Origin of the sequence: Priestia sp. RMT2NF4, assembly GCF_047872835.1 — a bacterium.
In the GTDB taxonomy this organism is placed as follows: Bacteria; Bacillota; Bacilli; order Bacillales; family Bacillaceae_H; genus Priestia; species Priestia zanthoxyli.
Window position 1 is genome coordinate 1 of sequence record NZ_JBLQZO010000014.1, and the last position, 49248, is coordinate 49248.

The 49248-nt window shown below is 37.8% G+C and carries 51 protein-coding genes and 2 tRNA genes; 3 read left to right on the forward strand and 50 right to left on the reverse strand.

Annotated elements, in window-relative coordinates; genetic code table 11:
• Positions 1 to 258: 258 nt before the first annotated feature.
• From lysS to spoIIE, 15 genes are all read right to left on the reverse strand, one after another.
• Positions 259 to 1743, reverse strand: coding sequence for a lysine--tRNA ligase (lysS, locus tag ACMX9J_RS26285; protein ID WP_013054894.1), 1485 nt, complete (start codon positions 1741 to 1743; stop codon positions 259 to 261).
• A 272-nt stretch (positions 1744 to 2015) separates the two neighbouring features.
• Positions 2016 to 2561, reverse strand: coding sequence for a 2-amino-4-hydroxy-6-hydroxymethyldihydropteridine diphosphokinase (gene folK, locus ACMX9J_RS26290; protein ID WP_033580815.1), 546 nt, complete (start codon positions 2559 to 2561; stop codon positions 2016 to 2018).
• A complete protein-coding gene (folB, locus tag ACMX9J_RS26295) occupies positions 2562 to 2921 on the reverse strand; it encodes a dihydroneopterin aldolase (RefSeq protein WP_028412654.1) in 360 nt (119 codons plus the stop codon).
• 21 nt (positions 2922 to 2942) lie between these two features.
• Positions 2943 to 3806 carry an aminodeoxychorismate lyase gene (gene pabC / locus ACMX9J_RS26300; RefSeq protein ID WP_033580816.1) on the reverse strand — a complete coding sequence of 288 codons (864 nt, stop codon included), beginning with the start codon at positions 3804 to 3806 and terminating at the stop codon, positions 2943 to 2945.
• Positions 3807 to 3810: 4 nt separating this feature from the next.
• Entirely contained in the window at positions 3811 to 4392 is a 582-nt protein-coding gene (gene pabA / locus ACMX9J_RS26305) for an aminodeoxychorismate/anthranilate synthase component II (RefSeq protein ID WP_013054890.1), read from the reverse strand.
• A gap of 2 nt (positions 4393 to 4394) precedes the next feature.
• Entirely contained in the window at positions 4395 to 5810 is a 1416-nt protein-coding gene (gene pabB / locus ACMX9J_RS26310; protein ID WP_028412651.1) for an aminodeoxychorismate synthase component I, read from the reverse strand.
• A 97-nt stretch (positions 5811 to 5907) separates the two neighbouring features.
• Entirely contained in the window at positions 5908 to 6846 is a 939-nt protein-coding gene (cysK, locus tag ACMX9J_RS26315) for a cysteine synthase A (RefSeq protein ID WP_013054888.1), read from the reverse strand.
• Between the two features lie 201 nt (positions 6847 to 7047).
• Positions 7048 to 7926: an Hsp33 family molecular chaperone HslO gene (gene hslO, locus ACMX9J_RS26320; protein ID WP_028412650.1), complete on the reverse strand. Its 879-nt coding sequence runs from the start codon at positions 7924 to 7926 to the stop codon at positions 7048 to 7050.
• Between the two features lie 12 nt (positions 7927 to 7938).
• Positions 7939 to 8706: a type III pantothenate kinase gene (locus ACMX9J_RS26325; protein WP_013054886.1), complete on the reverse strand. Its 768-nt coding sequence runs from the start codon at positions 8704 to 8706 to the stop codon at positions 7939 to 7941.
• A gap of 221 nt (positions 8707 to 8927) precedes the next feature.
• Positions 8928 to 10838, reverse strand: a complete 1911-nt coding sequence (gene ftsH / locus ACMX9J_RS26330) for an ATP-dependent zinc metalloprotease FtsH (RefSeq protein WP_013054885.1) — start codon at positions 10836 to 10838, stop codon at positions 8928 to 8930.
• A 93-nt stretch (positions 10839 to 10931) separates the two neighbouring features.
• Positions 10932 to 11471 carry a hypoxanthine phosphoribosyltransferase gene (hpt, locus tag ACMX9J_RS26335; RefSeq protein ID WP_028412649.1) on the reverse strand — a complete coding sequence of 180 codons (540 nt, stop codon included), beginning with the start codon at positions 11469 to 11471 and terminating at the stop codon, positions 10932 to 10934.
• Positions 11472 to 11498: 27 nt separating this feature from the next.
• The gene (gene tilS, locus ACMX9J_RS26340; RefSeq protein ID WP_416226402.1) at positions 11499 to 12875 is read right to left on the reverse strand and encodes a tRNA lysidine(34) synthetase TilS; all 1377 of its coding nucleotides are present in this window, start codon (positions 12873 to 12875) and stop codon (positions 11499 to 11501) included.
• 96 nt (positions 12876 to 12971) lie between these two features.
• On the reverse strand, positions 12972 to 13937 hold the full coding sequence (locus ACMX9J_RS26345; protein WP_034263697.1) for a protein kinase domain-containing protein: 966 nt from the start codon (positions 13935 to 13937) through the stop codon (positions 12972 to 12974).
• Entirely contained in the window at positions 13906 to 14646 is a 741-nt protein-coding gene (locus tag ACMX9J_RS26350) for a VWA domain-containing protein (protein ID WP_013054881.1), read from the reverse strand. Before ACMX9J_RS26350 ends, ACMX9J_RS26345 begins: the two co-directional genes overlap by 32 nt.
• A 71-nt stretch (positions 14647 to 14717) precedes the next feature.
• Positions 14718 to 17195 (reverse strand): stage II sporulation protein E, encoded by a 2478-nt coding sequence (gene spoIIE, locus ACMX9J_RS26355; RefSeq protein WP_013054880.1) that lies wholly within the window; start codon positions 17193 to 17195, stop codon positions 14718 to 14720.
• A gap of 312 nt (positions 17196 to 17507) precedes the next feature.
• Between spoIIE and ACMX9J_RS26360 the strand changes: the two genes are divergently transcribed.
• Together ACMX9J_RS26360 and ACMX9J_RS26365 are read left to right on the forward strand one after the other, a co-directional pair.
• A tRNA-Met gene (locus ACMX9J_RS26360) sits at positions 17508 to 17581 on the forward strand.
• A 10-nt stretch (positions 17582 to 17591) separates the two neighbouring features.
• Positions 17592 to 17663 (forward strand) — tRNA-Glu (locus ACMX9J_RS26365).
• A gap of 121 nt (positions 17664 to 17784) precedes the next feature.
• Here the strand turns inward: ACMX9J_RS26365 and ACMX9J_RS26370 are convergent.
• The 25 genes from ACMX9J_RS26370 to metG form a co-directional block, all read right to left on the reverse strand.
• On the reverse strand, positions 17785 to 18252 hold the full coding sequence (locus ACMX9J_RS26370; protein ID WP_013054879.1) for a S1 domain-containing RNA-binding protein: 468 nt from the start codon (positions 18250 to 18252) through the stop codon (positions 17785 to 17787).
• A gap of 88 nt (positions 18253 to 18340) precedes the next feature.
• The gene (locus ACMX9J_RS26375) at positions 18341 to 18712 is read right to left on the reverse strand and encodes an FtsB family cell division protein (RefSeq protein WP_013054878.1); all 372 of its coding nucleotides are present in this window, start codon (positions 18710 to 18712) and stop codon (positions 18341 to 18343) included.
• A 4-nt stretch (positions 18713 to 18716) separates the two neighbouring features.
• Positions 18717 to 19340 (reverse strand): spore cortex biosynthesis protein YabQ, encoded by a 624-nt coding sequence (gene yabQ, locus ACMX9J_RS26380; RefSeq protein ID WP_028412646.1) that lies wholly within the window; start codon positions 19338 to 19340, stop codon positions 18717 to 18719.
• Positions 19337 to 19642, reverse strand: coding sequence for a sporulation protein YabP (gene yabP / locus ACMX9J_RS26385; RefSeq protein ID WP_013054876.1), 306 nt, complete (start codon positions 19640 to 19642; stop codon positions 19337 to 19339). The genes yabQ and yabP overlap by 4 nt, the downstream gene beginning before the upstream one ends.
• Positions 19643 to 19741: 99 nt before the next feature.
• Complete coding sequence (locus tag ACMX9J_RS26390; RefSeq protein WP_013054875.1) at positions 19742 to 20008, reverse strand: RNA-binding S4 domain-containing protein; 267 nt, start codon at positions 20006 to 20008, stop codon at positions 19742 to 19744.
• 20 nt (positions 20009 to 20028) lie between these two features.
• Entirely contained in the window at positions 20029 to 21489 is a 1461-nt protein-coding gene (mazG, locus tag ACMX9J_RS26395; RefSeq protein WP_028412645.1) for a nucleoside triphosphate pyrophosphohydrolase, read from the reverse strand.
• Positions 21490 to 21501: 12 nt separating this feature from the next.
• A complete protein-coding gene (locus tag ACMX9J_RS26400; RefSeq protein WP_416226403.1) occupies positions 21502 to 23106 on the reverse strand; it encodes a putative polysaccharide biosynthesis protein in 1605 nt (534 codons plus the stop codon).
• A 229-nt stretch (positions 23107 to 23335) separates the two neighbouring features.
• Positions 23336 to 23872: a stage V sporulation protein T gene (gene spoVT / locus ACMX9J_RS26405; RefSeq protein WP_028412643.1), complete on the reverse strand. Its 537-nt coding sequence runs from the start codon at positions 23870 to 23872 to the stop codon at positions 23336 to 23338.
• A gap of 249 nt (positions 23873 to 24121) precedes the next feature.
• Positions 24122 to 27652: a transcription-repair coupling factor gene (gene mfd, locus ACMX9J_RS26410; RefSeq protein WP_416226404.1), complete on the reverse strand. Its 3531-nt coding sequence runs from the start codon at positions 27650 to 27652 to the stop codon at positions 24122 to 24124.
• A 69-nt stretch (positions 27653 to 27721) separates the two neighbouring features.
• Entirely contained in the window at positions 27722 to 27952 is a 231-nt protein-coding gene (locus ACMX9J_RS26415; RefSeq protein WP_013054869.1) for an anti-sigma-F factor Fin family protein, read from the reverse strand.
• Positions 27953 to 28011: 59 nt separating this feature from the next.
• Positions 28012 to 28569: an aminoacyl-tRNA hydrolase gene (gene pth / locus ACMX9J_RS26420; RefSeq protein WP_028412641.1), complete on the reverse strand. Its 558-nt coding sequence runs from the start codon at positions 28567 to 28569 to the stop codon at positions 28012 to 28014.
• A gap of 139 nt (positions 28570 to 28708) precedes the next feature.
• Entirely contained in the window at positions 28709 to 29338 is a 630-nt protein-coding gene (locus ACMX9J_RS26425) for a 50S ribosomal protein L25/general stress protein Ctc (RefSeq protein WP_028412640.1), read from the reverse strand.
• Positions 29339 to 29524: 186 nt separating this feature from the next.
• Positions 29525 to 30478, reverse strand: coding sequence for a ribose-phosphate diphosphokinase (locus ACMX9J_RS26430; protein ID WP_014462059.1), 954 nt, complete (start codon positions 30476 to 30478; stop codon positions 29525 to 29527).
• 18 nt (positions 30479 to 30496) lie between these two features.
• Positions 30497 to 31876 (reverse strand): bifunctional UDP-N-acetylglucosamine diphosphorylase/glucosamine-1-phosphate N-acetyltransferase GlmU, encoded by a 1380-nt coding sequence (gene glmU, locus ACMX9J_RS26435; RefSeq protein WP_028412639.1) that lies wholly within the window; start codon positions 31874 to 31876, stop codon positions 30497 to 30499.
• Positions 31877 to 32070: 194 nt separating this feature from the next.
• The gene (spoVG, locus tag ACMX9J_RS26440; protein ID WP_013054864.1) at positions 32071 to 32361 is read right to left on the reverse strand and encodes a septation regulator SpoVG; all 291 of its coding nucleotides are present in this window, start codon (positions 32359 to 32361) and stop codon (positions 32071 to 32073) included.
• A gap of 155 nt (positions 32362 to 32516) precedes the next feature.
• Entirely contained in the window at positions 32517 to 32894 is a 378-nt protein-coding gene (locus ACMX9J_RS26445; protein ID WP_013054863.1) for a RidA family protein, read from the reverse strand.
• 21 nt (positions 32895 to 32915) lie between these two features.
• Positions 32916 to 33737 (reverse strand): pur operon repressor, encoded by an 822-nt coding sequence (gene purR, locus ACMX9J_RS26450; protein WP_013054862.1) that lies wholly within the window; start codon positions 33735 to 33737, stop codon positions 32916 to 32918.
• Between the two features lie 56 nt (positions 33738 to 33793).
• Entirely contained in the window at positions 33794 to 34663 is an 870-nt protein-coding gene (gene ispE, locus ACMX9J_RS26455; protein ID WP_013054861.1) for a 4-(cytidine 5'-diphospho)-2-C-methyl-D-erythritol kinase, read from the reverse strand.
• 193 nt (positions 34664 to 34856) lie between these two features.
• Positions 34857 to 35027: a small, acid-soluble spore protein, alpha/beta type gene (locus ACMX9J_RS26460; protein WP_016762700.1), complete on the reverse strand. Its 171-nt coding sequence runs from the start codon at positions 35025 to 35027 to the stop codon at positions 34857 to 34859.
• Between the two features lie 194 nt (positions 35028 to 35221).
• Positions 35222 to 35455: a biofilm formation stimulator Veg gene (veg, locus tag ACMX9J_RS26465; RefSeq protein WP_013054859.1), complete on the reverse strand. Its 234-nt coding sequence runs from the start codon at positions 35453 to 35455 to the stop codon at positions 35222 to 35224.
• A gap of 273 nt (positions 35456 to 35728) precedes the next feature.
• Complete coding sequence (gene yabG, locus ACMX9J_RS26470) at positions 35729 to 36601, reverse strand: sporulation peptidase YabG (protein WP_028412638.1); 873 nt, start codon at positions 36599 to 36601, stop codon at positions 35729 to 35731.
• Between the two features lie 77 nt (positions 36602 to 36678).
• Positions 36679 to 37557: a 16S rRNA (adenine(1518)-N(6)/adenine(1519)-N(6))-dimethyltransferase RsmA gene (gene rsmA, locus ACMX9J_RS26475; RefSeq protein WP_028412637.1), complete on the reverse strand. Its 879-nt coding sequence runs from the start codon at positions 37555 to 37557 to the stop codon at positions 36679 to 36681.
• Positions 37551 to 38114 carry a ribonuclease M5 gene (gene rnmV / locus ACMX9J_RS26480; RefSeq protein WP_028412636.1) on the reverse strand — a complete coding sequence of 188 codons (564 nt, stop codon included), beginning with the start codon at positions 38112 to 38114 and terminating at the stop codon, positions 37551 to 37553. Before rnmV ends, rsmA begins: the two co-directional genes overlap by 7 nt.
• 223 nt (positions 38115 to 38337) lie before the next feature.
• Positions 38338 to 39108, reverse strand: coding sequence for a TatD family hydrolase (locus ACMX9J_RS26485; protein ID WP_028412635.1), 771 nt, complete (start codon positions 39106 to 39108; stop codon positions 38338 to 38340).
• Between the two features lie 71 nt (positions 39109 to 39179).
• Complete coding sequence (gene metG / locus ACMX9J_RS26490) at positions 39180 to 41162, reverse strand: methionine--tRNA ligase (RefSeq protein ID WP_416226405.1); 1983 nt, start codon at positions 41160 to 41162, stop codon at positions 39180 to 39182.
• A 566-nt stretch (positions 41163 to 41728) separates the two neighbouring features.
• Between metG and ACMX9J_RS26495 the strand changes: the two genes are divergently transcribed.
• Entirely contained in the window at positions 41729 to 42019 is a 291-nt protein-coding gene (locus tag ACMX9J_RS26495) for an AbrB/MazE/SpoVT family DNA-binding domain-containing protein (protein WP_170836841.1), read from the forward strand.
• A 32-nt stretch (positions 42020 to 42051) separates the two neighbouring features.
• Here ACMX9J_RS26495 and rsmI read toward each other — a convergent pair whose 3' ends face one another.
• The 10 genes from rsmI to ACMX9J_RS26545 all read right to left on the reverse strand — a co-directional run bounded on the left by rsmI (position 42052) and on the right by ACMX9J_RS26545 (position 49035).
• The gene (gene rsmI / locus ACMX9J_RS26500) at positions 42052 to 42924 is read right to left on the reverse strand and encodes a 16S rRNA (cytidine(1402)-2'-O)-methyltransferase (RefSeq protein ID WP_416226406.1); all 873 of its coding nucleotides are present in this window, start codon (positions 42922 to 42924) and stop codon (positions 42052 to 42054) included.
• Positions 42902 to 43189, reverse strand: a complete 288-nt coding sequence (locus ACMX9J_RS26505; protein WP_013054850.1) for a GIY-YIG nuclease family protein — start codon at positions 43187 to 43189, stop codon at positions 42902 to 42904. Before ACMX9J_RS26505 ends, rsmI begins: the two co-directional genes overlap by 23 nt.
• Entirely contained in the window at positions 43176 to 43922 is a 747-nt protein-coding gene (locus ACMX9J_RS26510; RefSeq protein WP_028412633.1) for a tRNA1(Val) (adenine(37)-N6)-methyltransferase, read from the reverse strand. Before ACMX9J_RS26510 ends, ACMX9J_RS26505 begins: the two co-directional genes overlap by 14 nt.
• Positions 43923 to 44000: 78 nt before the next feature.
• Positions 44001 to 44366, reverse strand: a complete 366-nt coding sequence (yabA, locus tag ACMX9J_RS26515) for a DNA replication initiation control protein YabA (RefSeq protein ID WP_013054848.1) — start codon at positions 44364 to 44366, stop codon at positions 44001 to 44003.
• 14 nt (positions 44367 to 44380) lie between these two features.
• Entirely contained in the window at positions 44381 to 45208 is an 828-nt protein-coding gene (locus tag ACMX9J_RS26520; protein WP_013054847.1) for a PSP1 domain-containing protein, read from the reverse strand.
• A gap of 4 nt (positions 45209 to 45212) precedes the next feature.
• On the reverse strand, positions 45213 to 46205 hold the full coding sequence (gene holB, locus ACMX9J_RS26525; RefSeq protein ID WP_013054846.1) for a DNA polymerase III subunit delta': 993 nt from the start codon (positions 46203 to 46205) through the stop codon (positions 45213 to 45215).
• A gap of 33 nt (positions 46206 to 46238) precedes the next feature.
• A complete protein-coding gene (locus ACMX9J_RS26530; RefSeq protein WP_013054845.1) occupies positions 46239 to 46568 on the reverse strand; it encodes a cyclic-di-AMP receptor in 330 nt (109 codons plus the stop codon).
• Positions 46569 to 46631: 63 nt separating this feature from the next.
• Entirely contained in the window at positions 46632 to 47258 is a 627-nt protein-coding gene (gene tmk / locus ACMX9J_RS26535) for a dTMP kinase (RefSeq protein WP_028412632.1), read from the reverse strand.
• Positions 47259 to 47274: 16 nt separating this feature from the next.
• Positions 47275 to 48699 carry an aminotransferase class I/II-fold pyridoxal phosphate-dependent enzyme gene (locus ACMX9J_RS26540; protein ID WP_033580808.1) on the reverse strand — a complete coding sequence of 475 codons (1425 nt, stop codon included), beginning with the start codon at positions 48697 to 48699 and terminating at the stop codon, positions 47275 to 47277.
• A gap of 153 nt (positions 48700 to 48852) precedes the next feature.
• On the reverse strand, positions 48853 to 49035 hold the full coding sequence (locus tag ACMX9J_RS26545) for a sigma factor G inhibitor Gin (protein ID WP_013081329.1): 183 nt from the start codon (positions 49033 to 49035) through the stop codon (positions 48853 to 48855).
• Between the last annotated feature and the right edge of the window lie 213 nt (positions 49036 to 49248).

A 49248-nucleotide genomic window follows, 5' to 3' on the forward strand; every position in this document is an offset into this window, starting at 1 on the left:
ATAAAAATTAACGTTGACGTTTGTCGCTTTGTTCAGTTTTCAAAGTTCAACCGCCGCTCTTAAGCGACTTTACTATCTTATCAAGTTATCAACGTAATGTCAACAACTTTTTTTATTTCTTTTTGTTGTTTTCGCTTATCTGCGTTAGCAACAGATATAAATATACCAAATCGTTTTCATAAAAACAAGAGGTAAATTAAAAGTTTAAATTTTCTAATATTAATACCTAAAAAAAGATGGCCGTAGCCATCTCTTTTTTTAGCGTTGACGCATATGTGGGAATAATAGTACATCACGGATTGACGGTGCATTTGTTAGTAACATAACAAGGCGGTCAATACCGATTCCTAGACCACCTGTAGGTGGCATACCGTATTCTAATGCCTCAATGAAGTCATCATCCATCTCATGTGCTTCATCGTTTCCTTGTTCTTTCTCTTTCAACTGAGCTTCAAAGCGCTCACGTTGGTCAATTGGATCATTTAGCTCTGTAAATGCGTTCGCGTGTTCACGCGCCACGATAAACAGCTCAAAACGGTCAGTAAAACGCGGATCTTCCGCATTTTTCTTAGCAAGTGGAGAGATTTCTACAGGATGTCCGTAAATGAACGTCGGTTGAATTAACTGCTCTTCTACTTTTTGTTCAAAGAATTCATTTACAATATGTCCATATTGCATATGTTCAGTGATTTCTACCCCGTGTTCTTTTGCTAAAGCACGAGCTTCTTCAACAGATGTTTCTCCCCAGAAGTCTACGCCCGTATATTGTTTAATAGCATCGACCATATGAAGTCTTGTCCATTCTGGCGTTAGGTCTACCTCTTGATCACCATACTGAATCTTTGTTGTGCCAAGTACTTCTTGCGCAATGTGTGCAATTAAGTTCTCTGTTAAAGCCATGATATCTTTGTAGTCCGCATACGCTTCGTACAATTCGATCATTGTAAATTCAGGATTGTGACGTGTAGATACACCTTCATTACGGAATACACGGCCAATTTCATATACTTTTTCTAATCCACCTACGATTAAACGTTTTAAATGAAGTTCAATCGCAATACGCATATAAAGTTCCATATCAAGAGCATTGTGGTGTGTCACAAACGGACGAGCTGCTGCTCCACCTGCGATTGAATGCATCATCGGTGTTTCAACTTCTAAGTATCCGTGATTATCTAAGTAACGGCGCATCGATTGAATAATGCGGCTTCTTGAGATAAATGTTTGTTTACTTTCTGGGTTTGTAATTAAATCTAAGTAACGTTGACGGTAGCGCTGTTCAATATCTTTTAAACCATGATATTTATCTGGAAGTGGACGAAGCGCTTTTGTTAGTAACGTGAAATCTTTTACTTTAATAGAAAGTTCGCCAACTTTTGTTTTGAATAAAACACCTTCAACCCCTACCAAGTCACCGATATCTACGCTGCTGAAGATTTCGTACTGTTCTTCGCCAATTGCATCTTTACGTACATAAAGCTGAATTTGTCCTGTTAAATCTTGAACGTGAGCGAAACCTGCTTTTCCTTTTCCACGCTTTGTCATAATACGACCAGCTAGTGACACAGGCACTTCATTTTCTTCTAACTGTTCTTTTGTTAACTCGTCATACTCACTAATTAATTGCTGTGATGTATGTGTACGTTCAAAACGTTGACCAAACGGATCAATACCCTGATCTCGTAGGTTGCTCATTTTTTCGCGACGAACGAGAAATTGATCATTTAATTCTTCATGACTCATCGTTTACTCATCTCCATCGTATAATTAAGTTTTCCGAAACAGAAAAAAGGCCAGCATGTTTACTGGCAACTACTACGTTTCTTTAAAATTATTATAGGTTCAGTCGTTTCTCTATGTCAAATCGCTTTATTCTTGCTTCGCTTCTCTTTTTCTTCGATTTCTCTAACAAGCTACCGAATAAACCAACAACCTGCGAACCCAAACCTTAAAGTTTTCACTGTGAACTCTACTTTACGCCAATATAAAAATGAATCAACTAATAAGATTCATTTTTACTTATGTAAATCATTCCTATTATTTTCGAACATATCTAGTATATCAGTTGTTTGCTCTCGAAATAATTTTACATCTTTTAAATCCGATAACCGTTTTGTGATGGTTTCAACTTTTTCTTCTGCTACAGGGAGAATAAGAGATGGAGCTAGTTCGTTCAGAGGAACCATCACAAACGCCCGTTCAAACATTCGGGGATGAGGGACGTTCAGCCTATCCGTATGAATGATTTCATTACTATAAAGTAAGATATCCAAATCAAGGGTTCTAGGTCCCCATACAATCTCTCTTTTTCGACCTGCCGCTTGTTCAATGGCTTGCAAACAATCTAAAAGTTGCTCTGACGAATACGTTGTTTGTATTTTTACTACCATGTTTAAAAAGCTTGCTTGATTCGTATACCCGACCGGGGCCGTTTCATAAACAGATGAAACAGCCACTACCTTAACCTCAGAATGTTTCATCAAGCCAGTAACTCCCGACTTCAAATGTTCCATTCGATTTTCAATATTTGATCCTAATGCAATATATGCTTCTGTTGTCATTCAACGGCTCCTTTTAATTTCAATAGCTACCGATTGATAATAACCGGGAATTGGCGGATCAGGCTTATATACCTTTACTGTACAAGCCTGCACGAGTTCGTAATTAGCAAGCAATTCAGATGCAATCGTTTCGGCCACCGTTTCAACTAACTTGAACGTGCGCTTCTCTACAACTTCCTGGCATGTTTGGTATAAATCTGCATAGCTCACCGAGTATTCTAAATTGTCCGTAGTACCAGCTTGTTTTAAATCTAGTTCTACAGTTAAATCCACGTGAAAACGCTGCCCTAATTTATTTTCTTCTGGAAATACACCATGATATCCATAGAAACGCATATCATTCACATAAATTTTATCCATCTTTAGCCTCTCCTTTCGCTTTTATACATGTAGCTCGCGTCGACTCATTAGCGACATCGTGTAAGAGCGATACTCTTTTTGCAACTGAGCTGTTAACGTATGGTCTCCGACTGAAAACTTCTTATCCTTTATACTTCGAAGAGGTACGATTTCTTGAATGGAATTTGTAACGAAAGCTTCATCACTCTCCAAAAGCTGTTCCGCCGTAAATAAACCTTCTACAACTTCTATGTTTTTCTTTTTTAAAAGCGTAAAGATAAACTGTCTCGTAATTCCATTTAAGATACCTGTTTCAAGAGACGGTGTATATACACAATCATCTTTTACAAAAAATAAATTGGACACAATACCTTCGGCTAAGAACCCTTCTTTTGTTAAAAAAATACCCTCTTTATTTAAGTCTGAACCAACTTCTCGCTTAGCCAGTACATTGTTTAAATAATGATGAGACTTCAACCTCACGGTTCCTTCGGGCGTATTTCGCTTTGTCTCAAGAATAAGCCCCTCTTTTACAAGGGGGCTCGATGGATGAGGCATTGATTTCATGTATACAATTGTAGATGGCTTGTCGTATTCTTCCACTTGCAGTCCAATTCCGCCATTTCCTGCTGAAACATTTAATCGAACATACGCATTTCTCTCATTGTTTTTCATTAACAGACTATTAATAATTGCCAACACGTCCTGTGTGGAGTAGTCCCATACAATATTTAATTCACGTAAGCTGCTACGCAGTCGATCCAGATGGTCTTCCACTAAAAATGGATGACCATCATAAACTCGTAGCGTTTCAAATAGCCCTAGACCATACATATATCCGTGATCAAACGGAGAAATAGTGGCTTCAGACGCAGGCTTTACTTCACCATTGACGTATATATACATATCATTACACTCGCTTTTTTTCGTAAGTTTCAATAAAATTCTTCAGCATTTCTTTACCGTAAGAAGTCATGATAGATTCAGGGTGGAACTGTACCCCTTCAATAGGTAATGATTTATGGCGAATCGCCATAATTTCATCTTCTGCTGTCCACGCTGAAATCTCAAAGCAATCCGGCAGTGAACTTTTTTCTACAATCAAAGAATGATATCGAGTTGCCGTGAACGGATTATCAAGACCTTTAAAGATAGTACGGCCATCATGATGCATTTCAGATGTTTTACCGTGCATTAATTTATCCGCACGAATCACATTCCCTCCAAAAGCTTGCCCAATCGACTGATGCCCTAAGCATACGCCGAATATTGGAATCTTACCTGCAAAATACTCGATGGCTTCTAAACTGATTCCCGCTTCGTTAGGACTACAAGGTCCCGGGGAGATCATCAAGAAATCTGGATTTAGCACTTCAATTTCAGAAAGTGTAATTTCATCATTTCTTTTTACAAGAAGCTCATGCCCTAGCTCACCTAAATACTGTACTAAATTAAACGTAAAAGAATCATAATTATCAATCATTAATATCATCTTTACTCACCCTCACTCAGCTCATTTTCGCTCTGCTCTTTTGCTTTCCATAGTGCAATTGCTTTTTTCAGTGATTCTTTGTATTCGTGTTTCGGATTTGAATCAATTACAACACCCGCACCAGCCTGCACATAAGCTTGGCCGTCTTGAATAATCATAGTGCGAATCGCAATATTTAATTCCATATCTCCATTAAACCCAATCCAACCAATCGATCCTGTATAAATTCCTCGCCTTACAGGTTCAAGTTCTTCAATGATTTCCATTGTACGAACTTTAGGCGCTCCAGTAATCGTTCCTCCAGGAAAAACCGCATCTACAATATCTACAAAATCTTTATTGCGCGCGAGCTTGCCTTTTACATTAGACACAATATGCATCACATGTGAATACTTTTCAATAACCATAAACTCGTCAACATGAACGGTACCATAGTCGCTTACTCTACCAAGGTCATTACGCTCCAAATCAACAAGCATCACATGCTCTGCACGCTCTTTTTCGTTATGAATAAGCTCATCCGCTAACTGTTGGTCTTCTTGATCATCCTTACCGCGAGAGCGCGTTCCCGCAATTGGTCTCGTACTGATTTCGTCACCGGCTTTTTTCACTAATAGTTCTGGTGAACAGCTCACAATGTGAAATTCTTCTGTCTGCATATAAGACATATAAGGAGACGGGTTGATTTTTCGTACCTGTTCGTAGATATGCATAGGATGAGTTTGAAGCTGTTGAGACTGTCGAACAGATAAGTTCACTTGAAACACATCGCCTTGACCGATGTACTCATGTACGCGAGTTGTGGCATCTGAAAAAGCAGCTTCAGACATTGAAACCTCACTCTTTTCGGCAACACGATGAATACGCTCATATGAGAGCCCTTCAGCACTTGCCTCCATCCAGTCCTTTTTGTATTGATCAATACGCTTATGTGCCTGCTCTTTACAATCTGCTTCATCGTTAACGATAATCCAGAGCTTTTCCTTTTCTTGATCGTATACAAATACGTCATCGAAAATAAGGAAATAAACGTCCGGCGTTTTCAATGAATCTTCAGCAAGATCAGGTATGGTTTCTACATAGCGGATATAATCATAGCTAATAAAGCCAATTGCTCCACCTTGAAAAGGAGGAAGATCTGGATTCACCTCTGCTTCAAACTTCTTCATCCAGTCTCGCATAAGATGAAGCGGATTACCTTTTTGAACAGTAGCTTGGCCATCCGTTTTGATATGAAGCTCGTTTTGTTCGCCTCGCAAAATGGCTACAGGTTTTAATCCCATCATTTGAAACTTTCCGCCTCGACCGCTTTCAAGCAGGATATGATTCGGTTCCTCTTTTGACAACTCTTGATATTTTTTGAACCATTGGTTTTTAGAGATAGAAATAGATTCGCCCCAAGTCATTCTTTGCTGCATTTGTTCACTCTCCTAAAAATAAATCACCTGCTTTCATTTTACATGATTCTCAGATGAAAAAAAACAGCTTCATATAGAAGCTGTTCTTTTATGGTTTTTATGCTTGTGTTTGTTCCTCGAATTGGAACAATGGAGTACTTAAGTAACGCTCACCGTTACTTGGAATAATCGCTAACACTTTTTTACCTTTTCCTAGCTGTTTTGCAGCTTTTAACGCAGCATAAATCGCAGCCCCAGAAGAGATACCTACTAGTACGCCTTCTGTTTTTGCTACTTTACGTGCATATTCAAAAGCTTGGTCGTTTTGAACAGCGACAACTTCGTCATATACTTCCGTGTTAAGCGTATCCGGAACAAAGTTTGCACCGATTCCTTGAATTTTATGAGGTCCTGGTTGACCACCACTTAAGATCGGAGAATCAGCTGGCTCTACCGCATAAATTTTGATGTTTGGATACTTTTCTTTTAATACTTCGCCAGCACCTGTAATAGTACCGCCAGTACCGATACCTGCCACAAATCCATCTAGCTGATCGCCAAACTGCTCGATGATCTCTTTAGCCGTTGTTTGACGGTGCACTTCTGGGTTCGCTTCATTTTGGAACTGCTGAGGAATAAAGTAGCCGTGCTCTTTTGCAAGCTCAGTTGCTTTATTAACCGCACCTTTCATTCCTTCTGGACCTGGTGTTAACACTAACTCTGCACCGTACGCACGAAGCAGATTACGACGCTCAATACTCATCGTTTCAGGCATTGTTAAAATAGCACGGTATCCTTTTGCTGCAGCTACCATTGCTAAGCCAATTCCTGTGTTACCGCTTGTTGGTTCAATGATGGTGTCTCCAGGCTTTAATACACCTTTTGCTTCAGCATCTTCGATCATTGCTAATGCGATACGATCTTTTACGCTGCTTCCTGGGTTCATAAATTCTAATTTTAAATATACATCCGCCATATCTTCTTCAACTAGACGGTTTAGTTTTACGATTGGTGTTTGACCAATTAACTCTGTAATTGAATTTGCAATACGTGCCATATGACCACTCCTAATACCAACTAATTTTATTGATTTTGTATACAATTTATCAGATGTTTTCTAAATTGTCAATCATTTTGTCTTTCCATTTACCTATTTTTGTTATATTTTTAGATCAATATATACATAAATAGGACTTAACACTTATAAAAAAAGGCGTTCATTTATAAAACGACGCCTTTAAAGAATCTTTTATTTCATTTAAATTGCTTGTTCTTTCATTTCTTCTAGCTGCTTTTTATCAAAACGATAGGTTTCATTACAAAAATGACACTGTGCTTCAGCTTGGCCGTCTTCCTCAATCATCGATTGAATCTCTTCTTTTCCTAAGCTGATAATGGCATTAGCAATTCTTTCTTCTGAGCACTGACATTTGAACTCTACAGGCATTGTCTCTAGAAACTTTACGTTTTCTTTTCCAAGAACTTCTTCTAAGATTTCCTCAGGAGAAAGACCTTTTTGAATCAGTTTTGAAATGGGTTCAATCGTTTGTAAACGTTGTTCAATAGCTGTAATCGTTTGATCATCTGTTCCTGGCATAAGCTGAATGATAAATCCACCCGCAGCTAAGATTGTGTTATCAGGGTTAACAAGTACACCTACACCTACTGAAGATGGAACTTGCTCAGATGTCACGAAATAATACGTGAAATCCTCTCCTAATTCTCCCGATACGATAGGTACTTGTCCATTAAATTGATCACGCATCCCGATATCTTTTACAACACTCAGCGTACCATCTGTACCTACAGCACGTGCTACATCTAATTTTCCATGCTGATTTAAATCGAAGTGCGTTTGCGGGTTCGTTACATATCCACGCACTTCACCCTTGGCATTGCTGTCTACTAAGATAACACCAATTGGGCCGCGGCCTTCAATTTTAATTGTTAGCTTTTGCTCACCTTTTAGCATAGCCCCCATCATAACTCCCGCAGTCATTGAACGTCCCAATGCTGCAGAGGCTGTAGGCCATGTATAGTGACGGCGCTGCGCTTCTCCAACTGTATCCGTTGTTTTTACCGCATAAGCGCGAACTTGACTATTGTAAGCTAGTGCTTTTACTAAATAGTCGCCCATAATATACACCTCTTACTCCATATTTTTTGTATAGATTATTTGTAATCCTTTTAAAGTCAAAAATGGATCCACAATATCAATAATATCCGACTCTTTAGCAATCAATGTTGCGAGTCCTCCAGTAGCAATAACTTTAGGATTTACTGTTGCTTGCTCTTTCATTCTTGCTACAATTCCTTCTACTTGTCCAACGTATCCATATAAAATACCTGCTTGCATCGCAGATACTGTATTTTTCCCAACAATGCTATTTGGTCGCGCAATTTCAATACGCGGAAGCTTAGATGCTCTTGAATAAAGAGCTTCTGTCGAAATATTAATACCAGGGGCAATTGCACCACCCATATATTGCTTATTTTCATCAATGTAGCAATATGTGGTTGCGGTACCAAAATCAACGATAATTAAAGGGCTTCCGTACAGCTGAATTCCAGCAACAGCATTGACAATACGGTCTGCTCCCACTTCACGTGGATTTTCATATTTAATATTTAAACCCGTCTTAATTCCAGGACCAACAACAAGCGGCTTTAAATGAAAATACTTTTGACACATTCTCTCCAATGCAAACATAATAGGAGGAACAACAGAGGAAATAATAATACCATGAATATCTTTAAAAGATAAACTAACGTGCTCAAGCAAGGCTTTGATTGTCATGCCATACTCGTCTTCTGTTTTATTACGGCTTGTTTCTACACGCCAATGGTACTTTAATTCATCTCCATCGTATACACCTAATACCGTATTGGTATTTCCAACATCTAATACAAAAATCATTTCAATCACCACTTTATTTAAATTCAGTATTCACACTGAAACCATCATACCATAACTGGTAAATAGACGTGTATATTCTAGATAAAATAGGAATATAATGACACAATTCTCTAGTGGATATCCTACTTATCCACTATATATATGAAAAACTTTTTGCCAAACCTAACTTCTACCCAATAAAAAAGATCAGTGGAGACTGTCTCCACTGATCTTTTTTGGTCTTATGCTTTTGGCTCTTCATCGTCTGTCTTTGTTTGGATGTTTACTTTAACATCTTCATCTGTTACGTGACTAGAACGGTCTGGAAGAGTTCCATGATCTACTAAGTGGTTGATCTGCTCAGCGTCTAACGTTTCTACTTCTAACAATGTTTGAGCTACAAGCTCTAACTTGTCACGGTTTTCCGTTAAGATCTGCTTCGCACGCTCATAGCTTTCTTTAATGAAACGTTGGATTTCATTATCAATTTCATGAGCAATCGCATCACTGTAGTTTTGTTCACTGTGTAAATCACGACCTAAGAATACTTGGCCTTGTTGTGATTGACCGAATTGCATTGGTCCTAACTTTTCACTCATACCGTATTCTGTTACCATTTTACGAGCGATGCTTGTTGCACGCTGGAAGTCATTGTGAGCACCTGTACTCACTTCGCCGAAAATAATTTCCTCAGCTACGCGACCACCAAGCAATCCAACAATTTTATCCAGCAGCTCTGGCTTCGTCATAAAGTAGCGATCTTCTTTTGGTAACATAACAGCATATCCACCAGCTTGCCCACGTGGAACAATGGTTACTTTATGTACCATATCAGCTTCGTCTAATACGACACCGATAATTGTATGTCCTGCTTCATGATAAGCAACAATATTGCGTTCTTTTTTAGAAATAACTCGACTTTTCTTAGCTGGACCTGCAATTACGCGGTCTGTTGCTTCGTCAATATCGACCATTTCAATTTTCTTTTTGTCCTGTCTAGCAGCTACTAAGGCAGCTTCGTTTAACAAGTTTTCTAAATCTGCACCTGAGAAACCTGGCGTACGCATAGCAATTGCTTTTAAGTTTACTGATTCATCTAAAGGCTTATTGCGAGCATGTACTTTAAGCACTGCTTCACGGCCGTTTACATCTGGACGATCTACCGTAATTTGACGGTCGAAGCGGCCTGGACGTAATAACGCTGGATCTAAAATATCCGGGCGGTTTGTTGCTGCAATAATAATGATACCTTCGTTAGCACCAAAACCATCCATCTCAACAAGCAACTGGTTCAATGTTTGTTCACGCTCATCGTGTCCACCACCAAGACCTGCGCCACGTTGACGACCTACAGCATCGATTTCATCAATAAAGATAATACATGGAGCATTCTTCTTCGCATTTTCGAATAAATCACGAACACGAGAAGCACCGACCCCAACAAACATTTCAACAAAGTCCGAACCACTGATAGAGAAGAAAGGAACGCCTGCTTCACCAGCAACAGCTCTTGCTAATAATGTTTTACCAGTACCAGGAGGTCCCACAAGTAAGACACCCTTCGGAATTCTTGCACCTAGCTCTGCGAATTTACGAGGATCTTTTAAGAACTCAACAACTTCCACAAGTTCTTGCTTTTCTTCGTCTGCACCAGCTACGTCTTTAAATTTAACCTTTTTCTTTTCTTCACTGTAAAGCTTAGCCTTACTCTTACCGAAGTTCATAACACGACTTCCGCCGCCCTGAGCTTGGTTCAGTAAGAAGAAGAATAGGATGAAAATAATAACAAACGGAATGATTGACGTAAAGAACGTTACCCAGCCGCTTGTTTCATCAGCAGGTTTAAAATCAACTTCTACTTGATTATTTTCTGAAGCAGCGTCAATACGATCAAGTGCTTTGTCACCATCTACGATGTAAGTTTGGAACGTTTGATCCTTTTTATAAGAATCTAACTTTCCTTGCACAACATACACGCCTCTTTCAGGCTTCATAGAGAGTGATTTCACATCACCTTTGTCTAAGTGTTGAACAAATGTATCGTATCTCATTGGTTCTGCTTTTTGATTAGAGCCACTAAAGAAGCTTACCACGCCAATAATGACTAAAAATATAAGTAAATAAAAGATGGTATTACGGAAGATCCGATTCATTTCTTACCTCCTCCCACGATAAACAAATACTGTATTCAATACTAACATAGAACATTTATCCTATCCAATAAATTGCACTTGGATATGTGCTTCTTAATTGCTGTATACTTGCGGTTTAAGAACCCCAATATACGGCAGGTTACGATATTTTTCTTGATAATCCAATCCATACCCTACTACGAACGCATCAGGTACTTCAAATCCAACGTAATCTGCTTTAATAGCTGCTTTACGACCTGTTGGTTTGTCTAAGAGTGTGACAATCTTAATTGACTTAGCTTTACGGTACTTGAATAACTCTACAAGATAGCTAAGTGTTAAGCCGCTGTCGATAATATCCTCTAAGATAAGAATGTCTCGACCTTCAACTGATGTATCTAAATCTTTTAGGATTTTTACTTCACCAGAAGAAACCATCGCATTGCCATAACTTGATACATCCATAAAATCCATTTCTAAATATGTATCAACACGCTTAATTAGATCAGACATAAAAGGCATAGCGCCTTTTAGTACACCGATTACCAAAGGAAAACGGTCAGCGTATTCCTCAGATAATAGCTTACCCAATTCTTTTACTTTCTGTTGTATTTCTTCTTCTGAAATCAAAATTTCTTGAATATCCTGCTTCATTCCTTACTTGCCTCCTAGAAGTTTTCGCTACTTATAGTATAAAATAACATATCTGGACTTATGTGTATGCAGTTCATAAGCAGATTTTTTCAAACCAGGTAGCCACAAAATAGTTCCTTGGCTATCTTCCACTACCGGCCAATGATCTCTGAAGTGTAAAGGGATTTTTTCATCGATAAAAATATCCTTTACTTTTTTATGTCCCTTCATGCCCTTTACTCGCATTTTATCGCCATTTTTTCGTGTCCTTACCTTTAATGATTGTAAATCGTGAGCTTCATCTAAAAGAAAAACATCGTTTCCTTTTATATCTTCGACTTTATTATGTATTTCACAAATAAGCTGGTGACCATTTGGAAGCTCAACGACCCCTGGAATCGGAACAATAAATTCATATGGCTCGATGTTCCCCTCATTAAAGGTGAAAAGACAGTCGTTGTAAGATCGGATAATGCGTAAACCATTTGGAAAGTCAAGCGTCCCAGACGGTTTTTCACTTTCACAAAATCCTACTAACGTGTCAACATGCGCTGAGGAAAGGGTTGGAGGAATTTCTTTATAGAGATAGTTTAATATTAGTTGAATACCACGCCTTTGTAAAGGCTTGCGTATCCTTAGAAAACAATCTCTATCAATGAGAATTTCATTTTGCAATTTCTTTCTCATTACTTTATTCATCACATCGGTCGTTAATTCCTCTAAGTATGATTGATCTTCATGCAAGTTCTCGCTAAATTGTTGAAATTTTTCATGTACAGCGACGTTTTCTTGCTTTAAAAATGGCAAAACGTAATGACGAAACCGATTTCTCGTGTACGAGTCTTTCTCATTACTCGGATCAATTCGAGGTGTAAGCCCATGTAGCTTACAGTAGCGATTGATTTCTTCTTTCGTTACGGCTAGGAAAGGCCTAATAATAAATCCATGCCCATATGGCCGCTTGGGCTGCATCCCTGCGTATCCATTCATCGTACTACCTCGAACCATTCGCATTAACATCGTTTCAATCTGATCATCTCCGTGATGTCCTAATGCAAGAAGGTTTGCTTTGTGCTTCTTCATAACATGAGTAAAAAATGCATAGCGGCATTCTCTGGCAGCTACTTGAGAAGATAGCTTTCTTTCCTTCTGATAGGCAGTAACATCAATCTGCTTCGCCTCACATTTAATATTCAATTGTTTGCAGTAGTTCTGCACATATTCCATGTCTTGCTGTGACTCTTGGCCCCGGAACATATGATCAACATGAGCAGCAATAATCGTAAGAGATTTTTGCTCTTTCAGACTCCATAAGAAATGCAGCAGCGCTAAAGAATCAGGACCACCAGAAATACCTACAACCACCGTAGAGCCTGCGGATAATAACTGATGTTTTGTCATAAAATTGTTCACTTGCTTTTCCATAGGAATGACTCATCCTTATAATGTACACGCAATAATGTATCATTAATTTACTTTATACGAATGACTATAAGGAAAGTTTCACAATTTCTCCAAACTTTATAGCACTTGAATAAATAGATACAAAATATAAATCAACATTACAGACGTACAAAGTAGTAGCGTCTCTAACACGTGAGAACGCTTCTTCTTTACTTTAACACGAGGGGCAGACGGTTGACGAACGTTTTGAGGCTTTGTTCCTCTACTTTTTGCCCCTCTTCTTTTTTCGACCGATAACACCTCTGTTTTCATTTCTTTAGCTGACTTATACTTTCCCGTAACCGCTTGATACAAAACGTCTCCGAAAGGTTCCAACTGCTTTGTTGTTAATATAAATTGTTTTAATTGTTCAGCCGGTTTGTCTGTTTTATTAATTCGCTTGCCATAAGCCGCGTGAATCAAAACCATAGATACGGCAAACAAATCATAGGTCGGTTCTGCTTTTCGGGAGCCAAGCCCCCAGTGCGCTCGATCATAAAAGTCGGTAAATTCTTTTATTGACCGCCCTTGCAGAGTTGTTCCTCCCACGTCGATCCATCTAACTTTTACGGGGTTAGATGTTACGACCAGGTTTTCGGGTTTTAAATCGCCAAATACCCACCCTTCTTCATGAAGGTTTTCTAAGTCTGTTAAGAGCTGACTTGCAAACACTTGCAACCATTCTGTCCCTCTTGTTGAGATAAAAGAAAGGAGAGGCTGCCCTTTCACATACTCCATTACATAGAAAGAAAGAGCGTGAGAACCATAGCTCCAATCATCTACATCAAGTAAACGCGGTCCTAGCACTTTGTCTTTGACTTGAGACAACTTTTTTAATACATTCACTTCTGCTGTAACGGACATGTTGGAAAAGCTTATTTTTAACGCCGCTAGCGTTCCGTTTACTAATTGGACTAAGTAGACAACTCCAGTTGCTCCCACGCCTAATTTCTCAAGAATTTTATAATGGACGTGATGCCATTTCCCTTGAATTTCTGTTCCCGGAGATAGGTTACATACCTGATTCTTCAATGTATTGTTCATTATTTTTTAACAACCCTCTCAATGAGCGCTTTTTGGTGAAATAATGAGTAGCCTCTTTGATAGCCGGTCCAGTAGGCGTAATACCTCCTGCTGTTAGTTTTGGGAAAATCGTTGAAAGCGACTCTAATCTTGGATTCCAGTCCATTAGCTTCTCTACATCTTTCTTTTTCCCAGGAAATAAAAAGATTGAAAATTGATTGTGCCCCATGCGAGCATTCAAGCTTAACGATAAATCTAACAGCGACTCCTTTACAGTAGGGAGCTTATTTTTCATACTTCCGCTCATGTCAACTAAAATAAGAATCTCTAAGTCAACCGTTTCCCCAAGTTCATCAACCACTTCCATGATTTCTCCACGCTTCTCAGGAGATAACTCTTCTAATCTTGAATTAGAGGAACCTAGAATTTGCTGAAGTTCTTTATTTACAACGCCTTGAAGTGTTTGCGTCATTGCCTGCCTTGTAACCATTTGAACAGTTTGAGACAGCTGTTTTACGTAAACAATTTGACTCACGCCACCGCCTGACATGGCAATGCCTTCTATTTCATTCGTGCTTTGCTCATCAATTGTATCCTCTTCCATCACACCAATAACGTTTACACTAATTCCTTGTTCTTTAGCTAGTGCAGCCATTGCTACCGGATCTTCACCTGTATTCGAACCACCGTCCGTAATGACCAACATCTGTTTCAATGTACCTTTTTTCATAAAAAAATCCCCTCCTCATTATCAGTATTAACATGATAGACGAGGAGGAGATAAAATATACTTCTATCTAACTATTGTGCTTTTTTACGATAAGCGTAAGAAGGAATCGATGACCATTTCGGGGTATTGTGCTGAAGTTTTGCCACAACTACCGTCATATCATCTTCAATTAAACCTGATTTTGTTCGAATAACTTCTTCCATAATTAAGTCTGCAATTTCTTGTGGATCGTTTGTTTGAAGCTCGCCAATTTTTCGCTTCATCCACATTTCGTAGTTCTCAACGTGTTTCGGTCCTTCAAATACACCGTCACTCATCATAATTAACAAGTCTTCCGCCTTCATTTGTTCATTCACAACATCCACTTCAAATTCTTCAATAATGCCCATTGGCAAATTGCTTGCCTGTATTTTAATAACCTTATCTCCGCGTTTGATGAAGCTTGGCGTAGAACCAATTTTCAAGAAGTTTACATTGGCATCTTGTAAATCAATCATCGCTAAATCTAAGGTCGAAAAGATCTCATCGTTTGTACGCAGGGATAAAATAGAGTTAATCGATTTGATTGCAATTGTCTCTTCTATTCCTGTTTGTAAAATTTGTTTTAACAGCTGAAGCGTTTCGCTGCTTTCATAGTGGGCACGCTCTCCATTTCCCATGCCATCACTAATAGCTAGTGCATACTTACCGGCGTTTAGCTCAATCATGGAATAGCTGTCACCGGATACAAACCCTCCGCCTTTAGCAGCATGTGCTACGCCTGTATCAACAACGTATGCTTTTGTACAGCCAAACGAAACGTGGCAATAGCCTTGAGGGTATTTAGCACATTCTTCGTTCTTTACTACAATACTTTCACCTAAAATATCCGTAAGCATTGGCGCAATAATTTTCTCGCATTCTCCTCTTCCGTGACAATATGGCACCCACATTTCAATATCTACATTTCCAGGTTCTAAGCTATAAATTTCAATTTGATTAATTTCCATCCCAAAGTTACGAAGAGCTTCTAAAATCTGTTCTTCTTGTACATTTAAATTTTCGCGCTCTCGCTTAATTTCTTTTGCAAAATTCCCCATGACTTCAGAGACACCGTGAAGCTGTTCTGCTACAATCCTTCTACTTTCTTGAATTTGTGCTTTTAAGTGCTGATTGGCTTTAAAATACGTAAGTTCATGCTCAATCACATCGATGACTTTTTTCGATTTCACGCAATGTTTGTCCATTTCTCGAATTAGCCTTGGATTTTGTTCAAGAGTGCCATTATCAACTTCAAGCATAATTTCCTTCATATATTCATAGGTTGTATCAAACTGCTGTGCCCAGCATTGTTCTTTTTTAAAACAAAATTGGCACGTCCTTTCGGTAACGCTGCTTAAGAAATAATCAACTTCTTTATCAGCGCTTGGCTTTTCATCGTAAAATCCATTTTGCGTAAAGCTTTTGGAAAGTGCTTGAAAAACATTTGAAAACTGTTCTACGCGATTTGCTGTTACATCTCGGATCTTACGCACGTACTGCTGTTGTTCAAGCATATTTTCAGATGTCCCTGGTACTAGTTTACTTAAGTTTTTCAAAACAAAAGATGGGGTTAATAAAAATAGGACAACGGCCGTCAGTGATTCATACAAATTAGTCGTCAATCCTTGATCTGCCTGAGCATATAGGCCAATTAGCAATGAACCAACAACCAGCCCTAGAGCTGCCCCTAGCTTTTTACCGTCTTTTAAAAGTCCTCCAAGCAAGCCAGAAAAAGCGAGTAAACTCATTTCGTACAAACTAGAAACATTCGCGAAACTTAAAATTAAACCGGTTACGACCCCGACCGTAGCTCCTATCGTAGGGCCAGATACAAACGCAAAAACTAATACTAAGTAACGAGATAATATATGTTCAGCCGAAAGGCCGTAAATCATCCACCCTATTGTCCCTGTCATAACAGATGCCAACAAAATAATAAGAGAAATCACTTCTTCTGTTTTTAATGATTGTTTTCGCTTTCGATATGAAATTAAAGGCACGCTTTGTAGGAAAATCATTGTTAAGATAAAGCTCAACCCTGCTTCTACTGCCACAAATGTAAAATCATACATGGTGAATTCCTTGGTAAACACATAAAAAATAGTTAGTTTTGTAAGTAACATCGCGCTAAATACAGTGAACGGCAGTTTCTTTAACGGATCCATTGTCAGTATGCCGCTAAATCGATGAATTAGTAAGAAAACAAATAGTGTAGCAAATACGGTACCTCCATTTTGAATGGAAACACTAAATGCCCCTGCCAATACGGCTAAACTTGCTAACGGTGCTTTTTCTTTCTTTATAGCCATTACGGCTGCAAAGAATGGCAAAGCAAATGGCATGATTTTCATTAAAATTAACGCTCGTCCTAATAAGAAACCTACGACTAGCAGCAATAATCCCCATTGAAATAACACCTTTTCCGTTTTCATACCCGCCTTTGTAAATACACGGGACATTTCTAATCTAGTTCGGTTAAATACCGCCTCTGTTGTTGGACTTGCAAAATCTCTTTCCGTCTTTTGCATTCTCCCACCACCCGCTAATTATACTTATTCGTTATTATATCGCGGCGAAAGGTGAAATTTTGTCAAACGGACTAGCAAAATACCTATAATCGTTCGACTATTTTCTAGTATTATATTGAAAACTATACAAAAAGATGTACAATCTTACATGGAGATTTAAAAAATATGAGAGATACTGTTCGCCCCAGAGAAAGCCTATGCTCATCATTCTTTTTTAAAAGCAAATAAAAGTCTATAAAAATAACAAAAAAGTTATTGACAATAACCCTGCTTTTTTATATTATTATAAATGTCTTTTAGAGAACGTATAATGGCGGTGTAGCTCAGCTGGCTAGAGCGTACGGTTCATACCCGTGAGGTCGGGGGTTCGATCCCCTCCGCCGCTACTCGAATAACGGCCCGTTGGTCAAGCGGTTAAGACACCGCCCTTTCACGGCGGTAACACGGGTTCGAATCCCGTACGGGTCATCAAAAAGCATGTACAACAAGTACATGCTTTTTTTCTACTCTTTTTTACATATAAAAAAAGCACCTTTTAGATAAAAGGTACTTTCCAAAAACTCGCTATCTATTTGATATAAGCAGCAAGTTAACCGCGTTTTGCACCGCGTCCACCGCGTTTTGATTCGGTATGGCGTTTTAGGGAAGATAAACGTTCTTCACTGTCTTTTAAGAAACGATTCATTTTTTGTTCGAATGTTTCTTTTGTACGGAAATCATTACCGCCACCACGATTGTTATTACGTTGTGGGCGTGAATCACGTGGACGGTCTGAGCGTGGCGCTCTTGCAGGACGCTCTGGTCTTTCTGGACGTTCTGGTTTGTCTACCGCTTTCTTAATTGAAAGACCAATTTTACCATCTTTCTCAACGTTAATTACTTTGACTTCAACTTCGTCGCCCACTTTTAAATGGTCGTTAATGTCCTTTACGTAATTATCAGCTACTTCACTGATATGAACCAAGCCTGTTGAACCTCCTGGTAACTCAACAAAAGCTCCAAAGTTCGTAATACCTGTTACCTTTCCCTGTAACTTGCTGCCTACTTCGATTGACATAAAAAAAATGCTCCTCCTTAAATGATAAAAGAAATCAATTTATTATATTATACAAAAAGCAAAAATACACTGTCAACGAACCATACGTTTAGTCTTTTTTTACATTAAAGATAATTTCCCCGTCTTCTGATAAAAAATAATCTCTGCGGGCAATCTTTTTAATATAATCATCGTCATTTAACTTGACGATTTCACCTTTTAACTGTTTTTGCTTGCTTTGTAATTTTGTCAGCTGCTGTTCTAATTTTACCTTCTCAGCTTTTTTGTTCTCAATAGCTGAGGTTTGCGTAATTAAAGCTGATACCATCAATCCACCAATGATTAAGGCCAACACTCCGAAAACAGTCAAACGCCTAATTAAACCGATACGCTTTCGATCTGTATTTTGTTTAATTTGTTCTTGTTTATGGCTATAATCAGTATTTAACTTCGCGACCTTTTTTTTTCGTACCGCACTCATTGAATTAGTCGTCCCCCTTGTTTTTTAAAGTGTTCACCCATGCAACGACTCTCATTATCATATTCTTTGCACGATTGTAAATTCCTTCTATATACCGAAAACCCATATGTAAAAATCGTTTTACAGGTTTAGGCATCATTCTCCAAAATACGAAAAGAACCCACCTAGTCGGTAAGTAAATAAGCTTTAGACAGAATACGAGCAGCTTATGAACAGCTCGGTAGATCCCTAAAGCGACTACAAGTAGAATATGAATAAAGAAGCGGATAGGCTTGACCAAAAAAATATTACTAAGCGTTAAAACACCTCGATATAAACTTAATACGCTCGAGACAGTAAATGTTAATACTTTTAAATACAGTGATTGAAATAAGCTTTGATACGCGGCAAAGCCGCAAAACAAAGCAAGAAACGCATACAAACGCAGTTCTCCTTCATTCACTAAAAACAACACATAAAAAATGAGAAGAGCTTGCACCATCCAAAACAATACGTCATTTACAAATACAAACCATGGGCGTGATTTAGAGCGATTAACAAAGTAACGATAAGTATCGAGAGAAGCACCTAAACCGCTTCCCATCGATACCATCGCAAGCATTGTATAGAGCTGAATGTTTAAACTCATCGAAACAACTTACTAAAGAATCCTTTAGCCTTCTCCGATTGGTTCTCATCTAAGTAAACTATATCAAAGATTTTTCCTTTTATCGATACAATTCCTTGATCAACGTCTAAATTTTTCATTTGCAGATTTTGCCCTCTAACTGACAAGAAACCCATCACTGTTTCAAGTAAAAATTCCTCATTGTCAAAGCTCTCTACCTGCTTCACACCCGTGATATCTAAGAGACGACGACCCTTCATCACTAAATCATGATTTGGAGTATGGTCTTTGTTTGAATTGCTTGTTTCATAAAATTGGCTCATATCTTCATCCCCACCTCATTCATTAAGAGCATTCGCTCTTGTTATCTGTTGTTTAAAACATATGAATGAGAAAGGTGATTTAGAACAAGCCTTCATCAGTTATACTTCAGATGAAATACGCTCTTCTTTGACAATTGAGTACAAATTAGCTGCTTCTTCTTTTTTAGCTGCTTCTTGAAGAGCCTCTATTTTAACGGTAATTTTCTTCGTGCCAAATGTGATGGCTAATTCATCTCCTACTTTCACATTTGTGCTTGCTTTTGCAACGATACCATTAATCGTAATACGGCCCTTGTCTGATACTTCTTTTGCCAATGTACGGCGCTTAATTAAACGTGATACTTTTAAAAATTTATCTAACCTCATAATTCCCTCACCTTTCTGTTTTACAAACCTGTTTTTTTGGCTTCTTCCCAAAATTCATCTAACTCTTTTAACGAAAAAGATTCAAATGGTTTTTCAGAAGCTCTCACTTTTTCTTCAATATATTGAAATCGATTTAAAAATTTTGTATTCGTTTTAGCTAATGCAGCTTCAGAGTCGATTTTATAAAATCTTGCAATATTCACTAAAGCAAATAAAATATCTCCAAATTCATCGCTCATTTTTTCTTTATCAGCATGCTGTACTTCATCTTGGAATTCAGCAAGTTCTTCCTGTACTTTTTCCCACATAGGTTCAACTTCTGACCAATCGAAACCAACTTTTGCAGCTTGTTTTTGGTATCCGTGCGCTTTCATTAAAGAAGGCATAGCCCCAGGTACAGAAGCTAACAGAGAAGAAGGCTCCTCTCCTTTTTCTTCTTTTTTGATTTCATCCCAATTTTTTAAGACCTCATCTGCATCATTCACGCTCACTTCCCCAAATACATGCGGATGGCGTCTTACCATTTTCTCTGAAACACTGCGAATGACGTCATCAATTGAAAACATTCCTTCATCTTCACCGATTTGTGCATGAAGCAATACCTGCAGCAATACATCACCGAGCTCTTCAATCATATTATCGTCATCTTGACGGTCAATTGCATCTAATAACTCATAAGACTCTTCTAGCAAATAGCGCTTGAGCGATTCATGCGTTTGTTTTTGATCCCAAGGACATCCGTTTGGCCCTCTGAGCGTGGCAATAATCCTTCTGAATGAGTCAAATTGATGGTATAAAACCGTTTCGTCCGCTACTGGAGGGACATAAATAGTCGTTAAGTTATTGAGCGACATTTCTCTATCTAATTCATACAGCTTGACCGGCTGGATTTTTTCTTCACTGCTTCCCGCTGCCGTTACAATGTAAACGAGGTAATCATCAGGAACGTGTTCCATCAGCGTTAGTTTTACCTCTGAAGCAACGAACTGATCGTACACTTGAGCAATTAGAACATGACCCGTTAACTCTATTTCGCTTCGCTTTAAGTCTGTTCCGTCTAGCAGCTGAAATCCTTCAATAGGATCGATCTTTAGTGCGCCAAAAATTGGATCTAAGAAGCTTTGTCCCCCTTTAATTTCAACAGGAATGCTACGTTCTTTTCCTTTTTGTAAAAGTAATTGAACCGTACGTTCTGCCACTAAAGGATGCCCGGGAACGGCATACACCACTTCTTCTACTGAAGCTTTATCGATTAAATCATTTGATATATGTTCATATACCTCTTCAAATCCATCATAAGATTCGTATACGTCATCATAGGATACGTACGTCAAGCCTTCACTTTCTAATTCTTTGATTACAGGATGTTCTTTTGTGCGCATATAAATATGCTTTTCCTGCTGCAGCAAGCGATAGATGCCTACGGGTAGCTGCTCTAAATCGCCTGCTCCTAAACCAATAACTGTTACTTTACCTGTCATTGCTTCACCTTCTTATTTATTTTTTAATACGTATTTAGCTAAAACACTTCCCATTGGAAGTAAACGTAATTCCTCTTCGGTAAAAATATGTTGTTTCATAATGATAAACAAATAAAACAAACCGCCTATTAAAACACCAGATCCTGTTTCAACCACTTGTTTGCTTGTATCTAAACCATTAGACCATACAAAGTGATGTAAACAAAATAAATAGCTTTGCAAAAGAATGACCATTGCTATGCCCGTTATAAAAATACCTCCACTCGCCTTTTTCGGAACGAGCGATACAGCTAGCTTTTTATACAGACAAAATAGATTGATTGCTGCAACAATAGCGAATCCAGCTGAGGAAGCAATGGCTGCTCCTATGGTTTGAAAATCTGGTATTAGCCAAAGATTCAATATCAGTTTAACCGTCATGCCAGCGATGACGGCTATTACAGGTGCGAAAACAGCTCCCATCCCCTGAAGCACAGCTCCAGCAGTTGCTGCTACGGTTGTAAATATAACTAACAAGCTCAAAATTTGTAAAACGTCCGTTCCGTCGGAGTTACTATATAAAAGCATATTAATGGGTTTCATCAGCGCAATCAAGCCAAAGGCTGCTCCAACTCCGACTACAAGCGATAGTCGGAGAGACAGCTGAACTTTTTCAAGCACAAATGACAAGTTCTTTTTCGCAATGGCTGAAGAAATAACGGGTACAAGTGAAAGTGAAAAAGCTGTACCTACTACTGTACCTAATTGAATCAACGGAAGTCCACGGTCATAAATACCTTTTGAAACTTTTGCTGCCTGTTCAGCCATGCCATGCGCCGTCAGACCGGAATATAATGTAAAGGAATCAATAAGCTGAATAAACAGCAGACCCATAGCGCTGATACAAATTAATAAACCTTGAATAATAAGGATTTTCACTACTTTTTTGATGTCTGCTTTTTTTATGCGTTGAAATACTCCCTCAGAATTTGTCTTTGTTCTAAAAACAAATAAACATAAAATAATAAGAGATGTTATACCGCCTGTTATGGAACCAAAAATAGCTCCTGCTCCTGCAGTATAAGGACCATACCCATGGTGGATAAAGAAAATAGATAGGCACAAAATAGTCCCTACTCGAACAATTTGTTCTGCGATTTGAGACAACGCAGTAGGAAACATATTATATAATCCTTGATAATAACCACGAATGACAGCAATAAACGGAATAAGTAAAAACGAAAATGAAATAATTTGAATGAGAAGCGTTAACTGACGATCTCCCATCCACCCGGCAATCGTTTCTGCAAAGATATATTGGAGGGAAAACATTATGCAGCCTACTACAAACAAAAAAGCAAATGAAACTTGAAGTATTCCTCGGATTTCCTTTCTCCGATTTGTTGCCACATAATCGGCTACTAACTTTGAAATAATTACAGGGAAACCGTATGTACCTAGCTGTAGCGCAATTCCATATAGCGGATAAACTTGCTGATAGATATAAAACCCTATATCTCCCGCAATATGGTGATATGGAATACGGTAAGTAGCACTTAAGATTTTCGTAAATAAACCTGCGAGCGTTAAAATAATCGCGCCGTTAAAAATAGAATAGAGCTTTGATTGTTTCTGCATTCCTACACCTTTCACCTGCAGCTTGTAATTATGTGAACAACGCTTTTTATGAGCCGCTAACTGTAGAAGAATAGCGCTTTGTTCTTATAAAACATCCTGCACTTTCCAATAAATAAAATACCGTACCATTATATCATGTTCTCTTTATTTCTAAGGTAAGACAGCATGAAAAAAGGTAGCAGAAACTGCTACCTTTTCAGTAAATAATGTAAAATAAAGATAATTACGCTTACTGCTCCATTTGACGAGATAAGAAGCTAGCTGCCGTTTCGGCTGCTTTATGCTCTACTTCACCAAGAGACTTCTCTTTTGAGAAGATGACAACAGCTCCAATCGGATCTCCATTTGCAATAATCGGACCGATTGTGTAAGAAGAAATATTTTCTTCGTATCCATCGACAAATTCAAGGTTTTTCCCATCAGTTACTAAAGAAGAACTGCGGCTTTCCATAACAGATTCTACTAAAGAACTAATGTTTTTATTTAAGTATTCTTTTTTAGAGCTTCCTGCTACCGCAATAAATACATCGCGGTCACAAATAAGTACAGGATGACCTAAGCTATCGTATAGCGCTTCGCCATACTCTTTTGCAAAATCTCCCAATTCACTAATTGGCGAATATTTCTTTAAAATAACTTCTCCATCGCGATCGACGAAAATCTCTAGCGGGTCTCCCTCTCGGATGCGAAGTGTTCTTCTAATTTCTTTTGGAATCACAACGCGACCCAAATCATCAATACGACGAACAATACCTGTTGCTTTCATTCATTGAAGCCTCTCTTTCATATGATGATTAAAATAGTTGGTGAATATCACTGATGGCTATATGATAAAAGGTTCACCTTTGTTGAGGTTAGTATTCTTCACTCTACAACTTCTATTCACCAACCATCTCTTTTTTTGTTAAAAAGTGTGCTTTTATTAAAAAAATGTCCAAAAAACCGTCAAAACATGGGGATTTGGACATTTTTATTTCGGCTATATAAAAAGAAGGCTCAAAAATGAGCCTTCTTTTTAATTCGTAACTTGTTCTTTTTTAACAGTGGCTACTCCTTTTACTAACTGATACACAATATTGAGCCATTCTTTTTGAGCAAGTCCTTTTACGTTAACCACTAATTTTACTTTCTTGCCTTCCATACCTAAGCTGACCATTCTGCCAAATTGATCACCTAGCATGAATAATTTTTGGCCGTCTATCGTTGAGCTCGCTTCTTCAGAAAGCAGAATAGAAATTTCTTGTTTTGACTGAAGAATAGATTCTACTAAGTTCTGCGTTGCATATACTTTTGTTTCAGCTACTTTAAACAAATACTCAACCTCAGCCGGATACTCCCCAAAACGATCAATCATTTCATCTTGCAATTCTTGAATATCCTCTAGTGCTTCAATTCCTCTAAAACGCTTATACATCTCAATTTTCAAGCGGCCGTCTGTAATGTACTGATCAGGGATATACGCGTCTAAGTCCAGATTCATTTCCACATTAAATTTCACACTTTCTCCGTCAGACCCGCGTCTTTCCTCTATCGCTTCTTTAAGCATTTGTGAGTAGAGATCGAAACCGACAGAATCGATAAATCCATGCTGCTGAGCACCCAGTAGGTTTCCGGCGCCACGTATTGAAAGATCACGCATAGCAATTTTAAAACCAGAACCTAATTCGGTGAATTCTTTAATAGCTTGCAGACGCTTTTCAGCTACTTCTGTCAGTACTTTGTCTTTATGATACGTAAAGTACGCATATGCCACGCGATTTGAACGACCTACGCGTCCTCTTAATTGATACAGTTGTGATAATCCCATCTTATCAGCATTGTTGACAATGAGCGTATTTACATTTGGAATATCTACTCCTGTTTCGATAATAGTTGTACTCACAATCACGTCATATTCGCCTTCTAAAAAGCTTAAGATAACCGCTTCGAGTTCTGTTTCATTCATTTTTCCGTGGGCATACGTTACCCTAGCATCAGGCACGAGCATCGAAATTTCTTCTGCTTTTCGTTCAATATCTTCTACGCGATTATATAAAAAGTAAACTTGGCCATCACGCGCTAACTCACGCTCAATCGCTTCACGAACTAGAACCGGATTATACTCCACTACATATGTTTGAACCGGAAAACGATTTTCAGGCGGCGTTTCAATAACAGACAAATCCCTTACGCCCAACATAGACATATGTAATGTTCGTGGAATAGGTGTTGCTGTAAGTGTAAGGACATCAACGTTTGCTTTCATTTGCTTGATTTTTTCCTTGTGCGTTACACCAAAACGTTGCTCTTCATCGATAACTAACAACCCTAAATCCTTATAAATCACATCTTTAGATAGTAAACGATGTGTACCAATCACTACATCTACGGTCCCGTTTTTTAGCCCTTTAATTGTTTCCTGCTGCTGTTTACGGCTGCGAAAGCGGCTCAACAGCCCTATATTGATTGGATAGTCTTGAAAACGCTCACGGATGGTTTCATAATGCTGTTGAGCTAAAATAGTGGTTGGCACTAAAATAGCCACTTGTTTTCCATCTGTCACAGCTTTAAACGCAGCACGAATGGCTACTTCCGTTTTTCCGTATCCAACGTCCCCACAAAGCAGACGATCCATTGGTCTTTCATGTTCCATATCCTTTTTAATTTCTTGTACAGAACGAAGCTGATCTTCGGTTTCTTGATAAGGGAAAGCTGTTTCAAATTCTCTCTGTAAATCGCCATCCGGGGAAAATGCATAACCTTTACTTGCTTCGCGCTCTGCATACAGTTTAATTAAGTCATCAGCGATGTCTTGAACAGAAGACTCAACTTTTCGTTTCACTTTCTTCCAGTCATTTCCGCCAAGTTTATATACTTTTGGCTCTTTCCCTTCAGAGCCTACATATTTTTGTACTTGATCAATCTGTTCAACAGGAACGTACAGCTTGTCAGAGCCTTCATATTTGATATGGATATAATCTTTATGATTACCGTTAATCTCTAACGTTTCCATTCCTAAATAACGGCCAATACCGTGGTTCACGTGAACGACATAGTCACCTACGTTTAACTCTGAATAGCTTTTAATGCGCTCTGCATTGGAAAGCTTTTGACGACGCTTTGATTTCTTTACCCGTTTTTTAAACAATTCCTCCTCGGTTAAAACAGCTAATTTTTGCATAGGCAGTTCAAAGCCCATTTGTAAATCGCCTTCAATAATTTGAACAAGACCTGGCACAAGCTGACCATTTCCATCTAAAATAGATGAATCAATATCATAATCTGATAGCACCCCTTCGAGTTTTTTCACGCGCTCTTTATCTGCTCCTAAGAGGACTACCGTATAATTAGCATTTTTCCAACGTTCAATTTCACTTTTTAATAAGTTCATTTGGCCGTAAAACTGTTGCATCTGCTTACATGAAATATTAATAATATTTTGCGGACTCGTATACGATACGTGCTTCAAAAATAACGATAAGTATAAAAACTGATGTTTTGCTCGCTGAATAAGAGATGGGAGCTTATGAGATAATTGAACATCTCGAACAATTTGCCCCTGTCCTAATAATTCTGTTATCCATTCAGCTTCCTCTGTTTCAAGCTGATCAGACGTCTCTTGAATTCGAGTTGTTTCATCAAAGATGACAAGACCACCTTCTGGTAAATAATCTAGTAAACTAGCAGGCGATTCGTAAAAGAATGATAAATACTTGAACATATTTTCAAGAAGTTGACCTTGACGCAGCTGTTCGATTTCACCTTTAATATTTTCTGTTAAGGTAGCTTTTAGCGCTGCGTTTTTCACTTGCTGCAGCGTCGAAGCCAGCTGTGCTTCTAGTTCTTCAATTCCTTGGGCCACTTCATTTTGGCTCACAATGATTTCCGTAGCAGGGCCGATTGAAATTTCTTTTAACTGTTCTTGAGAGCGTTGATCCTCAATTGTAAACGTACGAATGGAATCGATCTCGGTATCAAATAGTTCAATTCGGACAGGTAGCTCTTCTGTTAACGGATAAATATCAATGATTCCTCCGCGCACACTAAACTCACCCGGAGCTGAAACCATCGATGCCCGCTCATAGCCCAACTCAACTAACCTTTTTAAATAATGATCGACGTCGATGTCAATTCCCATTTGAAACGGCAGCTGCGTTTGCTCCCATCTTGCTTTAGGAGGTAGCAGCTTTCGAATCCCTGCAAGCGGCGTTACAACTACTCCACCTGTATGTTGACTCCAATAATTGAGTACTTCAATTCGCTGAGCCTTTAATTCTGGACTTGCAATCCCCACTTCTGTAGCAACTAAATCGTTAACAGGGTATAAGAAAACGTCTTTTTCCGGTAAAAGGTGCAAAAGGTCTTCATACACTTTTTGGGCTTGATATAAATTATGAGTCACTACTAATAAGGGGTATTTTTTATCCTCATTTAAGAGTGCCATTAATACAGATCGAGCTGAACCGGAAATTCCCGTTACTAACTGTTCTTTCAAACCTTCTTCTAAACTGCTGACAACAGCTCCAATTTCTTTATTTTCTTCAAATTGCTGTCTAATCCCTCGCAAAGGAATTCCCTCCTCCCATGATATGTCTAAACTAAACAGAAAAACGCTTTGGTTTGAGACCAAAGCTTTTTATTGTATAAATGTTTCGTACTGATGATAGTCTGGATTTCGTTCTAGCGCTTCTTGACAGTCTTCACAAATAATTTTAACCACGATGTCTCCACTATTATGGTAGTGAATAAAGTCTTTTCGTTCATCTGCGGTCAGGTGATTAAAACCGAGTGCTTCTGTATTGTGAGCTGTCTTTTCTATCATACCGACTTTTGCGCCACAATGTCTACAGAAATAATGAATAGACATACAAATCCTCCCAAATCTTTTAGTGTTAGTATGGACGATTGAGAGAAATTTTATTCTGCTTAATTATAACGATTCATTACTTCTAAGAACGTTTGACCTAAAAAGTCTTCACTCGCGTGCACAGACGTTTTCATCGCTTCTTCCATATGAACCATTTCATCTTCTGTAAAGCGCCCTAGTACATAGTCAACTACTTTCATACCGTTTTTCGGACGATCAATCCCAATACGAATTCGGTTAAACTCTTGGGTTTTTAAATGCTGAATAATTGATTTTATTCCGTTATGGCCGCCTGGACTTCCTTTTGTACGCAATCTTACTTTTCCGCACGGTAAATCTAAGTCATCGTAAATAACAAGCAAGTCTTCGACGTCTATATCAAAATAGTCCATTAACGGGCGAATACTTTCTCCTGATAAATTCATATATGTTAGAGGCTTTAATAATATGACTTTTTCTCCTCTTATTATACCTGTTCCATATATTCCGTTAAACTTTGTTTTATCTAATGAAATCATAAACTGTTCGGCAATTTTATCAATTGCCATAAATCCTATGTTATGACGAGTACGGTCATATTCTTTTCCAGGATTCCCTAAACCAACGATTAATTTCAAAATAGATACTCCTTTCCACTCTATGTAAGTTGTACATAATAGGTAAATGTCTTTAAGGTTTTACATTACTATATAGTATCACTTTTATTATAATCAATTCACACAAAAAGACGTAACCTTTTGGTTACGTCTTTTTATATTATTCTTCGCTATCTTTTTCTTTTGTTGCTTCAACGTCGCCTTCAGCATCCTGAACTTCGCCGCTATCCGGCTCTTCTTCCTGTTGAGGAGGTAGTACAGAAGCAACTGTATCTTCTGCATCATGCGTAATTTCTAGCTTTTTATCTACCTTAATATCCCCTACTGTAATTGTATCGTTAATTCCCAAATCTGATACATCTACATCAATAGATGATGGGATATCTTGCGGCAAGCCTTTTAATGAAATTTCATATAGAGACTGCTGTAATACGCCGCCTTCTTTTGTTCCTTTTGCTTCTCCTACTAGAGATAAAGAAACTTCAGTATCAATTTCTTTCTTCATGTCGACCACTTGGAAATCGGCGTGGACAATTTCGTTTTTTAATGGATCGGTTTGAATATCATGTAACATTACGGAATATTTTTGCTTGTCCACTTGTAATGTTAACACTCCATTGCGTCCTGCTTCACGAATAGTCTTAATAAAATCAGCACTGTTTAAGTAAATAGGTGTGGATTCTGTTTTATTTCCGTAAACAACCGCTGGGAAGTTTCCTTCGTCGCGAATTTTTCTATTTGTAGAATTTTTGAAATCCGTTCTTTTATTTGCTTGAATTGAAATACTCATTTTATTCACCTTCCAGTATGTTTTCTACTTAAAATGTACCCTTTTTAGAAGGCTGCTAAACATAAAACTCGTTTCAATCAGCAATATATCTTTGCTCATCCCGTCCAAATCCCTTTAAAACCAAGGATTAGCCCATTTAATTTTTTTCAAAAAAACCTCTTTCCATTTGGAAAGAGGTTCTGTTTATCAATCAAATAACGTACTAACTGATTGCTCTTCGTGAACACGAATAATCGCTTCACCAATTAACGGAGCTACTGAAAGTTCTGTTACTTTACCAATTTTCTTATCTTCTGTTAAAGCAATAGAGTTTGTTACAGCTAGCTCTTTGATTGTAGAGTTTTGAATACGCTCAATCGCAGGGCCTGAAAGAACTGGGTGTGTACAACAAGCATATACTTCTTTTGCACCTGCTTCAATTAATGCACTTGCACCAATTGTAATTGTACCAGCTGTATCAATCATGTCATCAATCAAGATTGCTGTTTTCCCTTCCACTTGTCCAACAATGTTCATAACTTCTGCTACGTTTGGACGTGGGCGACGTTTGTCAATGATAGCGATCGGCGCTTTTAGACGTTCCGCTAAACGGCGAGCACGCGTTACGCCACCGTGGTCCGGAGATACAACAACAACGTCATCAAGGTTTTTACTCTTGAAGTATTCACCTAAAATTGGAACACCTACTAAATGGTCAATTGGAATATCGAAGAAACCTTGAATTTGAGGAGCATGTAGATCTAATGTGATAATACGAGTAGCTCCCGCTTTTTCAATGATATTTGCTGCTAATTTGGCAGTGATTGGTTCACGTGCACGAGCTTTACGATCCTGACGAGCATAGCCATAGTAAGGCATAACGATGTTAATTGTTTTAGCTGATGCACGTTTTAATGCATCAATCATAATTAATAATTCCATTAAGTGTTCGTTAACTGGAGCACTTGTTGATTGAATGATAAATACATCACAACCACGGATACTTTCTTCAATGTTAATTTGAATTTCACCGTCACTGAAACGATCAACCGAACATTTACCTAATTCCACACCAATTACTTTTGCGATCTCTTCAGCTAAAGCCTTGTTTGAATTTAGCGTAAATAACTTTAAATTTTCATCAGCATATACATTTGACATTTTATTGTGAAACCTCCGTCAGGATTTTTTATTAATATCAAGCTTTTCAGCATAGTTTTCTTTATTTACTTGTTTCGCACGAGCAATTGATAATGCTTTTCCTGGCACATTATCCGTTACGGTTGAACCAGCTGCAACATAGGCGCCTTCACCAATTGTTACAGGTGCAATTAAGTTTGAGTTACATCCTACGAATGCCCCATCTTCAATCTTTGTTAAAAATTTATTTTTCCCATCGTAGTTAACTGTAATAGATCCGCACCCTAAGTTTACACCTTTTCCGACCTCTGCGTCTCCAATATAACTTAAATGAGAAGCTTTGCTACCTTTGCCAAAAGATGCTTTTTTAATTTCTACAAAGTTTCCTACGCGCACTTCATCTCCAATTAATGATTGAGGACGAATATGTGCAAATGGGCCAATTGTGACTTCGTGACCAATTTCACTATCGTGAGCAACAGAATGGCGAATAGAAGTATTATTACCTATTTTGCAGTCTTTAATTTCACTGTTAGGTCCTACTTCACAGTTCTCTCCAATTACAACTGTTCCTTGAATAACCGTACCAGGATAAATAACCGTATCTCTGCCAATGACAGCATCTGCTGAAATGTACGTGTTAGAAGGATCCACAATCGTCACTCCATTTAACATATGCTGCTTGTTGATACGCTTTTTCATTGTTTCTTCTGCTTGAGACAGAGCAAATCGATCATTAACGCCCAATGTTTCAGCAAAATCGGATGTTTGATATGCAGAAATAATTTGACCTTCATTTTTTAGAATTTCGATAACATCAGGTAAATAGTACTCTCCCTGTACATTATCATTTGAAACTTTTGAAAGTGTCTCAAATAATTTCTCATTATCAAAACAGTACGTACCAGTATTAATTTCCTGTACAAGACGCTCTTGTTCTGTGGCATCTTTATGCTCAACAATCTTTTCAACAGAGCCTTGTTCATTTCGAATGATGCGTCCATATCCTGTTGGATCTTCTGCATGAGCCGTTAAAATAGTTGCCATTGCATTTGTTGCTTCATGATGCTTTAATAAAGATTCAATTGTTTCAGCTGTAATAAGCGGAGTATCTCCACATACAACAATTGTCGTACCTTTTTCATGTGCAAGTAAAGATTCTGCTTGCATTACTGCATGAGCTGTTCCTAACTGCTCTTCTTGTAAAGCAAATAAGCTTTTATCTCCAACATGTGATTTCACTTTTTCGGCACCGTGACCTACAACTGTAATTAAATTTGTTAAATCTAAGCGTGATAACTGATCAATTACGTGTTGCACCATCGGTTTGCCACACACAGGGTGTAACACTTTATATAAAGATGACTTCATACGTGTACCCTGACCAGCTGCCAATATGACTGCATATCTTTTTGACATAACAGGCCTCCAATTTTACCTTTTTATCCATTAAGAATATTATATCAAAAATGACAGCATTTCAAGGAATCATTTATAAGTCATGAATTTTATTTTTTGGTAATGCTAAAGTTTTACAAAGGTGTGAAATTATATAAGCGGTAATCAAAAAGAAAAGAGCCTACTTTTCAGTAGACTCTTAATGTATCATATGTTTACGAAGCACCCGCTTCTTCGAATTCAACTTCTACCTCACCTAAACGATGATATTCTGCTAAAACAGCATCTTGAATCTTTCCGCGAGTATTTGAATTGATTGGATGTGCAATATCACGGAACTCACCATCCGGTGTACGTTTACTTGGCATGGCTACAAATAAGCCATTATTACCATCAATCACACGAATATCATGAACAACAAATTCACCATCTAATGTGATTGAAGCAATCGCTCTCATACGTCCTTCAGTGTTCACGCGGCGTAATCTTACGTCAGTTACTTCCATCTTGTTCACCACCTTTTTCTATGCGAAGCTTTACATACTTAATTCCACAGAATTTTGTGTTTTCCTGCTATTCAGAAAAAATTTTTAGAAAATTTTCGCAAAAAAAGTGAACAATTGGAAGTTACTTGCTTTTTGTTAGAAATTTGTTAATTTAATTACCCTTTAACAAGCGCAATAACTTCAATTTCAACAAGTACATCTTTAGGTAGTCTCGCTACTTCTACACATGAACGTGCCGGCTTATGGTCGCCGAAGTAGTCACCATAGACTTCATTTAATGCTGCGAAGTCGTTCATATCTTTAATGAACACGGTTGCCTTTACAACTGTATTTAGAGAAGCTCCTGCTTCTTCAAGAACTGCTTTTAGATTTTCAAATACTTGAGTAGCTTGTACTTGAACATCGCCTTCGACCAACGTACCATCTGGACGAAGTGGAATTTGACCTGAACTGTAAAACAAGTTATTCACAACAATTCCCTGTGAATATGGACCAATAGCTTGCGGTGCATTTTTTGTTTGAACCTGTAACATATGTTCCTCTCCCTTACTTGATCAAATATATTTTAAGTAATTGCCTTCCTGTACACGAATTTGTTTATCTTTAATATTTACATCTGTTAATTGTACAAGAGACACATACTCATCCACTAAACGTTCTTCAATATCTTCTGATTCTACTAAAACTCCAATACCAGCAACAGTTGCATCAAACTCTTCAAGCAAACTAACCATTCCATTTACCGTACCGCCGGCTTTCATGAAGTCATCAATGATGAGTACATTTGACCCCACCGCTAAACTTCTCTTAGCTAACAGCATCGTTTGAATGCGCTTAGATGAACCTGACACGTAGTTAATACTAACGGTCGATCCTTCAGTTACTTTACTGTCTCTGCGCACAATAACAACGGGCACGTCTAAATACTGAGCAACCGCATACGCAATAGGAATACCTTTTGTTGCTACAGTCATCACCACATCGATTTTGCGGTTAGCAAAAAGCGATGCATACAAGCGACCGATTTTATTCACAACGCGGGGGTTCCCTAAAATATCAGTTAAATATAAATATCCACCTGGCAATAAACGCTCAGGTTTTTCAATCAACCCACATAATTCTTGAACAAGCTGACCGGCTTCTTCATTCGTCATCTTTGGAATGAATTTAACTCCGCCGGCAGCCCCTGGTAGCGTAACCAAAGTTCCGATACCCTGCTGTTCAAAAGTTTGTTTAATAATCGCCATATCTTCGCTAATAGATGATTTTGCGGAATCATATTTATCTGCAAAATACGTAAGAGGGATAAGGCGCTGAGGGTTTTGAATGAAATAGTTGGTCATATCAATTAATCGTCCACTACGTCGAAACTTCATAACATCCTCCTGAAAATCCGAATATTGTAATGTAAATATAACATTAACATACGGATTTATTCAAGCGTTATTCGTTCACCTAGTAACCTAACTGCATAAACTTTATCACAAAAGCCACGTAATCCATTATAAATGCGATGCATACGTGAATCATGCTGTACAAGTCCAAATACAGTTGGCCCACTGCCGCTCATGAGTACAGCATCGGCGCCAAAACGCTTTATTTGTTCTTTAATGAGAGCTACTTCCGGATGCATTTTCAGCGTTACTGCTTCCAATACATTTCCGACAAGGCTACACATTTGATCATAATTTCCTGATTGTATGGCGTGAACCATCTCATCTACTTTAGGATGATCCATTTCCTCAATTTTTAAGTTTCGATATACATCTGCTGTAGAAACACCTATTTCAGGCTTAGCCAAAATCACCCAGCAGCTTGGAGGTGCCTCAATATGCTCTACAATCTCTCCGCGCCCTGTAGCAAGAGCTGTCCCTCCGTACACGCAAAAAGATACGTCAGAGCCAATCTCAGCCCCTATTTCTGCAAGTGTGTCTAATGATAACCCTAATTCCCATAACGTATTTAAACCGCGTAATGTAGCAGCCGCGTCACTGCTGCCTCCAGCTAATCCAGCAGCTACTGGAATATGTTTATCAATTAATATATTTACACCTTTTGAAATGTTATAACGTCGCTTCAAAATCTGCGCTGCCTGATAAGCAAGATTTCGCTGGTCATCTGGAACAAAGCGATTATGAGAATAAATAACAATTCGTCCATCTTCACGATCAGAAAGTTCAATTCTGTCCGCTAAATCAATTGTTGTCATAATCATCTTAACTTCATGGTAACCATCTGGGCGTTTATGTAACACATCAAGTGACAAATTTATTTTAGCCGGTGCTTTCACCATTAATTTCAACTTACTTCACCTACTTCATCTTATCGAGTTTAACGCTATTTTATCATAAAATGAACAAGATATAGCTGTTCATTTAAACATCTTTGTTTAATCCTCTGTTTTATCTTTCATTTTGGGACAAAAAAACCGAAGCGGTTATACACTTCGGTTTTCCTCATTTCACTTTAAATAATCGCATAAGCATTGATTTTCACTATTGCCTTAGCTGCTGCTGTGCAAGCTCCACTGCTCGCTTCACCATATTGCCTGCGTCTTTTGCCCGAATAGCGCCCCAACCTTCTGCTTGTACAGTATCGTAAAAACCAAGTTCTTTAGCCAGTTCTTCTTTCAGCTTCGATGACATAATCCCTCTACGCCTTGACATTGTACATGGCTCCTTTACGTATAAAATGAAATTTCAACCTGAATCTCCTCGCTCTTTATACATGAAAATGCGAGGACGATATGTATAGTATGTATAAAAAATAATGTATATATAATTTGAAAAAAAGACCAATAAAAAAGCAGTAAACCAATGTCCACTGCTCATCACCACTTGCTATATTGCCTATGTCATTCTTAGAAAAATTTTAGTTGCACTGTTTCCGTTAACACATCTGCGTAACTATACGAAACGCGCTCCAAAGAGTTTTCCTCTTGATCTAATTCAACGATAAAAACAGATGGGTACGTTTCTGTTAATACACCTGAACGTTCTACTGTTTTTCTACGACCACCGTTTGCTTTTAAAGTTAATCGTTGGCCTAGGTGCAAATCCAGCGCTTGCTTAATATCAGACAAAGTTTTCGCCATATTGGTCCACCTCACTATGTATAGTGTAACACATGTTAGAAAAATAGTCAAAAACATAAAATTATAACAATCTATCTCTAATTGTGTCAATAAATAATTTTCAACATGAATCTACATTTCGCTGTTAGTATGCTCGTTTTTTAACGAAATATGTATATCTTTAGCAAATATTGAAAATGATTTTGTGAAATTCAGCGTATACTTTGGCTTCATACGAAAAAACAACTGGTTGCACATCATGCGTGTACATGCTGTAACCAGTTGTTTTTATTTCTACTCATCGCTTTCATAAGGCATGCCCGTGCGAAGCAGCCCTTTTGTTTCTACTCCTCCTAAACCTTTAGCACCCGTTAATGTATTACGTAAGACGTCCCATACATTAATACGATCCGTGAAAGGAGTAAAACTTAGTTTTGCTACTACATACACGGGGTCAAGCGCATGAATATTTACACGCGAAGGTGAACTAGCAAAGTTTGCTCCAGCTTGAATCAATAATTCAAAATGCGATTGACAGGCACCTGCAAAAATCACCAGCTGATCTAAATTACCAACTCTTTTTCTTGCTTCTTGGACTGTTCGAATATAGTGCTTGGAATGTCTATAAGCAAGAAGATCATCCTTATTTCCTTTTCCTTTGGAATAAGCATCATGCCCTGTCAGCACCAGAATATCAGGCCTTACATCCTCAATTAACTTTCCAACTTTCTCCGGCATCTCTGACTCTACGCAATGAACACCATAAACAGGAACACCAATTTTTTCGTAAACTAATAAACATTTACGTAAATAATTAGGGTCTCCGTCTACGTGCAGGACCTTTCCAGGAATTTGAAACAAGCGATGTGAATGGCTGTATCCATTAGTCATGCTATATTCAGTTTTCTCTCGAACGAGCCGATAATCCTGTTGAATAAGCTCCAAGGATCTTTCTAAAAGTTCTTCTTCTTGTTTTTTTCTTTGATCCTGTTCTTTAGCATCCACAACCTCTAAATCTGTACAAGGAGCGTCGGCAATCAACCGAACGTCTTCTCCTATTAAAGTCGCATATTTCCCCGCTTCGCTGTCATTAATAGCTATAACACGAAAAAGCAAATCTCTTTGATAAGAAGGTCGTGTAACTATATCACCAATTTTGATGTTCATATGCTTCACTCCGTCTTTGCTACTTCAAAAATAAATTCTCTTCATAGCCTATGACTTCATGATAAAAATGTGATGATTTAGCGAAATGATTTTAAAAGTTGGTCACTTAACGCTCCGAATTCTTGAATAGACAGCGTTTCGCCTCTTCTTTTCGGATCAATTTCAGCAGTTGCAAGTGCTTGCTCAATGTCCGCTTTTTTCTGTTTCCCATTTGGCAAGTTGTTCACTAGATTGTTTAAAATGGTTTTTCGGCGCTGTCCAAAACTTGCTCGTACAACTTGGAAGAAGAATGCTTCATCTTGTACTTCTACCGCTGGCTTCGGTCTTCTCAGCAGCCGAATAACAGCTGAATCTACATTAGGCTGCGGATTAAATACTGTTTTAGGCACAATCATAACCGTCTCAGCCTCTGTATAGTATTGAATCGCAATAGAAAGCGAACCGTACTCCTTTGTTCCCGGTTTAGCTGCTATACGGTCGGCAACTTCTTTTTGAAGCATAACAACGATTCCCCGTACCGGAATTTGCTCTTCTAATAATTTCATCAAAATGGGTGTCGTCACGTAATACGGTAAATTCGCAACGACCATTAAATCTTCTATGTTTTCGAATTCTTGTTCGAGCGTCTCTTTTAAATCCGCTTTTAACACATCTTGATGAATAACTTTTGCATTTGGGTAAGGAGAAAGAGTGTCGGCTAAAATCGGAAGCAGACGCTGGTCGATTTCAAATGCCAGTACTTTTTTTGCGCGCTTTGCTAGCTGTTCAGTTAACGCTCCGATACCGGGTCCAATTTCAATTGCTCCCGTTTCTTCTGTTATTTCTGCATGATCAACAATGCGATGTAAAATGTTCGTATCAATTAAAAAATTTTGTCCCAAACTCTTTTTAAATGTAAAACCGTATTTCTTTAAAATTTCCTTGGTTCGATTAGGCGTTGCAATATCTTTTAACACGATTCCTTTTCCTCCTTATTTATCTGCTCAACAGCTTTGATAAACTCCTCTTTTGAAATTTGGAACATCTGTAATCGTTTATGAAGCTGCTTTCCATTGGCATAGCCTATTTTTAATAACTTTCCTATTCTTTCACGTCGAGACTTGGCTTTACTATCTCCTACCAAACGAGCTACGATTAAATCCTCTTGAGAAATCTCCATATCTGCTTCTACCCACTCTTGCTTTACATCTTTTAGTGCTTTTTGAATAGACGCAATAGAAGCATGTTCAACTCCAATACCTTTGCCGTTTTTAGGGCGAGCCTCTTCTTTATCTAAAAATGCATGTTTACATCCTGGAACACGTTCTGAAACAATATTTCGAATTCGCTGTCCTGGATAATCTGGATCTGTAAAAATAATTACGCCTCTTGTTTTTTGAGCTAATTTTACTTTTTCAATGGTTTCTTCATTTACAGCTGATCCATTTGTCTCGATAGTATCCGCATCCACTGCACGTTTAATCGCTACGGTATCGTCCCGACCTTCTACTACAATAATTTCTTTAATCTTCATTTCTTCCTCCAAAACATTCAGTTTTGTTCATTTGCTTTTCAGTAAAAATGAAATGCTCGTTACTCACATCATTTTTCTTCTATGAAATCAACGTTTTATCTTATTATCAACTAAATTAAAAAGCATCTATCTGTTATTTTAACTGAAAAAGGCAGAGGATAACATTCTCCTCTGCGCCTATCTTTACTTTAACACGAAAATGATTGTTATATGAGAAAAAGTTTTAATCATTAATGCCAAATAGCTTTTTAGCGTTAGCTGTTGTAATATCAGCCAACTCTTCATACGTTATGCCTTTTAACTCTGCAATTTGCTCCGCTACGTATGACACATAACCAGGTTCATTGCGCTTGCCGCGGAATGGATGAGGAGTTAGATAAGGACAGTCTGTTTCAATTAATAGTTTATCTAAAGGAAGTTCTGCAGCAACTTCTTTTGGTTTTTTTGCATTTTTAAAAGTAACAGGTCCACCAAAAGAAATATACATATTCATATCCATACACTGCTTCGCTACTTCAATACTGCCCGTGAAGCAATGCATAATCCCGCCTACTTCCTCTACGTGCTCTTCTTTTAAAATGGTTACCACGTCTTCGGTGGCATCACGATTATGAATAATGATAGGTAAATTCACTTTGCGCGCTAAGCGAATTTGACGGCGAAATACGTCCTTTTGAACCTCTTTAGGTGATTTATCCCAATGATAGTCTAATCCCATCTCTCCTAAAGCCACAACTTTCGGATGCTGAGCTAACTCTTCAATCCAAGCTAAATGCTCATCCGTCATATCAATTGCATCTACTGGATGCCAGCCTACACTAGCATAGATAAAGTCGTACGTTTCAGCTATTTGAATAGCTTTTTTAATGGTAGGTTCATCAAATCCAACAACCACCATGTTTTGAACACCTTTTTCTAACGCGCGATTAATTACTTCTTGCAAATCGTCTTCATACTGTTCTGCGTTTAAATGAACATGTGTATCAAATAACATCTAATCGATCCTTTCCATGAATAAAAGGGGGTCCTCGCATGTTACACGTGAAACACCCCTTTTACCTATACTTATTTTATCTTCGTGCCGTTTGCTAAGTTTTGATCTACGCTTGCTAGTGAAAGACCATTCTCATCTTCACCGGCTAAAATCATTCCTTGTGATAGTTCGCCGCGCAATTTTACAGGTTTTAAGTTGGTTACACAAATTACTTTGCGACCTACTAATTCTTCAGGCTTATAAAACTTGGCAATACCTGATACAACTTGGCGTTTTTCATAGCCAAGATCAAGCTGCAGCTTTAATAGTTTATCTGCCTTCTTAACTGGTTCTACTTGCGTAACTTGCGCTACACGAAGCTCTACTTTCATGAAATCATCAATCGTAATCTCTTCAGAAAGCTCTTCCTTCACAACAGGTTTTTCTTCCTTCGGAGCACTTCCTTGCATCTGCTCTTTAATAAACGCTACCTCTTCTTCTCGATCTAGACGAGGGAACATTGGCTCACCTTTTTCTACTTTTGTGCCTTCTTTAAGCATATTAAAGCGCGTCGTGCTTTCCCACGTTTTTAACACATCTTCTTTTACACCGATCTGAGCAAAAATTTTCTCAGGTGTACGTGTTAAGAATGGCTGTAGTAATACCGCAATGTGACGAATTGATTCAGCTAGATGTGTCATAACGGAAGCAAGTTCTGCACGCTTATTCTCATCTTTTGCTAACGCCCAAGGCTGCGTTTCATCAATGTATTTATTCGTGCGGCTTACATATTGCCAGATAGAAGCAAGAGCCACTGAAAACTCCATATCCTCCATCGCTTCTTCATATTTATTCACTGTATCTTTTTGAGCTTGTACGATAAGTGCATCAAACTCTGTTACATTTCCTTCATAAGTCGGAATAACACCATCAAAATACTTATTAATCATCGCCACTGTACGGTTAACTAGGTTGCCAAGGTCATTTGCTAAGTCAAAGTTAATACGTTCAACAAACGCTTCTGGTGTGAATACACCGTCTGAACCGAATGGAACTTCACGAAGCAAGTAGTAACGAAGGGCATCTAACCCATAGCGGTCAATCAATGTCACTGGGTCTACTACATTCCCTTTTGACTTCGACATCTTTCCATCTTTCATTAATAACCAGCCGTGAGCAAATACTTTCTTAGGAAGTGGCAAATCAAGTGCCATCAACATGATTGGCCAATAAATGGTATGGAAACGTACGATTTCTTTTCCTACTAAATGTACGTTAGCCGGCCAGTATTTTCGATAGTTTTCATCATTCTCAGTATCATACCCAAGAGAGGTGATATAGTTAGAAAGCGCATCAATCCATACGTAAATAACGTGTTTTGGGTTACCTGGAACTTTTACCCCCCAATCAAACGTCGTACGAGAAACAGCTAAGTCTTCAAGACCCGGCTTAATAAAATTATTGATCATTTCGTTTTTACGAGACTCCGGTTGAATAAATGAAGGGTTCTCTTCATAAAAAGCTAGTAAACGATCTACGTATTTCCCCATTTTAAAGAAATAGGACTCTTCTCGAACGAGCTCTACAGGGTGTCCGCTATCCGGGCTTTTCCCACCTACAACTTTTCCATTTTCAACGATTGGATCTACTAGTTGATGCTCTGTATAGTACGTCTCATCGGGAACTGAATACCAACCTTCATACTCATCAAGATAAATATCACCTTGTTCTAAAAGGCGCGCGAAAATCTTTTCCACGATTTCTTTATGTCTTGGTTCTGTTGTACGGATAAAATCGTCATACGAAATATCCATCTTATCCCACAGCTCTTTGATTCCAGAGACAATATCATCTACGTATTGCTGAGGTGTCACGTTTTTCTCTTCTGCTTTTCGCTGAATTTTTTGACCATGTTCATCCGTACCTGTTAAATAACGTACGTCAAACCCTCTCAAACGTTTATAACGAGCCATTGCATCTCCCGCTACCGTCGTGTATGCGTGCCCTATATGTAATTTACCACTCGGATAATAAATCGGCGTAGTAATGTAAAATGTATTATTTCCATCTGCCATGTTCATAACCTCCAACATTCCATTTCAACATTTTGATTTATATGGATGTAATCATATAAACCCTGTCTTCTTATTCTACTATCTATCATACTATTTTACATGATAATTTCAAAACATTCTCTTCCTATATACACGGGAATATGACGGATTCACTTCATTTTTAAATAATCGTTATTTTCCCAAAAAATAATCCTGTTAATTGTATCAGCTTCGCCCTATTTTTATAAAAAATATACCCCCATTCAAAAAGTCACTTTGATAAAAACGACAAATAGGTCTAATTTTGTCGTTTTATGTCGAATTACATTTACCCTATCTTCAAAATAGTTAATATCAAGCTATTTAGGCGATTAATCTTTTTTCCAATGAAACCCCTTGTCATTCCTTGACTGACGGTCACAATTAGCTTCTAAACGAGTCGGGGAAAAAATTTTTTCCCAGCTACATTTTTTTACATATAAAATGATTGACTAGTTTTGGAAACGCTGGTATTATGAAAGTACGTTGAAATTGTCGAATAATGACGAAAGTAATAACATAGAAAAATGATCATTGAGAGGAGAACGATTAACATGAAATCTACAGGTATTGTTCGTAAAGTTGATGAATTAGGACGCGTAGTAATTCCAATTGAATTACGTCGTACATTAGGAATTGCAGAGAAAGATGCTCTAGAAATCTATGTAGATGAAGAGCGCATCATCTTAAAAAAATATAAACCAAACATGACTTGCCAAGTAACAGGTGAAGTATCTGATGATAACATTCAACTTGCTAGCGGCAAATTAATTCTAAGCCGTGAAGGTGCAGAACAAATCATGAAAGAACTTCAAGATTCTTTACAAGCTTCTAAATAAAACGAAAAGCTGTCTATGATAGACAGCTTTTTTTAATGTACGTGATATTCACTATAAATGTCTCGTTTTGATACATCTCGGTCTTTTGCCACTTGCTTAATCGCTTCTTTGTTTGAAAGTCCTTCTTCTACATAGTGATCAACGTGCTCGATAATGGTGAGCTGTTCCCACCATAGATTACTTTCATCTGGCGCTTCTTCATTTGTCCCTTCAAGAATTAAGCAGAATTCCCCTCTAATATCTGTGGCATTTGTCCATTCAATTGCTTCTAATACGCTTCCTCTTAAAAATTCTTCATAGCGTTTGGTTAACTCTCTACATAACACAATAGATCGGTTCCCTAAAATTTCTTCTATACTCTTTAGCGTTTCTTTTAATCGATGAGGGGCTTCATAAAATATCATGCTTTCTTTAATATACTGAAGCTCTTGAAGCTGTTCTTTACGCTGTTTTTTATTTCTGTTTAAAAATCCATAGAAATAAAACTGCCCTGTAGGTAGACCAGAAGCAATTAAAGCTGTTAATGCTGCGTTAGGCCCCGGCAGCGGAACAACCGTATATCCTTCTTTAACGGCAGCTACCACTAACTCATAACCAGGATCTGAAATACAGGGCATACCCGCGTCGCTTACTAAAGCAATATTTTTTTCACTGTCCAAGTCGCTTAACAGCTGTTCACTTTTTGTATGTTTATTATGTTCATGATAACTTGTAATAGGCGTATCGATTTCAAAGTAGTTACATAGTTTTTTCGTTTGTCTCGTATCTTCTGCGGCAATATAATCAACTTCTTTTAAAATTCGAATCGCACGAAATGTCATATCCTCTAAGTTTCCAATAGGAGTGGGAACTAAATATAAAACGCCTCGTTCATTCGATACATCATAACTTTTTTGTGATTTCATTCTGCTTTTCTTGCTCCCTTCGAATGTAAGCCTGTTTTTGCACTCTGCTTAACTGTTTGAACCAATACTCTTTTTGCATAGCTTCTGTTTTAGAAGTAAACACCTCATGCCAAATTAATGAAACAGGCCTTCTTGCTCTCGTATATTTTGCCCCTTTCCCTTCATTATGGACAGAAATACGTTTTTGCAAATTATTCGTGTAACCAGCGTAATACGTACAGTCCTTGCATTCAACTACATAAAAATAATGATTATTCTGTTCCATATAAAATCCTTTTTAATTCGTCCGTGTATTCATCATTATCTTGGTAGACCACCAGCGGAGGAAGAATCTTTAAATCTGGACTTCCATCCTTCGTACCTTCAATTAAAAGTGTATTTGCTTCTTTCCCATCTTTAGGATAGACAAACTGAAGTCTCTTTGGCTCTAAACGGTATTGCCTCATTAACGTAACGATATCTAATAGTCTCCCTGGACGGTGAACCAATGCTACTTTTCCGCCTTGCTTAACTAGTTGACTACTGGCTCTAATCACATCTTCCAACGAACAATGAATTTCGTGGCGAGCGATTGCAAAGTGTTCGTTTTCATTTATTTCTTCTTTATTGGATGTGGTGAAATAAGGAGGATTACATGTTACAACATCATATTTTCCATAACCCAGTTCTTGAGGTGCATTTTTTAAATCACCATGTATCATTTTAATCTGCCCATCCAGCTGATTATACGCAATACTTCTTTGTGCCATACTATGTAGCCGCTCTTGAATTTCTACACCAATGATTTTTCCCTTTGTTCGTTTAGATAAAAACAGTGGGATTACACCGTTTCCTGAACATAAATCAACCAAGTTGCCTTTACGAATTGGGACATAAGCAAAGTGAGATAAAAGCACAGCATCCAATGAAAAGGAAAAGACAGATGGACTTTGAATAATGCGCATTTCCTCATCGGCTAATAGATAATCTAAACGTTCATCTCCATATAACTCAACCATAATCGTTCTTCTCCTTGTACATCTATTATTTACATCTTTTACTCATAAAAAGAACCTCTCCAAAAGGGAGAGGTGTTGTTACTTTTTATTTAAAAATGACAAGCAAAACAAACAGTCTCCATCTTTACGCACACTTCCATAATGAATGTTACAAATATGAAAACCCTCTTGGTAAAGGCGAGCCAAATTGTCATATCCTTCTCCGATATCAATTTGTTTTTGCTCTTTTGTTTGAGCGCTTGCTTTTGAATGTCTATTTTTCAGCTTCGTTTCGAAGTTTGTCTGGTCAAGGCGACGGCGCAAATGATCATTTTCTATTTGCAGATGATGATTTTCTTCAATTAGCTCAGCAAGATGCTCTTTCAACTCACCTAACTGCTTATATAAATGACCAATTTGTTCCTCCATGTTTGTCACCGAATCAAAAATCTCTTTTTTATCCACCTTTGCCCACCTCGTTAATCTGTGGCTTGAAACGAAACAGCACCTTCATTATTGATCTCATCCAGAGTATACTCTAAAATTTGTTCGTGATCTGACAGTTCCACTTGAATAATTCTTTCCAAAATATTCAAACCTACTACACGTCCTGAACCATCTGAAGTTTTAATTGTTGAGCCTATATCAGGAAGCTGTTCTTTTGCCGTTTCATACTCATCATTTTCATATTTTAAACAACACATCAAACGTCCGCATAAACCAGAAATTTTCGTTGGATTAAGCGATAGGTTTTGGTCTTTGGCCATCTTAATAGAAACCGGCTCAAAATCACCTAAAAACGTTGAGCAACATAGCATACGTCCACAAGGACCTATCCCACCCAACAGTTTTGCCTCGTCTCGTACACCAATTTGACGAAGCTCAATTCGCGTACGGAAAATAGCAGCTAAATCTTTAACTAGCTCTCTAAAATCAATACGGCCGTCTGCTGTAAAATAAAAAATGACTTTATTACGATCAAACGTATATTCTACATCTACTAACTTCATATCTAAATCGTGTGATTGAATTTTTTGCACGCATACGTCATACGCTTCTCTAGCAGCTTGTTTATTTTCATCCACAATCAGCCTGTCTTTTTGTTCAGCAATGCGGATTACTTTTTTCAAAGGAAGCACGACATCATGTTCACTTACTTGCTTTTTGTTAATAACCACTCTGCCAAATTCAACACCACGAACTGTTTCTACAATAACAAACTCACCATCTGGAATTGTAAGTTCTCCAGGGTCAAAATAATATATTTTTCCCGCTTTTTTAAAGCGAACGCCTACTACATCATACAAGCTTTTATCCCTCCTGCAAATCCAACACCAGCTGTTCCATTAATAACTGTAGATTCATATTTGAATTTAATTTATTTTTGGCCTTCAAGATAACCTCTAAGCGATAAATCGCTTTTTCCTGCGTTGTCTGAAGAGCTTGCTGTTTTAATTCTTCTATTTTATGACGATAGACGATTTTAGACTCTTGTCCAACTTGCAGCGTCAACAAATCACGGTAAAGAAGCATCAATAAAGTTAAACCAATATGAGCTTGTTCTTTTTCTTTAAAATGTGTTACCCACTTTTCATGAATAAAAAGAAGAGCTTGTTGAGGTCTCGTTGTTAACACTTCATATAATTGTATCACTAACTTTATTGCAAGTCCAAACCATTCATCTTTACTTAATTCAATTGCTTCATCAATGCTGTTTGTTAAATTAGACAAGATGGACGCATCTACTGCGGAAAGGCCATTTTCTACTAGTTTTTCAGCTAACTGTTCTGGTGTAAGAGATCGAAATGATATTACTTGGCAACGTGAGATAATCGTATCTAATAAGCGCTGTATATTTTCTGTTAATAAAATTGCATAAGTTCCGTTGCCAGGCTCTTCTAAAAATTTCAGTAAACTATTTGCTGCGCTTACTGTCATTTTATCAACATGATTCACAATATATAACTTTTTATTAGATTCAACACCGGTTTTTGTGAATTCTGATTGCAAGAATTGAATTTGCTCTTTTTTAATCGATAAACCAGCTGGCTCAATCAAGTGAATATCTGGATGATTACCTGAATCAATTCGCCGGCAGTTACTGCACTCATGGCATGGCCTATGATTAACTGGATTTTGGCAAAACAGTGCTTTAGCAAACAAAAAACTAATTTGTTTTTTACCTGTTCCTTTGCTTCCTTCAAATAAATAAGCATGAGCAACTCGCTCTTTAAGTAAGCTGTTTTGCAAAATCTTTAATACGTTCGGCTGAAGAGCTTCAAGCTGTTCCCATGTATTTCCCATTCAATCATCACTTTCTATTTAAAATCTTCTCTCTTAAAATTGATGAAATTGATCTACTGGTAGTACGAATACTGTAGCTCCGCCCACTTCAACTTCAACAGGATACGGAATGTATGAATCTGCATTACCACCCATCGGTGCCACAGGAGAAATCATCTGTCTGCGGTTTTCACATTGGCCCTTAATAATATCAAGTACTTCATCTACTTTATGATCATCTGTACCAATCATAATTGTTGTATTCCCTGATTTTAAAAATCCGCCCGTACTTGATAATTTGGTTGAACGAAATCCTCTTTCTACAAGTGCATTTAAAAGCTTTGAGCTATCTGAATCTTGAATAACGGCCATTACTAATTTCATGAATAACACCTCATTTTACTTTATTGTTAAGAATAGTATAGCAAGAATAACAATCATCTGTATTTATTTTAAAATCAATTGTATCTGTTTATAAGCTTCTTCACAGACCTTTTCAATGGATTGATTTGCATCAATTCGGCGAATACGCTCTGGAAATTGACTCAAAAGAGATAGATATCCATCTCGTACTTTGTAATGAAAGTCTAAGGATTCTAAATCTAATCGATTAATCTCATCTTTTCGACCTTTATTAATTCTTTCTAATCCTACCTCAGGCTCAATATCAAAATATAAAGTGGCCTGTGGCATCGTTTGCTCAATAGCAAATTGATTGATAGCAAAAATATCTTCTACACCTATCCCCCGCGCATTTCCTTGATAAGCAAGTGAGCTATCAATAAAACGGTCACATAATACTATATTCCCTTTATTTAGCTCAGGAATCACTTTTTCTACAAGATGTTGTCTCCTAGCCGCAGCGTAAAGAAGTGCTTCTGTTCTGGCATCCATTTCCGTGTTAGATGGATTTAAGATGATTTCACGAATTTGTTCAGCAATTCGTATGCCTCCAGGCTCTCTTGTTAATACAATGTTATAGCCATCTTGTATTAATTTTTGTTGAACCATATGGATGATGGTCGTCTTACCAGCACCCTCTGGCCCTTCGAATGTAATAAACGTTCCTGACATGTATAAATTCCTTTCTCTATTTAAATACTTCTATTTTTCCTTCTTCCATACAAGAGCCGCCTTGAATATGACCATTTAACCTTTGAATATGCAAAATATAGTCAATATGATTGCTCGTAATCGTTTCTCCCTCCATTAAAATAGGAATTCCAGGAGGATATGGAATAATAGATTGTGCGCTTACACACCCAATCGCTTCTTCAAACGAACACATATGCTTTGTCCTTAATTTTCTTTCTTCCATAGACAGGAGAACCGTTGCCCTTGAAAAACGAAATGGTTTGATTAGTGGTTTTTCATACGACTTACGCTGTATATTTGCTACTGCTTGTCTAACCCGCTTAATTGTATCATTAAAGTCCCAACTGCTGCTTAACGGTAGAACAAACAATACATAGTTAACGTCAGCTAGTTCTGTATAAATATCTTGTTTTTCCAGTTCCTTTTGCAAATCATATCCTGTTGCCGCCGAACAAGTCAATATCATTTTCAAAAGGTCGGTAGCAGTTTGATCTGTCTCCACATTAATAGTTGAAAGTGTATCAATCTTATTAATCTTTTCAACAAACGAATGAATATTGTCAGTCATTCTATCGATATCATGCTGTGTAAACTGCTGCAGATAATACCGTGCCAAATCGAGAGAAGCCATAATAGGGTATGAAGGACTGCTTGACTGAAGTACTTGTAGGTAATGGCGCACCGCTTGCTTATTCACTAATGTTCCCTGCATATGTAAATAAGAACCCATTGTCATAGCTGGTAGCGTTTTATGTGCTGACTGAACGACAAGGTCAGCTCCATACGTAACAGCTGACGACGGAAAAGGATTGCCTAAAATAAAATGGGCTCCATGAGCTTCATCAATAACTATAGGAATATTGTAGCTATGAATAAAGTCAATGGTCTCCTTTAAATCTCGTGCCACCCCGTAGTAAGTAGGATTTGTTAATACAAATGCTTTTATATCCTCAGAACGCTCTAAAGCCGCTTTAATTGTTTTAATGGATACACCTGTACTAAGATGTGTTTTTGAATCTATTTCAGGAGCTAAAAAAATAGGTGATGCCTTTGATAAAGTAATAGCATTAAAAATAGATTTATGAGAATCTCTTTGAACAGCAATTTTATCTCCTTCTTGACAAAGAGATAAAATTGCTGAGAGGTTGCCTACAGTAGAACCATTAACTAAAAAAAAGCTTTCATCTACTCCATACAACTTTGCCGTTAACTCTTGTGCTTCTTTAATAACAGATTCTGCTTCATGTAAATCATCTAATCCGCTAATTTCCGTTAGATCGTATTGCAAAAAATCTGCGTAAGAAGACTGAATATGTGAAGGGAGAATTTGACCATTTTTATGGCCGGGCACGTGGTAAGAGAGTGACCTCTTTTCGCTATGCCTTACTAAACGGTTATATAAAGGTAAATATGTATCCATACATCCATTCCTTACTTTTTGTAAATATAACATTGTTAACTTGATAAAAGAATATGTAAGCATTTTTCCTATCAAAATTCATTTTTCTTTCATTATAACAAACTTAGATGATTTTTTTGAGCCATATAAAGAAGCCCTTATAAAAAAGGGCTTTTAGTAAGAAAACGCTCCTGATATTCTCTTTAATTGATTTACTAACAATTGATAACGAAAATGAGATGAATCCACCTCTACAATCTCTACCTCGCAGTGTTGGCATATAAAGCTGGAAAACACCTCAATACCCTTTGTATGCTGTTCATGACAAACGGAACATGTTTTAATTTGTTTTTCCATTACTCTCCACCTCCACTAAATAAGTATCGACAAGATGTAACTTCTTTATGCAGTTCATTTACCCCATTTTATGTAGATAGCTTATACTTTGTGAATAATAAAAAAAGACTAGCTAAAATAGCTAGTCTTTTTTCAAGTGCCTGGCAACGTCCTACTCTCACAGGGACAAAGTCCCAACTACCATTGGCGCTAAAGAGCTTAACTTCCGTGTTC

Excerpts from the sequence above, each read along its gene's own strand:
- glmU (WP_028412639.1), bottom strand. The coding sequence starts at position 31,876 with ATGTCAAAAAGATATGCAGTCATATTGGCAGCTGGTCAGGGTACACGT.
- ACMX9J_RS26415 (WP_013054869.1), bottom strand. The coding sequence starts at position 27,952 with ATGTCTATTCATTATTTCTGTAGACATTGTGGCGCAAAAGTCGGTATG.
- yabG (WP_028412638.1), bottom strand. The coding sequence starts at position 36,601 with ATGAACATCAAAATTGGTGATATAGTTACACGACCTTCTTATCAAAGA.
- ACMX9J_RS26425 (WP_028412640.1), bottom strand. The coding sequence starts at position 29,338 with ATGAGTATTTCAATTCAAGCAAATAAAAGAACGGATTTCAAAAATTCT.
- yabP (WP_013054876.1), bottom strand. The coding sequence starts at position 19,642 with ATGAGCCAATTTTATGAAACAAGCAATTCAAACAAAGACCATACTCCA.
- ACMX9J_RS26460 (WP_016762700.1), bottom strand. The coding sequence starts at position 35,027 with ATGTCAAGGCGTAGAGGGATTATGTCATCGAAGCTGAAAGAAGAACTG.
- spoIIE (WP_013054880.1), bottom strand. The coding sequence starts at position 17,195 with ATGCAAAAGACGGAAAGAGATTTTGCAAGTCCAACAACAGAGGCGGTA.
- rsmI (WP_416226406.1), bottom strand. The coding sequence starts at position 42,924 with ATGAAATCACAAAAAAGTTATGATGTATCGAATGAACGAGGCGTTTTA.
- ACMX9J_RS26345 (WP_034263697.1), bottom strand. The coding sequence starts at position 13,937 with ATGAACAATACATTGAAGAATCAGGTATGTAACCTATCTCCGGGAACA.
- cysK (WP_013054888.1), bottom strand. The coding sequence starts at position 6,846 with ATGGCACGTATTGCAAATTCAATTACAGAGTTAATTGGTCAAACACCA.
- ACMX9J_RS26370 (WP_013054879.1), bottom strand. The coding sequence starts at position 18,252 with ATGTCAATCGAAGTAGGCAGCAAGTTACAGGGAAAGGTAACAGGTATT.
- holB (WP_013054846.1), bottom strand. The coding sequence starts at position 46,205 with ATGGGAAATACATGGGAACAGCTTGAAGCTCTTCAGCCGAACGTATTA.
- ACMX9J_RS26430 (WP_014462059.1), bottom strand. The coding sequence starts at position 30,478 with ATGTCAAATGTATATGCTGATGAAAATTTAAAGTTATTTACGCTAAAT.
- ACMX9J_RS26545 (WP_013081329.1), bottom strand. The coding sequence starts at position 49,035 with ATGGAAAAACAAATTAAAACATGTTCCGTTTGTCATGAACAGCATACA.
- spoVT (WP_028412643.1), bottom strand. The coding sequence starts at position 23,872 with ATGAAAGCAACAGGTATTGTTCGTCGTATTGATGATTTGGGTCGCGTT.
- tilS (WP_416226402.1), bottom strand. The coding sequence starts at position 12,875 with ATGGAAAAGCAAGTGAACAATTTTATGACAAAACATCAGTTATTATCC.
- yabQ (WP_028412646.1), bottom strand. The coding sequence starts at position 19,340 with ATGAGTTTAAACATTCAGCTCTATACAATGCTTGCGATGGTATCGATG.
- ACMX9J_RS26530 (WP_013054845.1), bottom strand. The coding sequence starts at position 46,568 with ATGAAATTAGTAATGGCCGTTATTCAAGATTCAGATAGCTCAAAGCTT.
- ACMX9J_RS26400 (WP_416226403.1), bottom strand. The coding sequence starts at position 23,106 with ATGCAGAAACAATCAAAGCTCTATTCTATTTTTAACGGCGCGATTATT.
- folB (WP_028412654.1), bottom strand. The coding sequence starts at position 2,921 with ATGGATAAAATTTATGTGAATGATATGCGTTTCTATGGATATCATGGT.
- metG (WP_416226405.1), bottom strand. The coding sequence starts at position 41,162 with ATGGCAGATGGAAATAATACATTTTACATTACTACGCCGATTTATTAT.
- ACMX9J_RS26350 (WP_013054881.1), bottom strand. The coding sequence starts at position 14,646 with ATGAAAAAAGGTACATTGAAACAGATGTTGGTCATTACGGACGGTGGT.
- hslO (WP_028412650.1), bottom strand. The coding sequence starts at position 7,926 with ATGGGCGACTATTTAGTAAAAGCACTAGCTTACAATAGTCAAGTTCGC.
- purR (WP_013054862.1), bottom strand. The coding sequence starts at position 33,737 with ATGAAGTTTCGACGTAGTGGACGATTAATTGATATGACCAACTATTTC.
- ACMX9J_RS26390 (WP_013054875.1), bottom strand. The coding sequence starts at position 20,008 with ATGAGGTTAGATAAATTTTTAAAAGTATCACGTTTAATTAAGCGCCGT.
- ACMX9J_RS26510 (WP_028412633.1), bottom strand. The coding sequence starts at position 43,922 with ATGGTTGAGTTATATGGAGATGAACGTTTAGATTATCTATTAGCCGAT.
- rnmV (WP_028412636.1), bottom strand. The coding sequence starts at position 38,114 with ATGAAGATTAAAGAAATTATTGTAGTAGAAGGTCGGGACGATACCGTA.
- ACMX9J_RS26540 (WP_033580808.1), bottom strand. The coding sequence starts at position 48,699 with ATGGATACATATTTACCTTTATATAACCGTTTAGTAAGGCATAGCGAA.
- ACMX9J_RS26375 (WP_013054878.1), bottom strand. The coding sequence starts at position 18,712 with ATGAGTGCGGTACGAAAAAAAAAGGTCGCGAAGTTAAATACTGATTAT.
- ftsH (WP_013054885.1), bottom strand. The coding sequence starts at position 10,838 with ATGAATCGGATCTTCCGTAATACCATCTTTTATTTACTTATATTTTTA.
- mazG (WP_028412645.1), bottom strand. The coding sequence starts at position 21,489 with ATGACAGGTAAAGTAACAGTTATTGGTTTAGGAGCAGGCGATTTAGAG.
- ACMX9J_RS26485 (WP_028412635.1), bottom strand. The coding sequence starts at position 39,108 with ATGTTATTTGATACACATGTTCATTTAAACGCAGAACAGTATGAAGAC.
- lysS (WP_013054894.1), bottom strand. The coding sequence starts at position 1,743 with ATGAGTCATGAAGAATTAAATGATCAATTTCTCGTTCGTCGCGAAAAA.
- pabC (WP_033580816.1), bottom strand. The coding sequence starts at position 3,806 with ATGTATATATACGTCAATGGTGAAGTAAAGCCTGCGTCTGAAGCCACT.
- ACMX9J_RS26445 (WP_013054863.1), bottom strand. The coding sequence starts at position 32,894 with ATGTTACAGGTTCAAACAAAAAATGCACCGCAAGCTATTGGTCCATAT.
- veg (WP_013054859.1), bottom strand. The coding sequence starts at position 35,455 with ATGGCGAAAACTTTGTCTGATATTAAGCAAGCGCTGGATTTGCACCTA.
- ACMX9J_RS26325 (WP_013054886.1), bottom strand. The coding sequence starts at position 8,706 with ATGATTTTTGTATTAGATGTTGGAAATACCAATACGGTATTAGGTGTA.
- hpt (WP_028412649.1), bottom strand. The coding sequence starts at position 11,471 with ATGAAGCAGGATATTCAAGAAATTTTGATTTCAGAAGAAGAAATACAA.
- spoVG (WP_013054864.1), bottom strand. The coding sequence starts at position 32,361 with ATGGAAGTAACTGACGTAAGATTACGCCGCGTGAACACTGAAGGACGT.
- tmk (WP_028412632.1), bottom strand. The coding sequence starts at position 47,258 with ATGTCAGGAACGTTTATTACATTCGAAGGGCCAGAGGGTGCTGGTAAG.
- pabB (WP_028412651.1), bottom strand. The coding sequence starts at position 5,810 with ATGCAGCAAAGAATGACTTGGGGCGAATCTATTTCTATCTCTAAAAAC.
- ACMX9J_RS26505 (WP_013054850.1), bottom strand. The coding sequence starts at position 43,189 with ATGGAACAGAATAATCATTATTTTTATGTAGTTGAATGCAAGGACTGT.
- pabA (WP_013054890.1), bottom strand. The coding sequence starts at position 4,392 with ATGATATTAATGATTGATAATTATGATTCTTTTACGTTTAATTTAGTA.
- folK (WP_033580815.1), bottom strand. The coding sequence starts at position 2,561 with ATGACAACAGAAGCATATATTGCATTAGGATCAAATATTGAAAATCGA.